The following is a 56,381-nucleotide window of genomic DNA, read 5'->3' as shown; positions in this document are numbered from 1 at the left end:
CATCAGCAGCTTGGGCGGCGAGCCCTTCGCCGCGCCGCGGTGCTGGCCGCGCCACTGGGCGGCGGCGAGGAGGTAGTCGCTCACCGCCCGCAGTACGGGCTCGGCGGCATCCAGAAGATGTTGGGTGACGGCGCTGACCTCGGCAGGAGTCTCCGCCGCAGTGAGCGCGGCCAGGTAGGGGGCGAGGTCAGGGCTGGGCAGGGACGTGTCCGGCAGCGGATGCTCCGCGAGGAACGGCTTGGCGTCCCGCTTTGCCCACCGGAGTAGATCTCCGCGGGTGGCGATGCCGTACCGGGCGGCGGCGATCTGGTCGGCGTCGCGGCCGACGTTGTCGTACAGCTCGAAGTCGGGGTGTTGCATCAGCGGGTGGGGTCCTAGACGGAGGTGCTGGGGCCGGCGGCCTTGGCGTCGGTGCGGCGGCAGCCGTAGCCCAGGAGGCTGGACGGCTCGGGCACGCTCGGGACGGAGGCGATGTCGGAGCAGGTGAACGTGTAGGTGAAGGCGGGGCCGGGGCTGGTGCCGAGCCACGCGCGGTCCTGCTTCTCCGGCACGATCCCCAGGCCCGGGGCGGTCACCGCGTCGTGCTGGGTGTGGGTGTGGGAGAAGATCACGAGTGCCCCCGTGGTGGTCCTCAGCGCGTAGGCGTCGGCGAACTGCGGGTCGGCGGAGGTGAAGCGGGTGGTGCCGCGCGGGCCGAACTTCTGGGTCGTCTCCTCATGAACCTTGATCTGCCGCTGGGAGGCTTCGGAGGGGTTGAAGACCTTCTTCCCGGTCGTCTCGCCTCCGGTGGCGAAGTTGTCGGTCACGGCGGAGCGGAGCACGCCGACCGGCGCGGCCAGGGAGGAGGAGGTGGCGTCGACCGCGGTGGCGTACCCGTCCTTGTCGAGCACGATCTGCGGGAGCTGCTTCGGATCGTCGATGTCGATGGTGGCGACCATCTCCCACTGCTGCTTGGACTTCGTGCTCTCCGCCAGGATCAGGACGCGGGCGTACTGCTGCTGGCTGCCGGCCCGGGTGACGGCGGCGAACCACCGCTGCTGTCCGGCCTTCAGGCGCGAGGTCGGTGGCGGACAGGTCGTACGACCACGGTCGGTACGGCTCACGATCACCCTTGGGCAGGGCCTCGTCCTGCTTGATGTCGGCCAGCGACATCGCGTATCGGGGCCCGCCCTCGACGGTGTCGAGAAGGGCGCGGTCCTGGCTCTGGCGAGCGAGGTTGTTGGTCTTCGAGTAGTGGGTGAGGGCCTCGCGCGCCTGCGCCTGGGTGAGCGAAGGGACCGGCGTCGGCTTCGGCGCAGTGCTGGCTGTGGGGGTCTGCTTGGACTCGGCGGTGTCGCCGTCGTTGGTGCAACCGGTCAGGGCCAAGGAGGCACCGACGGCGCAGGCGATCAGCGGCAGGGCGTGGCGGGTGACGCGGATGGGGACTCCAGTGAGCTCGGGGCGGGCAGGCCAGCGCCTCCAGGTGGACGTGGCTGCTGGTGCGGCGGGACGAGGGACGAGGCGCGGTCACCGACGCAGTGCCGACCACGTCGGGTGCACCGGCCCGCCGCGCGGCGAGGAGCCGGGCGTCAGCGTCTTTGCCGCAGTTGCGCTGGCGGGACGGCGGGCAGGGGCAGGCGCGACGTACGAGGCGGGGCCGCTGAAGGCCGGGGTGCCGGTGGTGGGGGGTTCAGCGCCCGCATTCGGTCCTCAGCGACGTGCAGGACTTCCCCGAGGTTTCGGATCTCGGCCGCGGCGTCGGCAAGGTCGTACGACAAGTCGAAGCCGTCGTCCTGCTCGGCTTCCTTGGCCTTCTCCCCGGCGGCTTCGAAGAACTCGCCGAGCCGCTCCAGCAGGCCGTCGGTCGGATCCAGGATCTGGTGCAGCATGGCGGCTGCGTCCGCATGCGACTCGGTCCCGTTGAGGCGGTCGGTGAGAGCGAGGAGGGCGTCGCCGTAGACGTACGTCGAGGTGCGGCCCGCACTGGGGGAGAGGTTCGGAGACTGAGGGGCGCGGGGCTGTGAGGCTGTGGACACGAGCGGGCCTTCGGTGGACGAACGAGGAACGGGCAGCAGCCCGAGCTGGGTGAGCCGCTGGTCGATGGCCTCGACCACGTGCTTGGCGCTGCCGCCGGCACGTGCTTCGGGCCGCTCAGAGGCACCAGCGTCGGCTGCGGGGGTCGAGTCGTAGATCACCTCGAACAGTGCGTGATCATCCGGGTGTTGGCGAGTCACGATCCACGCCTCGGGGTCTCCAGGTGGACGGTTGGAGGAGGGCTCCTGCGGCGGGCCGATGATCAGGTAACTGTCGTCGGGGAGCGAGACGTGCACGATGTACGCGCTGAGTCCGAACTCGATGTCGCACTCCAGCCCGCGCTGCCGCAGGGGCGTGGTGATGTGCGCGTGGCGGCGCCACAGCTCCTGCCACCAGGTGGTGTTCACGTTGCGGTGGTTAGGGAGCGGAGCGAGCGAAGCCGCGTCGACAGGCGAGCTGCGGGTGCCCGGGTCGGAGGTGTCCGGGGTGTTCAGGGGGCTCCTTGTGAAGGGGTGGGGCGTCGGCCAGAGTCAGCGGTGACGAGGGCCGATCCTGGGCAGCGGTGGCGGCACGGGGCTTTCGCGGTGGGAGTGCGCGCGGAAGAAGCGGTGGAGTTCGAGGTGGTCGTCGAGTTCCTTGACCGCGTCGCGGAGGGCCACCGACGTGCGCCGCAGGTACCCGCGTGCCGTGGCGTGGTCGATGACCATGCGGTTCTTCGCGTAGTGCTGGCCGGTCGGGCTGGAGGAGTTCGGCAGGTCAAGTGCGGTCTCAGCAGTCTCCGCGAAATGCGATGACGCGCGGGTCGACATGGTGCTCGCCGTCGCGAGGTGGGCCAAGGTGGCACGGCCGGCGCGGTTCGCGCTGTGAGGGCTCCCGGCGAAGTCGGCAGTGAGCCGCAGGACCTCGCAGGAAAGGTCCTGCGCATCGGTGGCGTGCTGGAAGAGCTCGGTGAAGGACAGTTCGGCCGGCACGTGACCGCTCTCGTCCAGCAGCTGCCACTGCTTGGCGTTGTCCAAGCACTCGGACTTCAGGGAGGTGAGCGTGCCGATCAGGCGGAGGGCCTCGTCGCGTGGTATCAGTTCGCGTTGAATATCGGGTTCCATGAGCCTCTCGCGGTTCAGTGCATGCGAGCGTCGGTGTCGAAGAGGGCCAGCTCGTGGCTGTGCAGCAGGTGCTGCACGATGAAAGATCGACCGGCCACCTTCCACAGGCCCCTGCCGCGGTTGAGGTGGGCGATGGCGTCCATCTCGACGGAGGTCAGTCCGAGCAGGGAGGCCGCGGCGTGGAGCTGGTCGGTCTCCTGGCGGTAGATGATGCGGGTGCTGCAGTCGGCGAGCAGGCCCTCGGCCAGGGCGCGGCCCTGGGATCCGGCATCGCCGGCGGTGAGCAGGTCGGACAGCCGGTGGATCACCATGAGGTTGGCGATGCCGAGTCCGCGGGAGAGCTTCCATTGGGCCTGCATGCGCTGCAACAAGCCGACATGGCGCATCAGGCGCCACGCCTCGTCGTACACGATCCAGCGTCGGCCGCCGTTCGGGTCGGAGAGGGCGGACTCCATCCAGGCGGAGGCGCACGTCATCGCAAGGACCAGCGCCGTGTCGTCGCCCGAGCCGCCGAGTCGGGACAGGTCGATGGTGAGCATCGGCGCGCCGGGATCGAAGGCGATGGTGGAGGGGGCGTCGAACATGCCGGCCAAGTCACCGTGGACGAGGCGGCGCATCGCATGGGCCAGGTCACGGGCCGCGTCGCCGAGCTGTCCCGACACCATCCCGGCGGCCTCATCCAGCGCGCCGGAGTTGTTGAGGGTGGCGGCGACGTCACCGAGGAGTGGGGTGCTGCCGGTGTCGGCGGCGCGGGTGACGACGGCGTCGAGGGCGATGTCCAGGGCCGTGTGCTCCATGGGCATCAGGTCCCGGCCCAGGACGGTACGGGCCAGGGAGCCGAGCAGGAGAAGGCGCCGCTTGCGGATCTCGCCGACCCAGTCGGCCTCGGAGACGCTCGCCGGGCGCGGGGCCGCGTCCAGCGGGTTCAGCCTGCCGGGCAGTCCTGGCCCGAGGGCTACGGATCGGCCGCCGAGGGCTTCTGCCACCGGTGTCCACTCGCCCTTGGGGTCACACGGGACGTAGACGCGGTACCCGAAGGCGACCGAGCGCAGCGCGAAGGACTTGGCCAGGGCGCTCTTGCCCTGGCCGATGACGCCGGCCAACAGGATGTTGGGGTTGGTGAAGCCCTCGACCTTGCCGTACAGCGCGAAGGGGTCGAAGACGAACGACGCCTCGGCGTGCACATCGCGGCCGATGTAAATGCCCTCGGCGCCGAGGCCGCCCTCGGCCAGGAACGGGTACGCGCCGGCGGCTACGGCGGTGGTCATGCGGTGGGCGGGGAGCTTCAGCCGGTTCTTGCGGGCGGAGGCGGGTCCGGGGCGTCCGCTCGGGGGGTAGAGGGCAGCGGGCGTCTCGTGCTCGGCGTGTGTGCTCTCTGCCTGGTGGGCGGTGGCTTCGGCGCGGGCCTTGGCGGTGGCTTCGGCGAGCTGGCGACGGGCCTGTTTGCGGCTGGCCCGGTCGGTTCCGTGGGGAGTGAACAGCGGAGATGCGGAGGCGCGGCGGGCGCGGCGGGCGGGCCGGTGGCTCATCGGGGGCCCTCGATTCTGCGGGTGGTGATCATCGCACGCAGGCCGTGGTGCGCGTGCGGAGGTCGGTGGGGGTGGTCTTGCGCCGGACCACGTGCCCGGCGGCGAGGTGGCGCTGGCAGATGGTCAGCACGGGCGGCCCCTCGGGCAGCCGTTCCGGATGACACCTAATCGCCCCGGCGCCTTCTGCCGCCGTGTTGCTGGGCAGCAGGTGGAAGGCCGAGTGGATCTCGGCGGTGGCCTGCCACATGCGGGTGTGGGCGGTGGCGAGGTGGCGGCCGGCGGCAGGGTGCGGTGGCCGGGTGGTCTCGGCGAGCTGGTCCAGGAGCTGGTGCAGGGCGGTGAGGTGGGCGTGCAGTACGTCAAGGTGCAGGCGGTGCACCGGCGTTGGCGGGGTGGCGTCCTGCCGTGTCAGAGCACGGGTGTGGTGGCGGACTCCGGCGCTCGCGGCACGAAGGTAGGGGTGCGCGTCCTCTGGACGCGTGCGAGAGGTCAAAGGTGGTGGTCCTTCCTGCCGGGAGGCAGGGGCGGCAGGCAGCGGTGGCGCTGCCGCAGCGTGATCGGAAAGGGACGGCTCAGGGTCCTCGCCATCAGGCACGGCTCAGGCCGGCGGGGGAATGGTGCCCGGTCACAGAGCGGTGCGGGCGAGTGGCAGCGCGGTGAGGGTGAAGGCGTCGGGCTGCTGGTAGTTGAGCCGTCGCAGATCGACGCCGGAGGTGACGGCGCTGGTCTCGATCTGCGCGCAGGCCGCGTCCAGGAGGGCATCAGTCTCGGCCGTGACGGTGACCAGGCCGGTCAGGGCTACGTCCGCGTGCCCGGCGATGAGCTGGCGCTCTCGCATTTTGACGTCGGCGTACTCGACGGAGTCTTCCTCGCTGTCGACCTGTCCCCGGCGGGCGCGCTCGTTCGCGTCGGCGATGATCGCGGCCTTCTTCCGCTGGACGTCCCGCAGCGCAGACTCGAGCCCCTGCGGCGCGTATATAAGGGACAGGCTGCGCCGCACTCCGGCCGTGAACATGATCCCGTGCAGGAAGCCGGCTCCCATTTCGGTGCGCGGCCAGTTCTCCACCCAGTACGTGGCGTGGCGGGCCGAGTCGGTGGCGAGGCGGTCGTACTCCTCGAACTGGACGACAGGTCCGGCGGCTGCGGGGTCCGCCTCGGCGCGGCCGGAGTCGGACCACTGCTGGAGCGCGGCGAGGGCCTTCGGGTCGTAGGCGGTGCGGATGACGGCGGCGATCTCACGGGCGCTCAGCCAGCCCGTGACCATGAGCCCGGCGTTCCGGGCGGCCTGGGCGATGGAGGCGGTCGTCTGCTCCATGACGGTGAACGCGCCCGGCAGTCCGCCGCCGGCCTGGCTGATCAGGCGCTTGGCGGCCTTCAGGTCGAGGGAGATGGCGAGGTAGGTCTCGTGCGGGGCGGCGGCGGGGCCGGCCGAGGCGACCAGTTCCGAGTAGATCTGTCCGGCGACTGGGGCCTGGGGCTGCCCGTTCTGGGTCCAGTGGCGGGTGAGGGTGTCGCCGCTGTCGGGGACGGTGCGCTCCAGGACCTGCACGGTGGCGATGTGTCCGGTCCGTGCGATGCCCGCGAGCGCACGTCCCCAACTGGCCACGTTGTGGTTCTGGGTGGCGGGGTCGAGGAGGGCGAAGGCGCGAGAGGTGACGCGGGCGATGGCGGTCAGGGTCTGCCGGTGCGGGTCGTGGACCGCTGCAGCGCCGTTGGCGGAGTCGCCGGGGGTGACCACCTTGAGGGAGGCGGTGGTGCCGGGCAGGTGAAGGACGCCTTCCTGCCGGGGCCGGGTGACGGGCCGGGCGAGCCAGAGGGTCTGGCCGGTGCGTCGGCGCTGCGCGTAGCGGGTGACGATCGGCGCCCAGTCGATCAGGGAGCGGCCGTGCCGGCGTATCGCGACGAGAGCGCCCGATGCGGCCCAGAGCGGGGTCAGGGCGACGGCGCCGAGCAGTCCGGTGGAGAGCACCGTCATCAGCAGCAGGGCCAGTGTGCACGACACGAGGACGAGTTGGGGAAGGGAGAGGCCGAGGAGGATGCCGCGACGGGACCGGTGCGGAAATTTCACCGTGACCGGGGCGACGGAAAGGTCAGTCATGGGGCGGGTCCTGGAGGCGCGGGTGGGGGCCCGGGGGCGGGAGCGCGCGGTGCGTCCCGCCCCCGGGAAGCGGGCAGAGGATCAGGGGCCGGTCGGGGGCGGGGGCGGCCCAGCCGGTCCGCTGGTCGTGGCGTTCTGTTGGCTGGAGGACGGCGGTGCGCCCTGGGGCGGCGGGGTCGTGGTCGGGGGAGCGGATTGCCATCCGCCGCCCTGGCTGGACGCGGCGCTCGGTCCGGACCCACCCGGGCCTGGGCTGCCTCCTACCTGGCTGCTGGTGTCGTCGGAGACGCTTGTCGGCGAGGGCTGGACGGCCTTCTCCAGGCCGGACTTGATGGCATCACCACCGGGCGAGACGCCCGTGTCACCGCCTTGCGCGTCTTCCTTGCCACCGCCTCCACCGGTCGAGTGGGAGGCGATGTCGCCGGGGAAGCCGCCTCCGCCTGCGGCGTCGGGGCCTTGGGGAGCGGCGCCTGCTCCGGCTGCCGCGCCGCCGGTTCCGGCGGTGGCGGCTGCCGCCGCGGCCTTGCGGGTCGCGTTCTCGGCGTGTGCCTTGGCGACTTGGGCTCCGGCGCCGCCGGCGCGGTGGATGGACTCGCCGTCGGTTCCGTCGGCGGCCCAGTGCACGAATTTGAAGACCGCGTACGGGCACAGCAGCACCAGGACCATGATCACGATGCCGGACATGACGTCGGCGAGGGCACTGATGCCGTCCTTGGCCTCGGTCTTGCCCATGGCGGCGATGCCAAGCACGAAGATCACGGTCATCAACAGCTTGGAGACGACGAGGGTGGCGGTGGCTTCGATCCAGCCCTTGCGCGAGCGGCGTGCGACCTCCCAGCCGCCGCCGGCGCTGGCGAAGATCGCCAGGGTGACCATGACGAGGATGCCGACCTTGCGGACCATCATCACGCACCAGTAGAGGAAGGCGCCGATGGCGGCGCCGAGGCCGGCCACGACCGGGACGAGCCAGCCCAGTCCGGCCAGGGCGCCGATCTGGCTCACCTTTACGATGCGGCGTACGGCCGACTCGATGTCCAGGCTCGCGGCCTTGAACAGGCCGTCGGAGATCGCGTCGACCACCTCGACGGCGACCGTGGTGAAGGCGATGGCGCAGAAGGCGAACAGGACGCCCGACATGGTGCCGGTGAATGCTTGGGTGAGGGCTTGGCCGTCGCGTCTGACGGCGGCCCGGACGAGCTGTGCGCAGAAGGTTGCGACCAGCAGGACCAGGCCCAGCGGCAGCAGCATCTCGTAGTTGTCGCGGAACCAGCCGGCGTTCAGGTCGACCTTCGTGGTGGTGTTGACGGCCTTGGCCGCCAGGTCGGCAGCGGCGGCAGCGAGTTCGCCTGCCGACTTCGCCATCCAGTCGCCGATGGCCTTGCCGGGATCCGAGGCGAAGTCGACCGCGTCACCGACGGCGCACAGCTTGTCTGCCAGGGGGAAATCGCAGAAACCCACAGAGAGTTGCCCATCCTTTTTTGTGTCAGGCGCGGGTCACTGCGTGACGCTCGGAGCGATGGCGGCCAGGGCGCAGTCGTGGTTGGGCCGGCACTGCACGGCCAGGGTCACGGCGCGTTCCTCGGCTCCACCGCCGTCCTTCTTCCAGGCGATCTGCTGCTTGCCGTTGACGGTGACGACGTAGATGTACGCCTTGGTGATCGCGGACGGGTCGTCGGCCAGGGCCTGCTTGAACGCGGAGGGGTAGTGGCCCTCGGTGACACTGGCGGTGGCGTGCTGGTCCTGGTCGGCCATGCGCGACCACAGCACTGGATCCGGGACTTGGCCCAAGACCGATGCCCAGTCGGCGTACGTGGGCTCGTTGGTCATCCACGCGCGCATGCCGGCGAGCTGCTGGTCGCGGCTGGTGTTGCGGGTGTCGTAGGACCACAGCATCTGGGCCACGGCCTTGGCGTAGGCGACCGGCTCGGCGATCTGCGGGGGTTTGGGCACCGATCCGGATCCGGGGGCGGGCTTCGGGGCGGCCTCGGAGGAGGGCGGGCTGCTGGCCGGCGCCGAGGCGGCGTGGTCCGGTCCCTGGCGGCCGTTGCCGTTCCCGCTGAGCCAGGCGACGGTGGCGGCGGTTGCGAGCAGGACGGTGACGACCACAGTGACGATCGCGATCCGCTTGTTGGCCGACCAGCCGATGCCGTACGAGGACAGGGAGAGGGAGGGGAGTCGTTTCTGCATCAGTGGACCTGGGACCCGAGAGCCGAGAAGAAGGCGACGATGCCGTTCGCGGCGCCCAGGCCGAGGGCGGCGCCCGCGGCGACGACGGCGCCCTTCTTGCCGTTGGCCTCGGCCTGGTGGCCACCGGTGTGGTGGCCCCAGGCCCACACGCCGAGGGAGACGGCTAGGGCGCCGACGACGGCGATGATCCCGAACATGTTGATCGAGTTGACGACGTTCTTCAGCACGGCGAGGCCGGGCAGGCCGCCGCCCGCGGGGGTGATGCCGGGGTCGAAGGCGAGCTGGATGACGCGGTCTGCGAGAGGGAGGGGCATGGGTGTGGCGAGGCTCCTTGCGAACGCAGGCCAGGCGAGGGGCCGGCGGGAAAGGGGGAAGCGGAGGGGGAGGCGCGCTCGGCGCGCGGGAAGTGGCCGCGGCGGCGACCCGCCCGCAGCAGCGGGGTGCGGGCGGGAGCGGCGTCAGATGACGCGGCGGGCGGCGAGGATGTCCCAGTCCTTGATCGGGGTGATCCGGACGGGCTTGCCGGTGCGCGGAGCCTCGATTACGAGGCCCTCGCCCATGTACATGCCGACATGCTCGGGGCGGCTCGCGGCGCCGCGGCTGAAGATCAGGTCACCGGGCTGGAGGTGGCTGGGGGAGACAGCCTTGCCTTCGTTGACCTGCGTGTACGTGGTGCGGGTGAGGGTGATGCCGGCGTGGGCGTACGCCTGCTGCATCAGCGAGCTGCAGTCGCAGCGGCCCATCGGGTCGGGGCCGTGCGCGGCGGTGCAGCTGCCGCCCCACTGGTACTGCGTACCGAGCTGGTGCATCGCCCAGTCCAGGGCCTTACGGGCCCTGGGGTCGGCATCCTTGGGGATCTTGTATCCCTTCGGGACGCTCCCCTCGGGGATACGACCGAAGCCGGATCCGTCCTTGGACGGAGCACAGCCGGTGCCGGTGGCGGACTCCTTGTCCGGCTCCTTGTCGTCCTTGTCCTTGCCGGTGCTCGGGAAGGTCTTGGCGATGGCTTCCTGCAGCGCGGTGGACAGCTCCTCCCACTGCGCGTACGCGTCCGGGTAGCCGGACTTCTGCACGGCCTGTGCCGCCTGGGCGACGGTCATCTGCTGCCAACCCTTGACCTTCAGCAGCTCCTTGTAGAAGCGCTCGCTCGCGTAGACGGGATCGCGGATCTGCTGGGCGGTGCCCCATCCCTGAGAAGGGCGTTGCTGGAACAAGCCGAGCGAGTCCCGGTCGCCGTAGTTGAGGTTGCGCAGCCGCGACTCCTGCATCGCCGTGGCGAGCGCGATGATCTGGCCCTTCTTGGGCACGTCGAGGCTGTTGCCGGTGGCCACGATGGTCCGCGCGTTAGGGACCTGCTCGGCGGGCAGATCCAAGCCTTCGATGTGGACGTCCTTGCCGGACGCGCCGTCGAGGATGTCAGTGACGTGCTTGGCGACCTCGTCGGAGTCGATGTCGGTCAGGCAGCCGCTGAAAGAGCCGGAGGTCTGCACGGCTTCGGCGGAGGAGGCCATCATCATGGCTGTTCCGGCGAGCAGGAGTGGGGAGAGGAAGACGACGCCGATGCCGGCGGCGACCGCCTTCAACCGGCGCGGACCGCTCGTACGTCAGCGGTTTCGGGCATGGGTGGGCTGTTAGGCGTCATGAACGTGTCCTTCGGGGTGCGGTGTCCGGCGTGCCGCGTGCGCGTGGCGGGTGGAAGGGCGCGGCAGCCGGGGTGGGCGATCGGGGTGGCCAGCGCGGGTGAGTTGCCGCTCGTTCCGCGTGGCCGTGCCGTGAGCTAGGTGTGCCGGGGCAGGGGGTACCTCCGTGAGGTGTGGTGGGGAGTAGCCAGCGGCGGTGTGCGCCGGGCGGTTCAAAAACAGTAGGACCGGATCGGCGGCTGACCAAAAAGTCGGCATGAGGTGCCGGAATCCGGCACCTCAGCACCGGACTTCTTGGTCGTCGGCGCATTCACCCCTACAGTTTTTGGACTCCCCTCGCCCTCCTCGGTCTGCGGCCCTGGGCTTCTCCATGCCCAATTCCGGTCTGCGAGGACTCGTATGCGAGACGGGAATCTCCCTCCACGCTTCCACACCCGAATTGGGGCCCTCTTTGCCTTTTTCTCTGCACCAGGGTGACGCTCTCAGTGTCCTTGCCGACCTGCCGGACGACTGCGTCGACTCCGTCATCACCGACCCGCCGTACAACAGCGGTGGCCGGACCGCGAAGGAGCGCACCACGCGCTCGGCGAAGCAGAAGTACACCTCCGCCGACGCCCAGCACGCCCTGCCGGACTTCACCGGCGAGAACATGGACCAGCGCAGCTACGGGTTCTGGCTGACGCAGATCATGACCGAAGCCCACCGCCTCACGAAGAGCGGTGGTACGGCGCTGTTGTTCACCGACTGGCGTCAGCTCCCCACCACGACGGACGCGATCCAGGCGGCCGGCTGGCTCTGGCGCGGCGTGCTGGCGTGGCACAAGCCGCAGGCCAGGCCGCAGAAGGGCCGGTTCACCCAGAACTGCGAGTTCATCGTGTGGGCCTCCAAGGGTGCGATCGACGGCTCCCGGAACCCGGTCTACCTGCCCGGCCTCTACAGCGCCTCGCAGCCCTCGGGGGCAAAGCGCCAGCACATCACGCAGAAGCCGGTCTCCGTGATGCGCGAGCTGGTCAAGATCAGCCCCGAGGGAGGCACGGTGCTCGACTTCTGCGCTGGCTCCGGCTCCACGGGCGTCGCCGCCCTGCTGGAGGGCCGGGACTTCATCGGCGTGGAGAAGACCGAGCACTACGCGTCAATCGCAGCCGACCGGCTCACCGAGACGGTCCGCGAAACCCTCACCCAGGACGACGTGGTCCTGTCCGTCTGAGGCCGGCACCCGCGCTTCCCAGGCGAATTCCGACGCCATTTCCAGCCCTGGGTGACATCCCGCCGTGGCGCGAGCAGTTCGTCGACCGGCCCACTCATCGCTGTTTCCGCTTTCCCTGTTTCCGCCCCTCGTAGGAGGCCCCGCGTTCCATGTCTAAATCCGTAGAACCCTCGGACCGTGGGGAGTTTGAGCCGGTGCGTATTCCGGACCCCCATCTGGAGGGAATCGAGGCGAGCGTCCGGAGGCTGATGGAGCAGTCGGCGCAGCAGGCCCAGCAGCTCGACCATCTCGCCTCCGCGCCATCGCCGGGTGGATCACCGTTCGCGGCGTTCGGCATGCCCGGGCTCGGCGGACCGCCCCCGGCTGCGCCGCCGGAGCCGCGCCCGATTCTGGAACTGGACGGCGAGGAGCGCGAGGACGAGCTCGATGCCTTGTCCGACTGGGTCGATGACTTCCTTCTGCCCGTCTATGGGGCGGAGGTCACCACCGCGGCGCCCTGGTGCCCGCAGTGGCAGGAGCACGACGACGTCGTTGCATGGCTTCATGCCCTGTGGCTCGCATACCAGCAGCACAAGGACCCCGAGGCCGGGTTGAGTGGCCTGTTCGTGTGGCACCGGGACTTCCTCACCCACGCCATCGCGGCGATCCGCGCGCCGGGCGGTCCGCTGTCGGCCTGCATGACCTCACCCGAGCGTCCCGCCCACCGGCTCCTTCCGGGCCCGCCGCCTTCGGCTCGTACCGAGAAGGCGACGGCGGGCGCGGTGGAGGCGGCCGGGCCCCCTGAGCCGGACGAGCCGACGTCGTGAACGGGGGGCAGCAACCGGCTTTCGGCCTGAGCTTCGACCCCCGAGCCCTGACCGATCTCCTCCAGGCGCCCAGCGACATCCGCGATCTCACCCTCGCCTACCTGCAGGAAGTCGTGAACGCACAGCGCTTCGGGCTTCGGCTCACGGGCGACCTGGAGGGCTACCGCAAGCTGTTCGTGGACTCCCGCAAGGACTGGCGCGTCGTCTACGGCGTCCGCCCGGCGCCCGCCGAGTCCACGCACCAGCGGGAGATCCACGTCGTCGCCATCCGGCCGCGGGCGGGCAACGACGTCTACGACGAGGTCGGCCGCCGCCTGGGGATGACCCGCCGGCCGCTGAGCGCCCGCACCCACGCAGCACGCTCCCGCTCCCCCCAGCTGGCGACCCGCAGCCCCGCACCGCGCCCCACTCCGCCGCCCTCCGCGCTGCCGGGCCTGCCCCGCCCCGCACACAACCCCTCGCACCATCACGCCCGCTGAACGACGGAGCCCCGCCTATGTCCCCTGACCCCGCGCCGGCAGCAGTCCGGCGTGCGGTGTCTCCACTCGACCATCGCATCGAAGCCGTCACCGGCCATGACGTCGACACCCTGTGGGCCTACCGCGACCGCGGCGTCCTCGACGAGCCACATGCCCACCTGGTCGACCGGCACCGCGAGCTGGCCCGGGCCGAGACCGGCGTGACCTTCTACCGCGTTCTCCTCCACCGCCTGTCCAGCGGCGAGTTCCCTGTCGACGGCGCCCTGTTCGCGCGCATCGACCGCACCGTGGACCAGTTGGAGGAGGCCGCCACCGCACGCGACGCTGCCGCCCGGAAGGTGATCACCGCCCTGGAGTCCATCGAGGCCGCCGCCGCAACATCCTCGGCGCCCAGCGAAACGCCGCTGTCGTCTGCCGAGCAGGCGGCGCTGCTGGCCATCGCCGGCGGGGCCAAGCTCTACGAGCATCTCCTGACCGGCCGGATGTCCGTGACCACTGCCTCCGGCACCCGCATCCCCTACGCCGAGCTACAGCAGCTGGAGGGTGCCGGCCTGGTCTCCCGTGATACCGGCCACGCCGTGCACGCCGGCCAACCCGTCGGACTGACCGATGCCGGCCGCGCCGCGCTGTTCGCCGCGCGCCGGCCGCCCACCACTCACGTGCCGAAGCCCTCGGCTCGCCCCGGGGCCTGGCCGTCCACCCCAGCACGGCGGCGCTGAACTCCCCGAAAGGCCCTTGTTGTCCCCCAGCGAACCGGTACCCGCCAGGAAGCCCCTTCCCGCAGTCGAATTCGACGTGGACGACCTCGACGCCGACGAGGAGATTCACCTCGACTTCTACCGTCAGGTCGAAGTGCGGTCCGACATGCTCGTCCCCCTGGCGGAACACCACACCGTCAACGGTGTGCACAGCTACTACGTCCTGTTCGACCGCACCGCCACCTGGGGCCACCCCGGCACACCCCAGTACGTCGCCGTGCACCTGCAGCGGAACCAGGAGCAGCGGACGTTCGCCTTCGAGAAGGCTCCGCTGCCGCTGCCCGCGATGGCGCAGTCCTGGCTGATCCACCTCGGCTGCCCCTCCGACGCCATCGGCCTCGACCCCGAACTGGGTCCCCCGCCGGCGGACGAGGCGACACAGGCGCTGGAGCAACGCCTCGCGGGTGACGGCGACCACTACGCGATGGGCTACTCCTACACCAGCGACGACCCGGACGACATGGTCACCGTCGTGGCACTGCGCGCTCTCGACGAGCGAGCCCCCTCACCGTTCCGCGTCGTGGTCGAGGAGGTCGACACGGACGCGTGGACCCACACCCTGCGCGAGGGCGGCTTCACCACGGTCGAGGAGGCCCTTCGGTGGTGCGACGACCGGCTCAGAGGCGAGGCCGGCCCCCTGCCGCCGGTCCGGCCGGCAGCGTCAGTCACCCGCCCGGCTGCCCTGCCGAAGGCCCCCGCTCCGCGCCCGTCCGGACGATCCCGCTGAATTCCGAGGCCAACCGGCGCGGCGAAACATAGCCGACGATCGCCGGTTAGCCAAACCGGCGATTCTCCGGACTCTTATACAGCCGCCGGGACAACTCCTGCGGCGCCATTCCCCGCAATTCCCATGCCTCATGGAGGTTTCTTCCGCATGCGCTCAACCCGTATTGCCATATCCGCTGCGCTGCTCGGCGCGCTCGCTGTGCCGGTGCTGTCCGCCACCGCCGCGAGCGCGGCGCCCGTCGCCACCGCGGCAACTGCCCTGCCGACGAGCAGCTGCTCGTCTCTGCCGCCGCTCCCGTACGAGGTGCACACGAAGGCCGTGACCATCCGGTCCAAGGCCACCACGAAGTCCACCGTGGTCGGAGTGCTCTACCGCAGTCACAAGTTCACCGTGCACAACAAGAGCGGCAACTGGCTCTACATCACGGACAGGGCGACCGGCGTAAAGGGCTGGGTCTCCGGTACCTACGTCTACCGAGACGTCCGCATGTGCCTCAGCTGACAGGCACGCAGCCCTAACCGGCTTACCTCACAGCTGGGTTGTTCGACCGCCCGTCATTTCCCTGCCTTGAAGCTCCAGGTGCCGTCTTCCGAAAAAGGAGTTCCCGTTGTCCGACGACATCCCCGAAGACACAGCGGATGTCCTGGGTGTGCTCACCGAACGGATCGAAGCCCACTTCGGAATGGGCATGGATCAGTTGGGGGCCGCAGTTGCCGTCGCGCCGGCCGCGAACCCTGACGCCACCGAGGTCGTCAAGTGGCACGGCCATCTCGTCGAGGCCCAGGCTGTGCTCGACCGAGCGGAGGACGACCTCCTCGCCGCGCTGGAAACGCAGCCCAGTGAGGTCGACGACCCCACGATGGGCCTCGCCCAGCGCGTCAACGCGGCCGTCACGGCACGCGACGGCCGGGCCCAGGTCGTGGCCTGGCTTCTCGATCCGGACGCTCCGGGGAAGAAGGGCCTCGCTGCCGAACGCCTCGCCCGTCTCAGCCGTGGAGCCCACAAGGGCCCGGCGGTGCCGACCAGCGCTCCGCACCGCCCCGCGATTGGGCCGGCGTCGGTGCCGCGAGCGGGAAGGGCCGTGCTGTGAGCGTCCGGCTGAAGTCCAGTACCGCAGACGGCCAGCTGCGGGAGGTCTTCGGCGCCCCGGTCGCCGAGCTGTACACGACGGCTACCGCACCCGATGCGCCTCCCGCGCTGACCCGCGCCCTGGAACTGCGCTCCTTCCTCGCCCTGGCCGAGGAGCAGGTCGCCCGCGTCCGCGACCGCGTGCACGAGGCGATGGCGCCCGACCGGGACATGGGCGAGCTGTCAGCCGGTGACCTCCGCTTCGACGCGCAGTGGCTGGAGGCTGCGCTCGATGCCCGCGACGGCTACCGCGCCGCGCTCGGCGGGCTGCTGCGCACCATGCCGCCCCCCGACCAGCAGTCCCGCCCCGTCCGTACGGCGCAGCCGGTGGTCGCCGCCGCCCTGCCCCCGTCCCTCGCCGCCCCGGCCCCCGCGCGTGCCGGGGCGGCAAGGGCCCGCCGACAGTGAAAGCCCCCGCTTGCCCCACTCGACGTCCACCGAGATAGCCGGACGGATCGAGGACCTGTACGGCGCACCGCTCGCCGACCTCGAAGCCCACGCCCGCGACCAGCCGCCGGGCATGCTCTCCGCCCTGCTCGGCATGCACGACGACCTCACCCTCGCCGAGCGCAGCATCGACTTCCATCGCGACCGCCTCACCCAGCTCCTCCACCTCGAGCGGCAGATCGGCGGACACGAGGTCTCCCACCTTCTCGACGGCGCCCGCCGGCTCGCCGAAGCGGTCGCCGTCCGCGACGCCCAGACCAAGTCGGCCCTGGCTGTTCTGCAGAGCCTGGCGCGCGTCCCGGCCCCGGCGCAGTCCCCGCCGACTCCCTCGCTGCCGCCCCCGGCCCCGCCTCGTCCCGCCGAGAGCACGGCGCACCGCCGCTGACACGCAGGCGATTTCCCTTTACTCAACCAGGAGTTCCTCCCTTGGCCATCACCGCTCTGCCCCCTGACACCGATGCCGACATCGCCCGGGTCACCGAAGCCCTCGCCATGATCACCCCGCGATGGAACGTCCGGATCCTGCTGGCCCTGTCCGGTCCGCCGCTGCGGTACAGCGAGCTGGCGGGCAAGGTGTCCTGGCTGCAGAACGGCCAGCTCCACCCCAAGCTCAAGTCGCTGTGCGACGCCGGCCTCGTCCAGCGCACCGAACACACCTCGCGGCACGTCACCTACGGACACACCGACCGCGGCGCAGCCCTGCTGCCGGTACTGCCGATGCTCGTCACCTGGGCCGAGGAACATCTGGAGAAGGCGGACCGCCCGCTGCCCGCGATCGAGCAGATCGAGGACAGCCTCACCCTGCTCACCCGGCGGCATGCCGCCGCCATCCTGTGGGTGCTGAAGTCCCGCGGCGAGGTCAGCGGCCGGGCGCTCGCCAGGATCGTCATGCCCAGCAGCGATTGGACCAACGTGTACCCGCCGCTGCGGCAGCTCGTGGCCGACGGTCTGGTCGACACCGAGGGCACTGGCCAGCCCTACCGCCTGTCCGTGGCGGGCGAGGGCCTGGGGCCCGTCTTCGGTGCCCTGTCCGCGTGGTCCTCCGGGCATCCCCTCACCCGTGCTGCCCAGCACCCGGTCTGGGGACGCCCGGGGGCCGCATCCGCGCCGAAGCAGTGGGTCAGCAATCAATCGCTGCCAGCTCCCGCAACCTCGTCGGCTGCCCGGGCGGCAGCGGCCTCTCGCCCGACGTGGCACAACCGCGACCTGTTCTCGCACACCGCGACGACCCCCCCGATGGCGGCGCTCGCGGCAGGGGGCCCGCGCCGATGACTGCCTCCTTCACTCCGGCCGAACTCCACAACGCACTGGCCCTGTTGTCCTCGCCGGGCCTGATCCGGCTGATCACCGAGATCGACGACAACGGACCGATCCCGCCGAGAAGGCTCGCCGCCACCCTCCCCGACCTCTCTTCGCACCACCTTCGCCGGACCACCCACGTTGCCCGCGCGCACGGTCTCGCCCGCGTCGTACCCGGCGCCGGCCTTACCCTCACCGACGCAGGTTCCGAGCTGGCCGACGTCTACGACGCCACCGCCCGCTGGGCCCGCCGCCACGCCTACCCCACCCGTGTCTGCGACTTCACCACCCGCCTCCAGCACTCCCTGAGCCTCCTGGTCCCCGCGCTCGTCGCCGACCGAGCCGACGACTCCCCACGCCCAGCGGACGAGGAGACGATTGGCGCCGGGGCCGCAACGGATCTCGCCCACCCTCGCGCTCTGCTGCCGCAGTGGCTGGACGCCAACCCACAGGTCGGCCTGCTCCTTGAAGCAGAGCCGGTCGCGTGAGCGCAGGCGCCACCCCCCGGCACGCCCACCACACCGGGGGGCTGCTGGGCAGCATCTACCTGCCGCGCACGGTGGACGCCCTCGCGTTCGCCATGTCCACCTACGGCATCCCGCTCCTGGTGCTCGTCACCACGCGCTCCGCGGCGCTGACGGGCCTGGCGTTCGTCCTGGAGTGGATTCCCCGGCTGGCAGCGTTCGGTTGGGCCGGCGGGATCGTTGACCGGCGCGGGGCAGCGGTCGTCTTCTTCCTCGCCTCCCTCGGCCGCGCGCTGGTCATCGCCGCCGGAGCAGTCCTTCTCTACCTCCACCCCTCCGGCGCCGTGGCGAGCGTGACGGTGATGGCGCTCGCTGCCGTGACCGGGGTGCTCACCGAGTTCAGTTACATCGCGGCCGAGACCGCGGGGGCAGCCGCCGGCCGCCGCGCGGGGGAGCGGGCCCACCGTGTCCAAGCCGTCCTGCTCGGGATCGACCAGACCGCCACCCTGGCCGGCCCGGCATTGGCAGGAGTGCTGCTGCTCGCCGGACCTTGGCAGATGCTCGCGGTCATCACGGCGTTCTCGCTGCTCGCCGCGGTGCTGGCGCTGCGTACACTGCCGTCGCCGATCCCCCCGGCCCGGGCGCCGAAGGGCAACACGGGTGCGGGACTGCTCACCGGGTGGCGGACCATCCGGTCTCTGCCCGCGCTCGGCTGGCTCGTGACCGGCCTGACCCTGTCCAACCTCGCCATCGGCTTCCTCCAGGCGGCCGGTCCGGTGATCGTCGTCCACCACTACGGGCAGTCGACCACCGCTGTCGGTCTGGTCTGGTCCGCCGCTGCCAGCGCGACGCTCCTGAGCGTCACGCTCTGCCGGTTCGCGATCGACCGCCTGGGCCTGTGGCCGGTCGGCGCGGCCTGCGCCGCCTTCGCCTCGATCGCCACCCTCGCCGCCGCCCAAGCCCCCGACTACCTGTCCTATCTGATCCTGGTCGCCGTCCTGATGGCGGCCGAGGGCGGCATGACGGTCGTCCTGCGCACCCTGCGCTCCCGCCTGATCCCGCCGGAGACGTTCGGCAGCACCTTGTCGGTGACCATCCTCATCCTCCTGCTGCCCTTCCCCGTCGCCGGCGTGCTCACCGCGCTCACCCCGCCCGACGCGCTGGGCCACGTCATCACCGCGTGCGCCGTCCTGCAGACCCTCGGCTTGTTCCCGGCCTTCGTCCGCCTGCGCACCGATCCCGCCCTGCGCACCTGACCCTCTGCGCTCCTCAGCCTGTGGAGAACTCCCCGCCATGTCCGTTGCCTGCCCCAGGACGCACCGTCCGAGCGGTCGCACCATCACCGAGCAGTTCCACGCCTTCGACGCGCGGCACCCGCACGTCTACCGCGCGCTGGAGCGCATGGCCGCCCGGCGCCTCGCTGCCGGCGCCACGCGCGTCAGCCTCAAGGACCTCTTCGAGGACTTGCGTCGCCAACTCCCGTACGGCCCCGGCCTGAACGACAACTTCACCGCCCTGTACGCCAGGCGGCTGATCGCCGCTCATCCCCACTGGGCCAGCGCCTTCGAGCTACGCCGCCGCCGTGCCGACTAACCGCCCTCTTCCCTCGCCTTCGTCCAACGATCCGGAGAACTCCTTCTTGTCCGCTCGCCCCCTCGCGCTCGTCGTCTCTCCCGGCGATGAGACCTATCGCGGCTACTGCCTGGAGCAGGTGGCCGCCGCGTACGACGTCGTCCTGCTGACCGGCACCGAGCCGTCGTGGGAGAAGCCGTACATCGTCGACCACGCCGTCGTCGACCTCCACGACGACGCCGCGCTGCTCGCCGCGGGCCGGGCTCTGGCGGCACGCCACCACCTCGCCGGCGTCGTCACCTGGCAGGAGCGGCACCTTGTCTCCACCGCCCGCCTTGCCCGCGCGCTCGGTCTGCCCGCGGACTCCGTCGAGGTGATGCGGGCCTGCCGTAACAAGGCCACCGCCCGTACGCTGTTCGCCCGCCACGGGGTGCCGTCGGCCGCCTCGATGAAGGCCCGCACCCTGGCGGAGGCGGCACGGGCGACGGCGACCATCGGGTTCCCCGCCGTCATCAAGCCCGCCGCGTTCGCCGGCAGCATCGGCGTGATCCGCATCGACAGCCCCGAGGAACTGCCCGCCGCCTTCGAGTTCGCCTCGGCCGGAGCGACCCAGAGCCGCGAGGACACCGGTGTCCTGGTCGAGGAGTACCTCGACGGCCCGGAAGTCTCGGTCGAGTGCGTCACCCACCGCGGTGAGACGACCGCCGTCGCCGTGACCCGCAAGAGCCTCGGGCCCGCCCCGTACTTCTACGAGATCGGGCACACCGTCGATGCCACCGACCCGCTCCTCGCGCAGGTCGCCCCCGCGGCCACCGCCGCGGTAAAGGCCCTGGGGATCACTGACGGCGTGCAGCACGTCGAGATGCGCCTCGTGGATGGCCAGCCCCGGCTGATCGAGGTCAACGCGCGCATCGGCGGCGACCTGATCGGTCACCTCGTCCGTCTCGCCACCGGCATCGACCTGCCGAAGGCCGCCACCGACCTCGCCTGCGGCCGAGCTCCGGACCTCACCCCTGCCCGCCGCCAGGCCGCCGGCATCCGCATGCTTTACCCGGCCGCCTCCGGCACGCTCACGCAGCGGCAGGTCAACCAGCCATTCGCCGCTCACAACCCGTGGCTGCGGCAGATGCAGTGGATGCGACAGGTCGGCGACCTGCTCCTCCTTCCGCCCGAGGGTGACCTGTTCACCGCCCGGGCCGGGTTCTACATCGTCACCGGCCGCGACACCGCCGAGGTCAACGAACGCCTCGACACGGCCGCCGAAGAGATCACCGTGACGACGCGGGCGGAACGATGAGCCACCAGCCCGACCCGCGCCACGATATCGACGGAGACGTCTACGTCTCCCCGCGCTACCTCGCCGCCAGCACCGGGACCGGCGACCCCGCCCTCGCGCCGCTCCTCGCCCTCGGCTGGGACCTCCAGCACGACGAGGACGGCAACGTGTATGTGAGCGCCCCCGACCGGCGCGTATGCCTGGGCTACCTGCCCGAAGGCGAGGACGACGGGCTCTGGCGCATCAACGCCTACAAGGACCCGTTCGGCCCGCCGACGTGGGGCGTTTGTTTCAACGACCGCTTCCCCACCGAGTTCGTGACCGCCTCATCACCGCTCTTGCCACGGCGTACGAACAGGGGCCGGACGCCTACCTCGCCAGGCCGGTGGTAGGCATCGACGAGCACGAGCCCTTTCTCGCCGTCGTCCCTCTGCTCCAGCAGGGCTGGGAGATGGCCCGCCCCCGCAGGGGCGTCTTCGCGGTAAACGCGCCGGACGGGCCCGCCGGAATGGAGTTCACCACCGGCGACCTCGACCCAGAGGCCGAGCTGACCACGCGCGACGCCCGCTGGCAGCTGTGGGCCGGCAAGTCCATCGACCGTCCCGCCTGGTACGCGACCGCCAGCACCGACACCCCCGTCCCCCTGCTCACCGCCGTCACCCAGTGCGTCTCCGACCCGGCCCCGCTGCCCCGTTGGCGACAGGACACCTACAGCTACATCAAGGGCATGGCCCAGCTCACCCCCATCCTGCCGCCCGAACCGCCGGTCCCCACCCCACTCGATGTCCAACGGTCTGCCGCAGCACGCCGCCCGGCCGCGCTCCCCGCTCCCAGCGTCCCGCGCTCGAGCACCACCAGCCGTCCGGCCCTGCCCGGCCCGCGCCGTTAAACCGCCCCGTTGACCAGAGGATCCTCTTGTCCCTGCACGCCCCGGAGTTTTTCGCCGAACTCCGCCTCCCCTTCCCCAGCGGCACCACCGTAGGCAGCACGTACTACGCCACGCCCATCGCGGGCGCACCCCTACGACTGCAGATCGGCTTCACGGATACGCAGTACCGGAACGCGTACGGCGGCCTGCGCCTGACCGTGATTCACATCGACCGGGGCACGATCGACGCGGTGGCGCTCAGCTTCGCCGAGCACGGCACTTTCCGCCGCCGTCAGGGGGCCTTGCATCAGCGCAACATGCCCGGCACCTTCAACATCACGCTCGCCAGGCCGGGGCAACCCGCATGGGAGGGAGCCGACTTCACGGGGCTGCGCGATGCCATCGAGCAGTACACCGCCGTCTGGTTCCCCGGCGCGTGGACCGCGTCCGCGCCGAGCCGTGCTGCGGCCAAGACCGCCCACCAGACTCCCGCCCCGCCGCCGGCGCTTCCGGTCGCTGGCCGGACCCGATGACCTCCCACCACCTGATCAAGGAGCACCTCTTCCCGTGCACGCTCGTATCGTCCGTGGCGCCGTCCGATCCGCTGCCGTCGCCGCCGCGGTGACCGGCACCCTCACCTGGGCGCCGACCGCGACCGCCCAGTCGTCCGAGCCGACGCCCTCGGCCTCCGCTGCCTCCACCGAGACACCGGCCCCGGATGCGGGCAGCATCGCGATCACCAAGAAGGACGCGGCCGGGGACGTCCTCCCCGGCGCCGAGTTCCTCCTGCTCGACTCCACCGGCAAGGAGGCCGGACGCGGGAAGACCGACGCGCAGGGCAAGCTGACATTCCCCGACCTCGCTCCCGGTGTGTACCGGCTGAAGGAAACGACCTCCGGCAGCCCGCTCCACGAGGTCGTCCCCGACCAGGACGTCATCGTCACCCCAGGTGTGACCACACCGCTGACGATCACCGACCCGTTCAAGGCCGCCAAGGTTCTCCTCCAGGCCAAGGACGACAAGACCGGAAAGCTGCTGCCCGGATCCACCGTGAACATCGGAACAGGCAGCGAGACCCTGCTCACCCTGACCACCGGGTCGCAGGGAACAGCCACCGGAGAGCTGCCCGTGACCAGCCGGAAGACCGAATTCTGGGTCAAGCAGGTCAAGGCCCCCGCCGGCTACGACCTCTACAAGCCGTCGAAGACGTTCACCGCAGGCCCCGGCGCGCCGGTCACCGTGACCGTCACCAACGCCAAGACCGCCACCACGCCGAAGCCTGACCCGTCGGATAAGCCGACGCACGAGCCCACCGGCACCCCGTCCAGACCTGCGGACAAGCCGAGCGACAGCGGGACCGGCGGGTCGAAGCCCTCCCCGACGGGCACCAACACGCCGGACGCCGTCTCCACGCCCACCGCAGCGGCCGACGGGCTTAACGACAACACGACGCCGAAGACTCCGGCTGTCTCCCTCGCCCACACCGGCGCCGACGCCACCCCGTGGATTGCCGGCGGCGCGGGTCTCCTCGTCGCCGCAGGCGCCGTCGCTCTGGTCGTCACCCGCCGTCGCACGGCGGCCGAGTCCAAGCCGGACGGCAACGCCGAGACCATCTAACCGAAGATCACCCACCATCAGCAGGCCCCTGGGACGTCATTCCGGGGGCCTGCTCTCGTCTACCGCCGTGTACCCGCTGGGTCCACCCCGCGCCGCCGTACGCAGAGCCACGCGCTGCCCGGTCCCGGCCTCATGCCAGTACGGGTGCCACCACAGCTGGACCGACAGCTCCAACAGGCGCCTACGCAGTACCGTCGTCCGCTCACGGTGGACCGGGTCGGCGAGGCTCCGCCGCGCCCGGGGCGGGAATCGCCCAGGGCTGCCGGACAACCTGCCCAGAATCTACAGCAATGTAGAAACTTAGCGGGGTGAATGGCACAGTTGACTGCGGACCGCATGGGTCGCACGGCCGAACCGAGGTGGGGCCTGCGGCCACGATGCACCAGCGCCCCGATGCCGCAGCGCCAGCGCGCCGGTGGACGGCCGGTTCGGCGGGTTGCTCCGCCGCTGCCGCCGTGACGGGCGAACGTCGGTGGGAAGATCGTCCGGTCTGTACGATGAACCGCCCCGCCGCGGCCGGTGGGGCTCTTGAGGCGGGAGGTTGACGGCATGGATGTGCAGAACACGGGCGGTGCCGACCCTTCCCGCCGCCGGGCTCAGGGGGAGCTGGAGGCCCAGGTGCTCTCCGCGCTGGGCCGGGCTCCGGGCCCGGTCACCGCGGGCTGGGTGCAGGAGCACATCGGAGGCGGCATCGCCTACACCACGGTGATGACGATCCTGACCCGGCTGCAGGCCAAGGGCGCGGTCGCCCGGGAGCGGGTGGGCCGGTCGTTTCAGTGGACGCCGGTCGCCGACGAGGCTGGCCTTGCCGCCTGGAGGATGAGGCGGGTCCTGGACGCTGAGAGTGACCGGCAGGCCGTACTGGCCAGCTTCGTGACCACCCTGTCGCCCCGGGATGAGCAGCTGCTGCGGGAGCTGCTGGCGCAGGCGCCCGAGGACGGGGAAGACTGACGGCCATGGGGGTCTTCGTCTTCCTGCCGCTGGTGTTGCCCTTAACGGCGTGGCCGGTCGCGCGGCTGGCCGAACAGCATCTGCATCCGCGGACCGCGACGTGGCTCCTGACGGGGGTCGCGGCGGTGCTGGCGGTGTGCAGCACGCTGTGCCTGGCGCTGCTGATGGTGGTCGGAACCGCGCAGCTGCCCGGCAACCCGCTGCCCGACGGCTGGTCGGATCCCGAGGTCCGCGAGGCGGTGCCGTACGACGAGGTCGCGGGCAAGGCGGCCATCCCGGCGCTTCTCGCGGTGATTACCTCGTGCTGGTCGGCCGCGTGGCGCCACCGGCGGGTACGCAAGGCCAGTGGGCGAGCTCTTCGAGGTCTGCCCACTCGCTCGGTGGCCGTGCTGCCCGACGGGATGCCGTACGCGTACGCGCTGCCGGGCGGCCGACGGGACCGGATCGTGGTGAGTACCGGCATGCTCGCCGCCCTGTCCTCACGTGAGCGGCGGGCCCTGTTCGCCCATGAGCGTGCCCATCTGGCCGGCCAGCACCACCGGTTCCTGCTGGCCGTGCAGCTCGCCGCGCGGGCCAACCCGTTCCTGCGCCCGCTGCGCTCGGCGGTGACCTATACCGCCGAGCGGTGGGCTGATGAGGACGCGGCCCGCGCGGTCGGCAGCCGCCGCACGGTGGCCGTGGCGATCGGCAGGGCCGCCTTGATCAGCCGTGGTTCTCCGCTGGCCACGCTCGCCTCTCTCGCCGCGGCGGGACCGGTGCCGCGCCGGGTCGCGGCCCTCCTGGGCCCCGCCCCACACGCCCACCGCTGGCCGTCGCTGTTCACCGCGGTGGGGCTAGCCACCTGGGGCGCTGCGGCCGGCACCACGGTCTCCGCGCTGTCGTCGGCGAACTCGGCCGTCACCCTCTTCTTCATCCTTCACGCCGCCACGCCCCTCTAGGGCCCTGGTGGCACGCGCGCTGCCTGCGGGAGAAGCTGAAGAGGGCGGTCGTCGGTGCGCGAGGGCCGGTGACGGGAGGCGACGTGATGTCCGGGCCGGTAGTGGTCGGGGTGGACGGATCCGCCGCTGCTCTGGCCGCCGTGGACGCTGCCGCTCGCGAGGCGCGGATGCGGGACGTGGAGCTGCACATCGTTCATGCCTTCGTCTGGCCCGCCCTGCACGTCCCGCAGGGAACCTCGCCTCTGGGCCCGCCAGCCGGGGGTGTGCGCGAGAGAGTCGAGCAGATACTCGCCGAGGCCCTCACCCGGGCCCAGGCCGCGGCCCCCGGCGTTCAGGCGAGCCACGGTGTGATCGCGGGTGAGGCGGTCACCGCGCTGGAGGCGGAATCGCGGACCGCGCAGCTCCTCGTGGTCGGGCATCGCAGCTCGGACGGCTTCGCCCATGTGCTGCTGGGGTCAACGGCGACCAACCTGGCCGCCCATGCCGCATGTCCGGTGATGGTGGTCCGTGGCCGACCGGAGCCGGCCGGGCCCGTGCTGGTGGCGGTGGACGGCTCCGCTCAGGGGCAGGCGGCGGTCGCGTTCGCGTTCACCGAGGCGGCCTTGCGGGGCGCGGACCTGGTGGCTCTGCACGCCTGGACCACCTGGACCGATCATGAGAAGCCCGCCCCGGGCCGCCCGCTGGAGATAGTGGACCTGATCGGCGACGTGCGCCAACTCCAGGCGACGGAGGAGCGACTGCTGGCCGAGGCCCTGTCCGGGCACCGCGAGCGGTACCCGGACCTGACCGTTCATCTGCGCCTGGTGCGCGGACGCACCCGCCCGGCGCTGATCGAGGCGACCGGCAGTGCCCAGCTGATCGTGGTCGGCGCGCGCTGGCGCGGCGGTTTCACCGGCCTACTGCTGGGCTCGGTCAGCCAGGCCGTCCTCCATCACGCCCAGTGCCCGGTGACCGTCGTACGTGCGGGGGTGGCCTGACACATCACCTACATCCGCGCGCAGGCGCTCAGCGCCCATTGCCCGGCACAGGGCACCTGGATGCCGCGAAGGCAGAAGGCTGCGGCTGCCCCAGCACTCGGTCCGATCTGCGCGGAGCCCGCCGGCCCCACCCTCGGGTGGGCGGGCGCTGGCGGTTAGAGGTCGAACTCGTGCGGGGGAAGGTCGAGGGTGTAGCAGGCTTCGCGGACGACGGCCTGCTCGGTCTTGTCGAAGTCGCCGTCGGCACCGCCGATGACGATGCCGATCTGAATAACGGCGCGGGCCTCGGCGGGCTTCTTCTTCGCCTTGGTGACCTCCTGCAAGACGCTGACCTTGCCGAAGTCGAAGTCACTGGTCAGCTTGCTGAGGTTCTCGTCGAAGCGCCGCTGCAGGTCAGCGGCGTCGAAGTTGCGCAGCACGTCGTTTGTAGCGATCAGCTGGGCGACTCGCTGGCGTTCGGAGGGGTCGATGGTGCCGTCGGCCGCGGCGACGAGGGCGCACATCGCCATGGACGCGTCGCGGAAGGCGCCGGACTTGAGGTCGTTCTTCTTCGCTTCCAGCTGCGTCTGCATCTGCTGGGCGGATTCCTTGAGGCGGTCCCACAGGGCCATGGAGAACTCCATTGGTTCGTAGGGGTGTCCGGGCCGGGACGACGGGCCGGCCCGGACCATTCAGTTCTACACCAACGTAGAAGTTGGTAGGTGGGCGAAGGTGGCGTGGCTTACGCCTCCTCGTCCCCGCCCTCGTCGTCGCCTTCGAAGAAGTCGCCGATCTCGTCTACGGCTTCGGCTGCGACCATGCCGCCGACGACCCCGACGGCCAGGCCGGCGGCGCCGGCGGCAGCGACGGTGCCCATGCCGGGGCCGGACCGGTGGCCGCCGTGGTGGCTGTCATGCCCGTGGTGGCCGTGCTCGTCCTTGTGGGCGTGGCTGGCGTGCACGTCGTCGTGCCCGTACGGGTGGTGGGCGGTGCGGGCGGTGTGGGCGTCGATGAGCAGGCTGATCCAGGAGCCGACGACGGCGTTCCAGTCGCGGTGCGCCGCCCCCTCGTGGCTGACGACGTGGCGGGCGAGCGCGTCGTGACCGCCGGAGAAGAGCCCGCCGCGCTTATCCGCCTCCAGAACGACCTCCATCCCGCCCGGGTTGGCGAGGAAGGTCACCTCGATCTCGTTCACCAGGTGCGCGTACTGCGGGGCCGGGGTGAGCTCGAGCTCCTGATAGAAGGGCAGTTGCTGGCCGGTGCCGCCGATGCGCCCGTATTCGAGGTCAGCGGACTTGAAGCCGAAGCCGAGCTGGCCGAAGGCTTCCAGGATCGCCTCCTGGACGGGCAGCGGGCTCACCGCGAGGGGGTCGAGGTCGCCCTTGTCCTTGGCTCCGGCCACCCCGAGCTCGGTCCGCACACCCAGGACGATGCCCAGCGGCTGGCCGTGTAGCTGAGTGATCGGGGTCTCCCACGGGAGCGTGATCGCGAACGGCACGGCGCGCTGCTCACCTTCGGCAAGGCGGAAGCCACCGCCGACGTTGAACCGCTCGAAGATGACCGTGCCCTCGTGCTCGCCGTCGTCGTGCTCGGCCTCGACGCGGGCGACGAGTTCGAGGCTGATGTGCTCGATGTCGAAGTCGGCCCGGCCGCCGGTGAGGCGGACCTCGCCGGTCAGAGTGCCGCCGGGCACCGCGGTGACCGGGTCGAGAACGGTGTCCACGGCGGGGCCGCCGACACCCATCGAGCCGAGCAGGCGCTTGAACACCATCGTGGCGTTCTCCTTCACGTATCTCGCGCTGTGTTTCGTTGGGATGCTCGCAGCGGCGCCGCAGGCAAGGTTTCTGGGCCTGCGGCACCGCGCGGGCGCGGGTGTTACTTCGCCGCGTCCAGAGCCGCGAGGGCCTTGGCCCAGCCGACGTACTTCAGCTCGGCGAGGTCGGCGACGGTCTTGACGCCGAATGCCTCCCTGAGCAGCTCCCCCTGCCGGTCCGAGACGCCCTTGAGCGCGGACACGGGCGCGGCCAGCACCTCGGGCAGGCCCTTGTCCGCCCACGCCTTGTCCAGCACCTTGTCCAGGTCGATCGAAGCCATGCTGTTTCCCCTCCTGCTCGACGCACCCCGAAAGGGTGCGCGCACGTCACCGGGCAGCACGGAATGCACCGCCCCGCCCTGGCGTAATCTACAAGCATGTAGAAGCATAGGAGCAGCACGACAGACGTGGAGTACGCAGGCGCAGGTTGGCCGGGAAATTCCGCACCGGCTCACCCTTCTCGCTGAGTGAGACCCTCTGGCCAGGGTCTTTACTACTCCTTTACAGTTGTGTCGCCGATACTGACCGCCAAGCCACAGGGCCGCGCCCCGGTCCGCCGAGTGAAGAAGGAGCAGCAGACCCGCAATGGGTGAACCTCCCAGTACGAGCCGTGCCACGCCTTGCCCGCAGATCGTTAAGCCGGGAGCGGGGGTGGCACGGTGACCGAGCTGCTGCTGCTCCTGCTCGCTCTCGCGCTGACGCTGGCGTGTGCGGTGTTCGTCGCCGCCGAGTTCTCTCTCACCACAGTCGAGCGCAGTGATCTCGAACGCGCCGCCCAGGCCGGTGAGCGGGGCGCCGAAGGCGCCCTGAAGGCCGCCAAGCGCCTGACCTTCCAGCTCTCCGGTGCCCAGCTGGGCATCACGGTGACCTCGCTGGTCATCGGCATGCTCGCCGAGCCGTCTGTCTCCGCACTGCTGCGCGGGCCCCTGACCTCGGTCGGCCTGCCCGCCGGAGCGGTGTCGACCACAGCGACCCTGCTCGGTGTGGCGATCTCGACCGTCGTGCTGATGGTGGTCGGTGAGCTGGTGCCGAAGAACTGGGCGATTTCCCGGCCGCTGGCCGTCGCCAAGGTCGTCGCCGGCCCGCAGCGCGCCTTCACGGCCGCGTTCGGCCCGCTGATCCGGCACCTGAACAACACCGCCAACCGCCTGGTGCGCCGCTTCGGCCTGGAACCGGCCGAGGAACTGGCCTCCGCCCGCACCCCGGAGGAGCTGGTCGCGCTCGCCCGGCATTCCGCCCGCGCGGGCGCGATCGAGGCGGACTCCGCCGAGCTGTTCGTCAAGACCCTGCATCTGGCCGAGCTGACCGCGGAGAACGTGATGACCCCACGTGTGGACGTGCAGGCCCTGGAAGCCCACGCCACCGCTGCGGATGCGGCGAACCTGACGCTGGCCACGGGCCTGTCCCGCTTCCCCGTCTACCGCGACACGCTCGACCAGGTCATCGGCACCGTCCACATCCGCGACGTCCTCGCCCTGGAGGAGGACCAGCGGGTCAAGACCGAGGTCACCGAGCTGATGACCGAGCCGCTGCTCGTGCCGCACTCCCTGCCCGTGGACACCCTCCTCGGCCGGCTGCGCAAGGCCCGCACCATGGCCGTGATCATCGACGAGTACGGCGGCACCGCAGGCGTCGCCACGGTCGAGGACATCGTGGAAGAGGTCATCGGCGAGGTCCGCGACGAGCACGACCCACTGGAGGTCCCCGACCTCCTCGAAGCCCCCGCGCAGGACGGCCGCCGGGTGTGGGAAGCCGACGGCAGCGTCCGCGTGGATGAGCTGGCCGAGATCGGCTTCGCCGTGCCCGAGGGACCGTACGAGACGCTCGCCGGCCTGATCGCCACCCGCCTGGAGCGCATCCCCGTCCAGGGCGACACGGTCACCGTCGACGGCTGGGAACTCACGGTGCTCGACATAGAACACCGCCGCGCCGACCGGATCACGCTCACCGCACCGGCCGATACCGGCGCCACCGACGAGGAGACCGGCCGATGACCGCGATCCAGCTGCTGATCGGCGCCTTCACGCTGATCACCAACGCCTTCTTCGTCGGTGCCGAGTTCGCCCTCATCTCCGTACGACGCAGCCAGATCGAACCGGCCGCCCTCAAGGGCAACCGGCGGGCCAAGACCACCCTGTGGGGCGTGGAGCACCTCTCGGCCATGATGGCCACCGCCCAGCTCGGCATCACCGTCTCCTCACTGGTCCTGGGCGCGGTCGCCGAACCGGCCATCGCGCACCTGCTGGAACCCCCGTTCCACGCCATCGGCGTCCCCGACGCGCTGATCCACCCGATCGCGTTCGTCATCGCGCTCACCCTGGCCACCTACCTGCACATGCTCATCGGCGAGATGGTGCCCAAGAACATCGCGCTCGCCGCACCCGCGCCCACCGCCCTGCTGCTGGGCCCGCCGCTGGTGGCCCTCACGCGCGGCCTGCGGCCGTTCGTCTTCGGCATCAACGCCTTCGCCAACATGCTGCTGCGGCTGCTGAAGGTTGAGCCCAAGGACGAAGTCGCTGCGGTCTTCACCGACGACGAACTCGCCCGCCTCGTCAAGGACTCGTCCGCCGCCGGCCTCCTCGCGCCCGAGGACGGAGAGCGCCTCCAGGACGCCCTGGAGCTCGGCACGCGCCCTGTCGGCGAAGTGATGGTGCCACTGGAGCGGATCGTCACCGTCGGCCACGACATCACACCGCAGGGCCTGGAACGGGCGGCGGCCGCACACGGGTTCTCCCGCCTGCCGGTCACCGGACCAGGCGAGGAGATCCTGGGCTACCTGCACATCAAGGACGCCCTCGGTGCCCACGACCGCACCGCACCCTTCCCCCGCACGTCCCTGCATCCGATCACCAAGGTCGCCCTCGACACACCCCTCGACGACACCATGACCGCCATGCGAGCAGCCGACACCCACCTCGCCGCCGTCACCGGCACCAAGGGCACCGTCATCGGCTTCGTCACCATGGAAGACGTCCTCGACGAACTCGTCGGCGCCCACGACCCCAGCGCCTGACCCACACGGAACAGCGGCCGGCATCCCATGCTCGGGATGTCGGCCGTCGGCATCCCACCCACCCGTACGCCTGCCCGCAGAACGCCCCAGGCCGCCCCACGTCGACAGCCCGTACCGCCCGGACCTGATTCGTGGACTCAACGAATCAACGACCGCAACTCGGCCTTTAAAGGGCCCAACTCCGGCTCGTGCACGTCAAGTCAGACCCGAGGCCCACGAGAGTCCGCCTACCCTGTGTCGGTGATCTCCGTCACGCGATGTGTGTGTAAAGCAATACGATCGGTCGCGGTTCCCGCAGCCCAGCCCCGACCCAAAGCCTCCCGCCAATGGGGAACGACACGTGTGGGACACGGCGAGTGCGGCAGCAAACCTTCGGAACGCGTGGCCACCTGTGGTGCTCAAAGTGGCCAACTGGCCTGCTCAGTCACATCTCCACGGGCTAGGCGCGGATCGGGGGCACGTCGTAGCGGCTGACGGCCAGGTACGTCTCCGGCGTCGCCGCTTCGAGAAGACCCTCGTCACCCTCCAGATCAAGCTTCGGTTCCTCGGGACGGCGCAGCAGGTCACTCCAGTCGCTCGTCGCACCCCGCTCGTAGGCTTCACGGAGCAGGGGGCGCAGCCGGGGACGGGCTTCCTCCTGCTGCTCGCGGAAGATCCGCCGCCGGGTGAGTCGCTGTTCTTCCTGAGCATCCTCGCTCAGCCCCGAGTCGTCGGCCAGCTGGTCCTCGGCGCGCAGCCCCGGGGTGCGCCGGGCGATGGCGAGATCTTCCTCGTGGAGGCGCTCGCAGGCTGCGAACAGCTTCCGGGACATGCCGAGGTGGACCTCGGTTCCGGGGATGCGGCAGGTGAGGAAGTCGTCGAGCCCCATGGAGCGGATCCCGGCACGCAGGTTGTGCTGCTCACCGTGGAGCGCCGCTCCGCGGGCGTCGGTTCGCATGGCGAGCGTGAGGGTGTCGTCTTCCAGGGGGGTGGTCAGACCGGAGCGTCGGCGACGGGAAGCGCGGTCAGCCGGCACAGGCACCGTGCGCAGCTGAGAGGCGGGAGCGGAGCGCAGCGCCAGGTAGGCGAGCATCTGGGCGCGGGCCGCGCCGATGAGCGCGTCGTCGCTGTCGCCGAGGCGGTCTTCGAGGTTCCCCGGACCCGCCGCTGCCTGGTCGTCGGTGTCGGATCCGCCTGGGATGAGCGGCGGCTGGCCGGGGTGCAGGTCGTGGTCGATGGTGAGGAAGAGGTCGTCTCCGGGCCGCACAGAGGCGCCGACCAGCACGGTGCGGTGCGCGTACGAGCCGAGAATCTTGCTGCCAGCCGCCAGTTGTGCCCACCCCTTGCGGAGTACGTCGACACCGACATTGCCGCCCTTGGCCTCGATAAGCCAGTACATCTCCTCCGTCTCGTGCCGTCCCCACAGGTCGGGCAGTTTCTTCTTCGGGTCCTTGAAGGTTTCGCTCAGGGCGGGGATGGGGCCGCCGAGTTCGAGGTGTTCGGTCTGACCGAGGCCGAGCAGCGAGCGGCAGGCCCACTCGGTCATCGTCATGCCCAGCCGGTAGGCAGCGGCGTTCTTCGCCGTGCGCTCGGTTCCGTGCGCGTAGACCGGGTTCAGGGTCAGGCGCCGGCCCTTGGCGCCCGCTACGGGGTGCCGGGGCTCGACGGGGTGCGCGCCGAGGTAGGCGTACAGCGGGGCGACCCGCGCGACGAGTTCCCCGTGCGCGTACCGCGGCTGGTTCTGCAGGTGCGGGGTGACGTCGCGGCCGACCTCGGTGGCGGCCTTGATGATCTCGCGCCACGTGGTGGTCGGGGCGTACCAGCCATCCGCTGCCGGGAACCCGTCCGACCCGGTCCACGCCTTGTGCTCGGCCGTCCGCCACTGCCTCTTGGGCTTGTCCGCGGGCCCGTTACGGAACAGGACCGGTATATCGAAGCTGTCGGCGTAGGTGAGCGGCGGCTCGTCGGGTACGTCTGCGGGGATCATGGGGTCCATGGGGATAACCCTGGCACGGGCCTGGGCCCTCCCCGGGGCCGGGTGGCGGGCACGCCGATCTGCATGGCTCCTGCCGTCATGGCGCAGTCGCGGCCATGACCCATGGCGGCTGGTGTTGTTTGCCTGCCCCCGTCTCCTCACGTTGTGCTGCTCACGGTCGGTGGGGCCAGAAGATCGACGAGGGGAGCCGGACGGAGGGCAGGTGCACCGCCTGGATCGGTCCCAGAGCGGCGGCAGCAGCATGAAGGGCTTCGTCGTAGGTGCCGGAGCCAAGGACCTCAGCAGAGCAGGCAGGACAGTCTCCGGGGCGGCGGGCGTGACCGGCGTTGCGATCCCTGGAGCCTCGGACGTGCGTGAAGGCGTCGTCGGGAAAGTCGGCCCGCACGGCATGCCAGGCCCCGACCCGTTCGGCGTCGGGCAGCCCGGCCGCTACCGCCGGCCGCATCGGTGGCAGCAGCCGCCCGTGGTCCTGGACGAGGAACACCCGGTCGGTGAAGTCGATGCTGTCCCCCTTGGGGCGCTCCTGCTCCAGCCATGCCTGGGCCTCCTCGCGGGTGCCCGGCCCCCACAGGTAATCCGTCGGGAACCGTGTGGTGTCGTAGCGGGTGTCGAACTCCGCCCAGTGAGCGTCATTCCAGCGACTGCCCGGGATGAAGGGGATGGCCCGTACCACGACGTACTGGTACTCGTCGCTCTCGTGATCTTCCATGGGGTCGGGGGCGGTGAGCGCGCTGGCGGGTTCCATCCGTGCCTGCCCGGAGCCGTTCCAGCTCAGCACGATGATCTCCCGGTGCAGGGGTGCTGGGTATAGGCGCCCATCGGGGGTGGCCTGCCCCCACAGCTGGTTGATCAGCTCCGCCAGATCCCGCACCGTTCGGGCCGCATCGACGGGGGTGTCGACATGGTGGCCGGAGGGGTGGGCAACGTAGTTACGCAGCTTGGCCAGCGCGTCTTCGACCGCGCGGCTGCGCCGCCCGCGGAGCAGACCCGCCGTACGCGCCCACAGGCGGAGCCCGTGCAGCATCCCGTTGAACTCGATGGCGTGGGTGTCGACGACCAGCTTCGCGCGTTGCCGTGTCATCCGGTCCGCGCGCTTCTTGACGTCGTCGTACGACGTGACGGTGTAGGACACGTCCGGGGCCTGGGGGAGACGGAAGGTGATGGTGCCGGAGCACCACTCCATGAAGCGGTCGCGCAACGCCTGCTCGTAGATGAGGAGCGCCTGGTCGCCGACCATGGTGTACACGTCGTAGCACAGCACGCCGTAGGCGAAGACGGTGCGAAGCCGCTCGAAGGAGTCGCGTGTTCCGGCCGCGACGCCCTCCGCCAGGTCGCAGTCGGCGATCTGCCGTTGCTGGAATTCCGTGGCGTATTCGGGCTTCATGCGGCCGCCGAGACCGTAGGGGTTGAACGCCAGAGACAGGTCGTCCGCAGCGCGCAGCTCCTCAAGCGGCCGGATCTCCATGTACTTCTCCTCACGATGGGAAACGGGCCAGCTTGCACCTCCGGGCCTCTAGTTGGCCACCTCTTTCCTTCAGGCGACTTCGTGAGAGCGACGCGAAGGGGCGGAAGGCAACAGTTCGCCGGGGGCAGACAGGAAAGCGCGCGGAAAGACTGGCCAACGCGTTCGAGACCATGTCAACGTAGACGACCTTGCAAGAAACCCCAGGTCAAAGAGGTGATTGCCCGTGACCATGGCTCCCGTTGGCCCCGGATTCTCCACCACCGTCGAGGCCCTCCGGCTGCGCGAGTGGCAGCTCGGGCCCGGCCAGCCCACGCTCGTGATGGACCAATTCTCCGCCGACGACTTCAACCTGATCGTGGACGACCGTGCGGACGTGCACGTCAGCAGCAAGGACGGCCGCTTCTACCTTGGCTGGTTCCCGCTCGGTCGCCCCGGCACCGACGGCGAAGGATGGAAGATCGCCGTCACCGGCACAGCCAAGGTGCGCGGCTACCACCTGTCCTTCGACACCGAGACGCCGGCCGGCATCGTCGCCGCCGCAGTGGCACGCGTGCTGGAAACCTCACGGCGGGTGTGACAGCGCAGGGATCGGCCGGGAGTGCTCACCGAGTGCGGTCGCCGACTCCCGGCGGCAGGCCCTACTACCGCTCACCGTTTTCCTCACAAAAGGGAGGCTGTTCGTGACGCATCCGGAGATGACCGTCGACGAGCTCATCACCCTGTTGTCCGGCTTCGACCGGAGCGCTCCGGTCCGTCAGGCCATGAACCCGTTCTTCCCCATGGCACACCGCCTCGCGCAGGTCGTGCAGTCCGTGGATGAGACCGGCCGGACCGTCGTCTACCTCGCAGAGGGGCGGGTCGAGGACACACAGCTCGGCCATCTTCCGCCCGAGGTGGCCGTCGCTCTTGCCTGGCAGGGCCCCGTCCAGGCACCACCGCGCCGCCCCCGCCGAACTACCGGCGGCAAGTAGAACCGCACCGAGCCTTTGGAGGCGCCTCTGTACCCCGACTTCCCGCTCGACCCGTCCACCCCGTCCGGTGGTCAGCCCGCGTTCTGGGTCGGTCCCCGGCACCTGGCCGGTGACGACAAGCGCCTCTACGACACCGTTGCCGACACGCTCGCCGGCCTGGGCTGGACGAGCCTGACGATCGTTCGCGGTCGCCACCAGCCGGATGAAGCAGATGAGGACCGCCAGGTCCTGCGCAGCACCGTCCTGCACATCAGCCCCGATTCCCTCCGGTGGGCCCAGTGGAGCCTGGCGGATGAGCCGTTCCACCTGGGGGATCTGCCGATCGCCTGGCAGATCTCCGCCCGCGCGGACACGAGCAGCCCGCTCGCCCAGTGGTCGGCGTACTTCACCCCCGACGTCCCTGGCGAGTCCGTGGCCGACTTCCTCATCGCGCTCGATGCCCGTGACCAGCCCGCCGTGCCGATCGCCGGCCCCGAGCTGGTACTCGACGCCGTCGCCGCCCACGGCTGGCTCCGCGATATCGACCAGCCCCAGGCGGCGGCGACGGACCCGACGTTCACCTCGCACATCAGCCTCGGCGAGGTGCCGCCCCTCATCCAGGACGCCGACCCCCGCGCCCTGACCACTGAGGCTGACGAAGTGGGACCGGCTGGGTGGCAGGCGTGGGCCGAGCCCGCGCTCGGCGCACCGTGCCTGTGGGCGGTGTCCTTCGGCGCCAGCGTCCCGGACGATCTCGTCGCGGCCTTCGCCGCCTCCCTCAGCTCGACCGCACCGGTCCTGCGGCGGGTGCTGCCCGAGGCCACCCAGGAGCGGCTCCTGCGCGCCCCGGCCATCTAGTGCCCTGCGCTCGTCCTCCTGACCGACGCATACAGCCCGGCCTCTCCCGAAGGGAGGGTCGGGCTTCTTGCTGCTCGAGCCCGGTCTGTCCGTGCACACGATGCTGTTGCCGGCGGTCTGGGCCGGAGGCAGCAGTATGTCGGTGCCGGGATGAAGGCGCACGCTTTACCCGGCCGCCCGTGCGCATGGGGCTTCACACCCTGGGGGCCGGGTCAGGCGGCACGCGCTGCTCAGGGCGTGGGCTAACAGGCGGATGCCCCCGACCGTGAGGGTCGGGGGCATCCGTGTATCTGGTTCGGTCAGCTCGTGGCCGTGGCCGTGGCCGTGGCCTTGGCGAGGGCTTTGTCGAGGTGGCGGTCGACGAGGGCCGGCGAACCGGAGACGATCAGCAGCAGACTGCCGTCGCGGATCGCGACCTGCTTCACCACGGTGTTCCGTCCTCCGGAGGAGAAGGTCAGGAGCTGGCTCCACTGCTCGTCACCGCGGTCGTGGGGTGCGGTCAGCTTCTGCGAGGCGATGTCGATCGGGGTACCGCCCGCGACGACCTGATAGGTGGGGCAGCCGGTCATGGCGTCGAAGATCTGGCCGATGCCGTCGGACAGCTTGTTCGCGCTGTCGCTGTAAAGCTCCTCGGAGATTTCGGAGCTGCTGCCGGCGTAGGTGAAGGTGGCCTTCGCCTTGCGGGGGAAGGCGAGCGAACCGCCGGTGGCCGCCTCGCCGCCCAGTTCGCTCAGGGCCGGGCAGCCGATGACGGTGACGTCGTCGTGGCGGGCGGGGCGCTCCGGCTTGCGCAGGTAGCCGCTGCCGAGGTCGCTCTCGTCGAGCAGGCGCGACGCGAGCGCGGCCGACGAGAGCGTGACGGTCCTCTGGGCGGCGTCGGCCGGCTTCTCCGTACGGGCGGAGGGGGTGGTGTCGGGCTTCGTGCCGGTGGAGCAGGCGGGGACGGCGAGAAGGGCGGCGGTGATGCCGAGGGCGGTGGTGGCGACGCGAACGCGCATACGGAACTGACCCCTTGGTGCTTGGCGACGGGTGGTCAGTGCGGGCCTCGGGCCCGTGAGGTCGTAGGGGTAGGGGTCAGTGGCCGAGGTGGCGCAGGCAGTCCTCGAACGTGGCGTGCATCGCGTCCGCCGGCCCGGCGCTCCGGTTGTACCAGGCGGTGTCCAGACGGTTCTCCTGCTGCTGATGTCCGGCCCGGCAGCGCAGCCAGATCTCGCCGTGGGTGGAGAGGATGAGCCAGTCCCGGTACGCGCCGCACTCAGTGCAGGTGACCAACTCGCCGTCGAGGACGAGCGGCTGCGCCCACGGCATCATCCTGCCGTCGAGCTGGTCGTGGCTGGGCACGCGCAGCTCCGGCGGAAGGAAGTCGTCCACCGCAGTAGCCGGCTCGCTGCGCTCCGGCCCGGCCGACGGCCCACCGATTCCTGGGGGGACCTGGTCCTGCAGCCGCGCCGACAGCTCGAAGAATCGGCGCTGCGCCTCGCTGGGCTCCGCCACCCGGCGGCGTATCCGGTGGAACACCCTGATCTCTCCCTCGCCTCGTCCTGCTTCCGTCATGATCGTCCCCTACGCCCCTAGGAGCTTCAATTCACAGAGTCAACAGTCCGCTTCCAGCGAGTCAGAGACTGGGGGTCACCGCGTCTTGCCCGCCACATCCTTCCCGCCGCGCCGTGAGCCAGGTGCAGACGGCCGGGAGGTTGTCCTGCGTGTCGTGGCCGGGCCACCCGTGGTGCCGTTCGAGGGCAGTTCCGATGGGTCGGCGGGCAGGTCGGCCATCCGCCGCAGCCGCCACACGAGCACGTCGCTGACCGAGTCCGCGGTGTCGAGTTCCCGGCGCCTGACCGCGTCGGACAGGAGGGTGGCCGGGTCGTGGCCGGCGGCTTCGGCGTCTGCGATGGTCGCGGCCAGGGCGTACCAGCCGGGCTCGGCGAGAATCCGTTCGGCCAGTCTGGGCAGCGCTTCGCGCAGCAACACCGTCTGCCGCTGGAGCATCGGCCGGTTCAGGCGCCGGCCTCGCTGGTAGAGCACGCCGAGGGGTTGGGCGGCGGCGGCCTGATAGGCGGCGCGAAGGTGCTCGGCGGCCCGTGCGGCTGCGGCGGCCTGCTGCGCGTGGCCCTTCTTCGCGTGCCAGTGCGCGGCAGCGGTGATCAGGAAGAACAACATGTCGATCGCCATCGCGGTGCTCGCGCCGTCCTCGCCGCGGCCGAGGGCCGGGCCGCCGTGGACGAGGTCGCGGGCAGCCTGCCGCAGGGCCCGGTCGTGCCCGCGTACGGCGCGGACGTGGGAGCGCGAAGCCCGCTCGAAGGCCGTTGCGGCGTCTCGCAGTTCACGGCGGGTGTGGGCGGCGGACGTCTTTGCGAGGGCGTCCAGGACCTCTCCCACTGCGGCGATGTGGGCGGCGGCGACTGCGTCCTCGCCGTGCTCGACGACCAGCACGGCCTGCCACGCGGCCGACGCCGTCCTGCGCCGGGCCGCGGTCGGAGTACCCGGCCCCGAACGGACCCCGTCCTCCTGCCGGGGAGCCGGGCCGTTCTGGGTATCGGCGGACCAGCGCTCGCGGATGCGGGGCAGCGAGAGGTCTGGGGCGAGGCGCGCGCCGGGGTAGAACACCGGCTCGCCGTCCTTGTTGCGGTCGTCGGGCAGGGCGACCTTGTATCCGAGGAGGTCCCCGGAGGGCGCGACACGCTTACGGATCAGGAGGCCGTCACGGGCGAGCCGGTCGAAGAACTCCTCGTCGCTGGTCGCGCCGGCCACCGCTCGCCGTACCGTCTCGCGCAGTTCTTCACGGGCGGTGCGCTCGCGGCCCTGGCGTTCGGCCTTGTGGCGTTCGGCGCTGGTGGGCCGCTGAGCGGCGGTGCCGTCGCCGGGTGCGACCTGGTGGAGGCCGAGTTCCTTTTCGATGAGCCGGACCTCGGCCTGGGCGCGGGCGCCGGAGCGGTAGTCGTCGGGGCGATGGCCGTCCTCGGTCACGAGGGTGGCGACGATGTGGATGTGGTCGTCCGCGTGCCGTACGGCTGCCCACCGGCAGCCGGGCTGTCCGTCGCCGGGGTCGATGCCGGTCGCGGCGACGATCCGGCGGGCGACCTCGGCCCACTCCTCGTCGGACAGGGTCCGGTCGCCGGGCGCGGTGCGGACGGAGGTGTGCCACACGTGCTTGGCGGGCCGGGCGTGCGTCGGCAGCGCCTGGACGGGCTGGTCCAGGAGCTGCTGGAGTGCCTTTAGCGTGGTGTTCGGGTCGCGGCCGGGGTCGGGGGCCATGCCGTCGAAGGAGGCCACGAGGTGGGAGTCCACGTGTTCCTCGTGCCTGCCGGGGCCGTAGAGGTAGGCGAGCAGGCCGATGGTCCGGTCGCCTGGCGCGTTGACGCTCGGGATCATGCTGCCTGCTGTTCGAGGACGGCGGTCGCGGCGGCATGCACTGCGTCGGCGGCCCGCCGCACGGCCGCGAGGCTTGCCTCTAGCTGAGGTGAGATTTCGGCACCGGAGTTCAGGGCCTTCGTCACCTGATTGAGATTGCTGCCGGCCCAGCCGAGCTTGCGCCGGCTGTCGAACAGCGCGGTCAGAACATCGCGTTCGGTGGCGATCTCGGCGTTCGTTCGGTTGAGATCCCGGGCCGCAGCGAGCGCGGCACGGGCGAGGAAGCCGCCGACGGTCAGGTTGCACTGGGCGGCGGCGGAGGAGATCAGGGCGAACTCGGCATCGTTGAAGCGGGTAGTACGCAGGTGGCGGCGCTTCTTCTCGGGCGGCTGACGTGGACGCTGACGGGCAGGTCGCTCACGAGGTCGACGATTCGGCTTGCGCTCCTCCTCCGGCTTCGATCCGCCCTCGGTCGAAGCCCCCCGGACCTGCGCCCCCCGGTGCAGGTCCTCTTCCGCCCCCTCGGGGGTGGACTCGGCGGAAGTACTACTTCCGCCCCAACTTGCTCGCCGCGAGACCGTGTTGGAGTCGCTCGCAAGTGCCGGGGTGTTGCCGTTCTGGATCGGGTGCGTCATCGGGAGTCGGGCCTCGTGGAGCGGATGCGGTGCTGGATGGTTGCGGCCAGTTCGACGACGTCGGCCGGCCCGGTGAGGACGGGGACGGGTCCGTCGGTCTGGAACTGGACGAGCCACTGGCCGGTCGGGGCCAGGACTGCGGCGTACAGGAGGCGTCGGCGGATCAGGACGTCCGCCCAGGCGCCGGCCTCGGCGATCGTGGGCTCGGATGTGCGAACGGAGCGCGGTATCACGGTGTGTTTCCTGGAGAGGGCGGTGGCCCGGCGGGGAGCCGGGCCACCTATGTGCGAGTAGGGACGTTGAGCTGGGTTCTTGCCGGTTCAGCCGCACTCGGGGCAGCGCGCGACGTGGCTGCTGAGCGCCCTGGCCATCCGCTGCTTCGTCGATGCAGCCTGCTTCGCGCTGGACTTGGCCGCCGGCCTGCCCTCGTGCCGCTTGGAGTGGGCGATCATGTAGCCGATCTCCCGCTGGTACTCCGCACGGACGGTGTTGAACTGGTGGCAGGTCTTCATCGGGCGGTGCTCCTTGTATTTATGGTGTCGTCGCTCCGCAGTTGCTGGAGGACGAGGCTCAGCCGGTCGTTCCGGCCGCCCTTGAGGCCCTCGCGTCGGAGGATCTCCCGTAGTTGGACCCGGGTGACGGCCCCGTTGCCATCCCGTGCGAGCAGTGCGGGGACGTGGGGGCGGACCTGCTGGACGAGCTGGTCTACGGACTGCTCCGGCTCACGTGGCGGACGCTGTGCTTGTGGGCTTCGGGACCGGCCACTTCGCTTTCCCTTGACCTTGGCCTTGGTGGTCGGCTTCCGGCGGAGGGGGACCTTGTGTCCCCAGTCCCCGGTGGGGTCGGTCCCCGTGTCGGCGCCCTTCGGTCCCCGGTCCCCGGTGGGGTCGGTCCCCGTGTCGGTGTCGGTCGGTCCCCGGTCCCCGGTGGGGCCGGTCCCCGTGTCGGTGTCGGTCGGTCCCCAGTCCCCGGTCGGGCCGGTCCCCGACTCGGCGCCCTTCGGTCCCCGGTCGCAAACCTGGGCGTGACCAGGCACTTCGACCGGCGGGCAGCCGGTCCCCGCGTCACCGTCCTGTTCGGTGGGCTCCGTCTTGGCGGGTTCGGAGTCGGTGTCGGTGTCGGTCGGTCCCCGGTCCCCAACGGGCTCGGTCCCCGCGTCGCCGCTCTCGGTCCCCGCGTCATGTTCCCTGGCTCCGGGGACCGGTCCCCCCTCCTCACGCGGTCCCCGGTCCCCGATCAGTTCGGCGTGACCGTGGGGACCGGCCGCGGGGACCGCCGTGCTCGGCATCCGCGGCGAGGGCACCGTCGCAGTCGTGGCACTGCCACGTGGCGGGGACCAGGGGGAGGGGAGCGGGACCGTGGCGAGCGCGAGGGCGTGCCGGCGGGCGGCGAGCTGGTCGAGCAGCTGCGCGCGCTGGAGGGGGTCGGTGCCGACCGATGCCCTGCCGAGGGCCTTCGACAGCCGCCGGGTGAGGCGTCGGCCGCGCCAGCTCCGCTGCTGCTCGGGCGTGCGCTCCGCGAGGAGGGCGGCGAGGGCGACCGCACGGGTGGTGGCCCGGTCACGGGTGATCTGCGCGGCGTCGCGGTCCCGGGCGGCGATGCCCAGGCGGGACAGCAGGCGTTCGCGTGCCTCCCGCCCCAGGGTGGCAATCAACCCGCGGGACGCGGCGCCCGGCGTGCGCAGGCGCAGTTCGATTCCCATGGCGAGGTGCCACAGCATCGCCGCCATGATCGGGCCGACGAAGGCGCGGACGGTGCCGCCGACGGGGCCGCTCTCGGCGAAGGCGGGGATCACCTGGACTCCGGTGATCACCCAGACCAGCGTGCCGGGTAGGCCGGGCGCGCCCTGTGTGGCCAGGTTCTGCCGGGCCATCAGCGCGGTCGCGAAGAGAGCGAGCTCCGCTGCGGCGAACATCGCGGCGCGTTGGGCGGTGCCGGCCATGTTGAGGTAGTCGGCGGCGAAGCGCCAGCTCGTGTCCGCGCTGTAGGCGGTACAGCCGAGCGCGGCGAACGCGGCGACCTTGACCGCCGGACTGCCGAGACGCTTCTGCGGGCGCGTGTCCCGCCGCCGCATCGCCCAAGCAGTCAGCATCAGGACAAGGGCGGCGGGCACGCCGATCGCGAGGAGGAGAGACGGGTCCGGAGCGGCACCGAGGGACAGGACGGGGTGGGTCATGCGGCCTTTCCGAGAGGGGAGTGCGCCGAGGTGGACGCCACCGGACGGGTCACCGGCTGCCGTGTGCCGGGCTGGGCGAGTGCGGGGCCACCGGTGGTCGGGGCGGTCTTCTTCCCCTTCTTCTTCGGCCGGGGCACGCCGTAGGTGCGGTCGCGGTCGAAGACCTTGTTGGCCGCCTGCCGCAGCAGGTCACGGGCGTGCTTGTGGCTGATCTGCAGCGCGGCGGCGAGCCGGTCGGGTCGCCAGCCCCGGACATAGGCGTGGTCGATGACGACCTGGCGCTCGACCTCGGTCAGGTGCACGTCGCGACCGTTGAAGAACGCGATCACGCGGCTGTAGTCGAGGCGCTGGGGCAGTCCGTCGTGCCAGGGGCGCCGCTCCGCCTCGGTGAGCCCGCCCCAGATGCCCTCCTTGAGGACGTTCTCCAGGGCGTAGTTGAGGCAGTCGCCGCGCACCGGGCACCAGCCGCACAGCTCCTTAGCCTCGGCGATGGCCTCGTGGTCCCGCGGGAGCGGGAAGAACACGGCGTCGGCGTCCTCGGGGTCCATGCCGTGGCACGCTCCTCGGTTCTGCCAGCTCGTGTCTCCGATGCCGCGCAGGCCGGTGGCCGGCGCGTGGTGGGTGGTGATGTGACGCAAGGGTGTCTCCGATGTGCTGCCGCGTCGGCCGGTCGGGGCCGGCGCTGGGCGGACGCGGCGTCGGGTACCGGCTGCGGCGCAGGGACGTGCGCCGCAGCCGAGGCGGGACGATGGTGTTTCGGCGGTGCACCTGACTGGTGCACTGGCCTTGCGTGCCGGTCAGGCCATCGCGGGCTGCCGGACCTGCTCGGTCTGCTGGGCCTGCTGTGCGGCGGCGATGTCGAGGCGGCCGGGGTGCGGCGTGGCGCGCGGGGCGGTCCCGCGTGCCCCGCCGTCGGGGCCGACCCTTCGGCGGCGGCACGGCTCACCGGGCTGGGCCAGGCACCACTCGCAGCGAACGCTCAGGGCGTCGGGCTGGCCCTGGGCTACGGCCGCCTCACGCGCGGCACGGGCGGGCCGGTAGGGCGCGAGGGCAGCTCGGGCGGCGGGCGGTATGCAGGAGCCGATCGCCCGCAGCCGGGCCTCCAGCTTCGGGTCGACCCCGTCGCGACCGCTGGTGATCGCCCGGGCCTGCGCGGGCTGCGCGAGGCCGGCGGCGACGGCGCGGCGAGCCCCGGCCAGTTCGGCCGTCCAGGCGGCCTGGTTGTCAGGGTCGATGGACGGCGTGGGGTCGGAGTGCCGGGCCAGGCGGTCGCGCCGGTAGCTCTCCCAGGGACGAGCCACGTCCGCGGGCAGGATTTGGTACGGCGAGGTGCGGATGTGCTGCCGGGCGGCGACACGGGCATCCCAGCCGTGCGGCGTGGCCATCGGCACGTCGCCGAGCAGTTCGTGCCACTGGGCGAGCTGGTCGCGGGCCTCGCCCTGGTCGGTGCGGATGGTGCGGGGGTCGAGCCGACCGATGTAGGCCAGCAGGGCTGCGATTTCGCGGCGATCCATGGTCAGCCCTCCGTTCCGGTCGGCTCGTCGAGGGCGGCGAGAAGGGCGGCGGTGTGGGCCTCGGCCCGCGTCATGCCGCCCGGCGCACCGGAACCTCCGCCGGGCACGGCGTAGAGGTTCGGGCGGCTGGGGGCGTGCTCTCGGGCGATCCAGGAGCGCCAGTCGGCAGCCCAGACAGCGGCCGGTCGCGGCTTGAAGTCTGCCCGGTGCGCGCGCCACTTCGCATCGGCTGCCTGCAGGCCCTGTTCGCCGAGGCGGTCGAGGTGTCCCTGCCGGCGGGCCCAGGCGTGGGTGGCTGGGTCGACCTGCCACTCGGCAGCCGAGAGGACGGCGGCACCACTGCTGTACCTACGGTTCAGATCCGGTTCACTACGGTTCTGTGTGCCGGTTTCCGGTACATCGCTGTGCCGGTTTCCGGTATGCCGAGGTGCCGGTTTCCGTCGGGACCTGCTGGTTTCCGCTACTGCCGGTTTCCGGACCGTCTCGCGGGATTCCGGTACCTCACGCGGGCGGATTCCGTACCGCCGCAGGGCCGAGAGCCGAAGTGTCGGGCTCGCCTCCGGATCGTCCGCCGTCGCCTGGTCGGCGTCCTCCTGTTCTCCCATGGCTTGTGCCAGGGCCTTCGCGGCGAGGGGCAGGCGGTAGACCGTGCTGCGCTGGGGGCCGGTGAGGTCGTCCAGCTGCTCCAGCTCACCGCCGGCGACCAGTCGACCGAGGGCTTCGCGCACCGTGGAGACGGAGGCGCGGGTGCGCTTGGCCAGGCTGGACAGCGACGCCCAGGAGACGCACTGTTCGTCGGCCACCCGGTCGGCGATCGACAGCAGGACCAGGCGTGCCGTTCCCCGGCTGGAGCTGTGCTCCCACACCCACTCGCGGGCTTCGCTGCTCATCGGCCGCTCCCGCGCGCGAGGCGGGGCCGGTGGCTTACCGAAGCCGGGGCGGTGTGATGCGGCTCGGGGCAGGAAGGCGCCGGTCCGGAGGTGGCTGCCGCGCAGGCCAGGCGGAAGGGCCTTTTGCGCAGGGCAGGAGGCATGCAAGAATCCCCTTTGCAGTGTTGCCACGCTGACGCGCCCGGTGGAATGGGATCAGCGTGGTGATGGTGGGCAATCGCCGCCCTTGCCGGGGCGGTTATGCCGTCAGGCGTTCGGCGTCCGGGAGTTCACTCTCGGACGCCGCCGCTGTTTACGGACCTATATGGCCGGTCCGTGTGCCGCTCGCTCCTCGCATTCGCCGCGCCGGGCAGGGCTGCCCGGGGGACGAGGAACATACGCACGGGCCTGCGGCAAGATCCAGAGTTGGTTCTTAATCTCTGTACTAGTCGCAGAGCGTGACGAGGCGAGACGCCAGGTTGTCGCTCGCACGTGTCGCCAAGGCTGCCGGAGAATCGTTGCCGCGATTCCTGGGAGCGCTCGACAGACGCCATGGATGGAGGCGGCGGGCGAGGCTGGGCAGCCGACTGCTTGCTCCGGGTCTCGGAGGTGAGCGTCACGGTGCCCCCACGTGTCTCATGCACAACGCCTTGTCGAACCTGCTGGCCAGAGCGATTTAAGCCAAGCGTCATCAAGGCAGTCAACGGCGATCTTTTGTCCGCTTTAGTCGCAAACGTCGTCACGGTGGCAGGCGCCTGACCTCCGGCCTACGTGACCGTAAGTCGCTTGCCAGGTAAGGGGAGTGGCGTTTGGGGGTGGATCTGATAAGGCATTAGATAATGTGGTCTAGACCGAACGCGAGGTGGTCCGACGAAAATCGGCAACCTTTTTCCGGTTTTCCCGGCGGCCCACTTGTTGATCAGGGGTGACGTCCGATTCGGGTGCGAATGTACGCGATGTCGGCTCCATCTGGTTCGACGTTAAACCAGTGCAGGGATGCCCCTTTGTGCCCCATGCCACATGCGATCAAGATCGCTTAAATGTTGCGTATGGTTCCTGTCGGGAGATGGTGGGGCGGGGGTTCGGTGCATGCACTGGACCCTTTTGCGCGCCCGGAAATGGGAGTCTCCGCAAAGGCGTAAAGGCAGGTTTTTCGTGGTCACAAATGAACAAGGCCCCGGCAGCGACGAGGCTGCGGACAAGGAGGTCCCGGGTCAGGTCGCCGGCTCGGGGGGCGAAGTGACCTCTGGGGACGATGTCGAGCAGCCAGTGGCCGGCCAGTTCATGGGGTTCGGCGCACTGCTGCGGAGATGGCGCAGGAACGCACGGGTCAACCAGACGCTGGCGGCCAAGGCCCTGGACATGGGCGAGCGGACGTACCGCAAGATCGAGCGTGGCGCGATCCCGCCCAGGCTGACCCGGGAGCAGGTCGAGTCCCTGGCGACGCTGCTCAACCTGGACCGTGACGAGCGTCATGCGCTGGTGCTCTACAACATCGGTTCCGCCCTGGTGCCGCCGAGCGGTTCCGGGCAGCCCGAGCTGCAGCAGGCGCTGCGCCTGCTCATCGACCGGCAGATGCCCAGCCCCGCGTACCTGTGTGACCAGCACTGGAACATCTTGGGTTTCAACACTGCGATGGCCGAGTGGTGGCCATGGGTGATGGAGCCGGGTGCGAACTTGATTCGCTGGGCCCTGACCGAACCGGAGGCCCGTGCCCAGTACCAGGACTGGGACAAGCACGCGTCGGCGTACGTAAAGATCTTGAAATTCGCCCAGGCCACCAGGCCGAATGATGCAGAGCTGCGCCGGCTGATCGACGACGTCAAGAAGGATGTCGACGTGCGGCAGGTGTGGGAAACCGAGTACGACATGGGCGAGACGCGCGATGGCCACGTCTTCCGGATGAACATACCGACGCTGGACTGGGAGACCGTCGAGGTCGTGAGCCATGTCCTCTACCCGGCGTCGATGCCCGACTGCCGCTTCGTGGTGATCACCTGGGTCGAGGGCGGAGGGGACGACGAGCGGGACGCCCTGGGAGGCACCCGCGACGCCTGGGCCGCCACGACGGCGAACCAGGACGATGTGGCTATCGCGCGGCGACACGCGGAAAACCGCGCGGCCGAAGATGCCGCCACCCGCTGGCGCCGGGAAGCGGCGGCGCTCGCCTCCCGGACAGTCGTCTCAACCGCCGAGGAAGCGGCGGCCCTTGCAGGGGCGGACGGCGTACCGCTGCCGGCCATCAGCCAGGTTCTGGGCAGGGATGTCCAGCTGACGCTCGCCCCCGACCAGCGCACCGTGGTGTGGGCTGTCGAGGAGGCGATCGGGATCTGGTCCGTCACTCACGTCTCGCCGGCCACGGTGGTCGCCCGCGTGCCCAGGGGCGTCCTACAGGGGGCCGCCTCGCCGAGATGCGTCAGCTGGTCCGCGCCGCACTGCCGGCCGACAGTGCGGCGGCAACCGCCCGCATTGGCGAGCTTCTCCACGAGCGCGACACCGAGCAGCGCGTGCTCCGCGACGTCCTGCAGTCGATCCAGGAGAGTGGCACCGGCGAGCTCGGCGCCCAGGGCGCTGGCCAAGAACCCTAGGCCATGAGGCCCGCCGTGTAACCGAATGGCGCGCAAGCGCCCAGCTGGTGCAGTCGCTGCCGCACCAAGCCCTTCGCACAGAAAGACCTCTTCGTGAACACCTACACCTATCCGCTGCCGCTGCGTTGGGCGGACGCGGACTCTTACGGGCACGTCAACAACTCGCTGTTCCTCACCTACCTGGAGGAGGCGCGTACCCGCATGTTCCAGGACATGCTGCCGGCGGACGAAGCTGGACGGCGCCAGCGAGCCTTCGTGGTCAGCCAGTCCGTCGTCGACTACCGCGCCCCGCTGACGTACCGCGAGGAGCCGGTCGACGTGCAGGTCTGGGTCATCAGCTGCCGTGGGGCTCGGCTCGAACTCGGATACGCCATCCGGGACGCCGAGCGTACGTACGCGGAAGCCGTGACGAAGATGGCCGCGTACGACCTGGACACCGGCCGACCGCGGCGCATCTCCGCAGCCGAGCTGAAGTTTCTCGCTCGTTACACGGAGTCCTGACCCCCGGTCCTGTGGCCGGTCGCCAGCGGCCCGTACGCGCGGTGCCTCGCCCTGCACAGCCCGGGGCGCCGCTCCGCCGCCCCGGGCATGGCGGCTCGCTGATGACCGGATGGAGCCACCGAGGGGTAGGTCCAACTTCCGGGCCGCGGCCGCATGTGCCCTCCGCGTCTGGACCCGGTCGTCACGGTCGCCCGGCGGAACAAACACCGCCGTGCGCCCCGCGGCCTGGCTGCTCTCGACCGTGTCGCGCCGCTCATGGCCGTACCCTCAGGAGTCGGGCGGCGCCGGCGTCCAGGAGCTGCTCTCCCGCCCGGCGTCCGACAGCGGTGAGGTCGGAGGCAGGACCGCTCGTGACGGTGCGAGGGGGCGCACCGCCGACTGGGTCGAGGACGACGGCGTGCACGGTGACGCACTCGGCTTCCTCTTCGAGGGTGGCGTGAACGGAGGCGGCGGTGAGGCAGCCGCCCCGCAGGGTGGCGAGGGTGGCACGTTCGGCGTCCACGAGGACGCTTGGTGGGCCTGTGGGTGAGTGGGGCGAGGAGCTGGCTGGTGGTGTGACCGTGCCCGGCAGCCGCGACCTGTGGGCGCCGGTCGCCTATGTGCAGACCCCCGTGACAGCGAAGCCGAAGGGCACCTGCAAGGCCATCCTCGACTTCTACGGCGCCTGCACCAAGCGGATGGACCTGCCCGAGATGGTCCGCCAGGTCGCCGACTCTCTCGGTGATCCTGGTGTATGCAGGCCACCGGTGTGGTGCGTGTCAGCGCGGTGAGGGCGGAGCGGCGTGCCATAGGGGCGGGGCCCATGGGGAGATGTCGTCGGCACGGCTGCGTCATCGTCACTGCTGCATGTGGCGGTAGCGGGGGGTTGGGTCTCGGGCGGGGAAGGCGGGGCCGGGGGCTGATAGGCGGAGGAGGTCGTCTGCGTGGGGCTGGGGAGGCATTCGGCCGGTGCGGGTGATTCCCGGGGGGGAGCGGTGGGGCAGGCGGGTGCGGTGATCGACGGGGTGGGGGGGAGCGGGCGGGTGTGGCTGGGGGTGGCTGTGGGGGTGGGTTCGGTGGGCTGGGGTGTGGGGGCGGGGGCTGCGCTGTGGGGAGGCCTGGTGGTCGGTGCGGGGGCCGTTGTCGTCAGCGTGGCGGGAAGCTTCGCCGGCTGGGCCGAGGCGGGAGTGAAGGTGATTGCCGGATTCAGCGGTGTGATGTTGATGTCGGCCCTCACGGCGGTGCAGGCTGCGCCTGCGCCTGCGATCAGGGCGCAGGCAGCAGCGATGAGGAGCAGTGTCCGCATGAAGATCGCCTCTTTTCGATGGGGTCACCGGGTTTGAGGGGTGGCGGGGGTCAGGAGGTGCTGAGGGTCTGAATGAACTGTTTGAGGCCGTTAAAGAACTGCTCGATGCCGTGGACGATGTCGAGGAAGGTGTGGGCGGTCTGGACGGGGGCGATGGCGATCAGGAACAGCAGGATGATGAGGACGAGCCAGAAGAGCGGTCCGCGCGGCGTACTCAGCACGGTGGCGTCTCCCTCCTACAGAGATCGGGCGCAGGCAGGTGCGTTGAGGGCGCCGGCGTTCCGTCAGGCGGGGGTGAGGAGCACGAGCCGCCCAGCGGGCGGCCCGCTGTCCGGACAGGAGTAGCGGGGCCAGTGGCGTCGGCTGCACAGAACGCGTGTGTTGAGAAGCGGACGGGGCCGCTTGGATGTGTGGTGCGGCACGCGGGGCCGGTAAGGCTGGAGAGTGTGCACCGTGCTGGCGATGCCCTGCAGGGCGCGTGTCGCCCGCCATTCGCCGGCGTCCTGGGGGAAGGTCCAGCGGGAGGGTGAGGTGGAGCTCGACGGTGGCGAGAGAGCCGAGTTCCAGACCGGCCAGGGATGACTGGGGTGATCCGCTGGGCAGGTACGTCGAAGTTTTCGGCCGGCGCGGCCGCAAGGATGTCGTACATGTGCGCCATGTGAGGTCTTTTGTGGTTGTGGTGTCTGCGGCGCCGCCGCGTGGTTGTGGAGGCAGGCTGCGGGGTGGGCGGGCCAGTTCAGGGTGATCGATCCCCAGGCCGGTGCGGACCTGAACGCGGTCGGCGGGGTACGGGGCCGGGACGGGCCACGGCCGTGCGCCGGTGTCGTGCATGGCCTACGAGAGAAAGACGGCGGCGGTGTTGCCCACCTCTCGGATGGTGCGGTAGCCGCAGCGGGCGGCGACGGCATCGAGGATCCGCTGGTGGGCCTGGTGCCCAATAGATGCCTCGGCGCTGTTCGCGGGCCAGCCGGCTCGGTCGAGCACGGTGTGGGAGGACAGCGTCGTGCGTTGTGCGGCATGGGTACAGACATCTGCGCCGGGCATGGGGGAGGGAGAGCTGCTCTGGGGGCGGCTGATGGCTCTGCACGTGGCGGGCGCCGCCCGCAGCGGTCGTGGCGAGAATTGCGGCGTGCTCCGTCAAACGCCGTGATCGCGCCCGCTTCGTCGGCGGTGCCGCGTCGAAGGAGCAGGGCGGCACCGCCGCCGGCGGGGTAGCGGTGTCCCGTCTGGGAGGGGCGGTGCTGCGCGGGTATGTCTGCGCCGCGATGACCAGCGGACGCTCGTACATCCCCGTCGGCAGCATGCTGCCGGCCGCGGTGTGGACGAAGCCAGAGCAGACCGCTGAGATGTCGAACGCGGGCAGAGTCGGCCGGGCCCGGCCGGCGGGCGGCCTTTGGTGCGGTGGCCGGGCACCACAGGCCGGGCAAGGTGGTGGCGATGACCACACGGTCTGCTGCTTCGGTGACGCGGACTGGACCGTCGCACGGCCTGCGGCGCCGCCAGATCACCCCAGCGACAGGCGCGTTGAGCATGGAGCGTCCCCCTCACCGGGCCGCACTGCGACGAAGAGACTGCAAGCGTGAGGGCTGGCCCGTCGGCGGCGCCGAAGGGACCCACGCGGGGCACGTGGCCGGTGGCACGAAGACCGGCAGTGCGCCCGGCTTGCGGTGGCGTGCGGGCCAGCCACAGGCCTCAGGGGGCGCTCCGCGGGGGAGCCGGGGGCATGCCGGTGCGGGTCTTTGCTCGGGGCGGCGACAGGGCCGGCCTGGATTCTTCGCCGTCCGGCACAGGCCGCTCCCCCCAGGCCGGCCCCGCGGTCGGCCTGAGGTTCGCCGCTCGGCCGCCCGGTGGCACTGTCACGCCGGATGAACTCGCAGGCGTGTTGTTTCGATGTCATCTCGTCTCACACTCCCCTGGTGTTGGCGGGACGCAGGCCAAACCTTGGACGGTGACGGTGATGAGGGCTTGCAGGGCCGGGTGCTGCTCGTGGATCACCGCCGGGAGCGGACCGGACGGCCAGGCGTATGCCGGGGCCTCCTCGCGGAGGTGATGACGGGTCATTTGCCAGGCAGGCGGATGGCGCAGCCGGACGGCCCGGCGGTGGTGCGGGGGCGGTCGGCCACAGGGGCCGGGTTGTCAACGGCGTGGGCAGGCCGGGGACCTACTCGGCGATGCGGGTGCGATACGACCAGCGGTAGACGGCGCAGTGCAGGCCGTCGTGTTCGGCTGTTTCCCCGGTGGCGACGAAGTGTTCACGGCCGCCGTACCAGGTGACGGTCACTTTGTCGGCGGGCGGGTCGAGCGGGTGGAGCCGGTGGGCGGCGGGGAGTTCTTCGGGGCCTTCCACCAGGAGGGCATGGGTCAGAGGGGACATTCTTCCTCCTTGTGCTGCTGGCGGTTGCTGGTGACGGGGGTGGTGTCCCGTACGCGGGGGTGGGGCGGTGGGGCCGGGGCTGGTGCCCGGTGCTGTCGCCTGCCGGGGGTGTGTCGAGCAGGAGACGGGCGGTGGTTGCGGGAGCGGTGGCGGGGTGGGCGGTGAGGTGGACGGGGCGTAGTTGTGGTTGGCGGGTGGTGAGGGTGCGCAGGAGGCGGGTGAGGTCTGCTTGCTCGGGGCAGGGGATGGTGTCGGTCCTGGCGGCGGTGCGGGTCAGGATGTAGAGGCGGGTGTGCCGGTCGGGCAGGCGGTGGGCGAGGCGGGCCAGCCAGCGGACGGTGGACTGGGCAGGGTTGGCGTGCGCCGGGCCGGGGCGGGGCGGAGGCGGGAGGATGGCTACGACGTGGGCGGCGCCGGTGAGGCGGCGGATGAGGGCGGTGCCGCCGATGATGGTGCTGCGTTGGCCCAGGCGTTCCAGTTCCCGGCTGAGCTGGGCTGGCAGGCAGTCCGCGTCGGTGGTGTGGGCGGTGGTGAGCAGTAGCCAGGTGTCGGCGGGGGGTTGCGGGGTGTCTGCGGGTGGCTGGCGCGTGCGGTGCCCTGTATCCGGGGGCTGCGCGCGCCGGGTGTGGGGGTGGCTGCGGCCCCGCCGGGCGGCGGCGCTGCCGCGCGGGCCGCTCAGGCGGGGCGGCGTCATGTGAGCCTCTTTTGCCGGGGTGTTGTGGGGTCAAGCTGCGGGTGCGGGTGTGAGGAGGTGCTGGTCGGTGAGCTGGCCGAGGAGGTAGCGGGTCAGGGCGGCGGCGGTGGGGTTGGTCCACAGCGCGGTGTGGGGGAAGGTGCAGTGCAGGTCGCGTTGGAGCCGGTTGCGTACTTCCGTGGCGCGCAGGGAGTCCAAGCCGAGCAGCGTCAGGGAGGTTTCGGCGGTGCAGCGTCCCTCTTCCAGGCCCAGGGTGGTGGTGATGTGCTGGATGATGATGCCTTCCAGGAGGCTAGGACGCTGCTCGTCGGGGGCGGCGCGCAGGACGGCCAGTGCGTCGTCGCCACCACTGCCCGGCCCGGTGGCGTGTTGGGTGGGGGCCAGGTCGGTGAAGTAGGCCAGTTCGGCGGTGTCGGGGTAGGCGGCGAGCCATTGGGCGGGGTTGAGGGGGCTGTAGCCGGTGCGGGTCCGGTCGTGGCGCAGGATCGTTTCCAGGGCGGCGATGCCTTCCTCGGGGTCGATCATGGTGTGGCCGAGCTGTTGGAGGTGCTGTCCGCGGCCGTGCTGGGCCCAGGCTCCCCAGTTGATGGCGGTGGCGGGCAGGTTCTGGGCGCGTCGCCAGGTGCAGAACTCATCCATCCAGCCGTTGGCGCTGGCGTACGCGCCCTGTCCGGGGCTGCCCAGGACGGCGGCGATGGAGGAGAAGGCGACCCACCAGTCCAGGTCGAGGCCGGCGGTGGCGCGGTGCAGGTTCCAGGTGCCGTCGGCTTTGGGGCGCCAGACGCGGGTGAGGAGTTCGGGGGTGATGTTGGGGGCGGTGGCGTCCTCGATGACGGCGGCGCAGTGCAGGACACCGCGCAGACAGAAGCCCGCTGCCTGGGCGGTGTCTACGAGGTGTCCGGCGGTGGCCGCCTCGGCGAGGTCGGCGCACACCACATCGACGCGGGTGCCCTTGGCGCGGAGGTTTTCGATGAGGCGGGTGGCTTCGGCGCTGGGCTGGGAGCGGCCGGTCAGGACGAGGTGGGGGGCGCCGCTGCGGGCGAGCCAGCGGGCACAGAGCAGGCCCAGGCCGCCCAGGCCGCCGGTGATCAGGTAGCTGCCCTCGGGGCGTACCACGGTGACGTCGCGAGGGCGGACGGGGAGGGCGGTGGTGCCGTGGCCGGGCCAGGTGAGGATGAGTTTCCCGGTGTGCCGGGCTGCGGCCATGGTGCGGAAGACCTCGGCGGCGTCCTTGATGGGCCGGCAGGTGACGGGAAGCGGCGGCAGGGTGCCGTCCGCGAACGCCGCCGACAACTCCTCGTACAGGTCGGCGATGAGGGCCGGGTCCTTTCGCAGCAGCAGGTGCATGTCGATGCTGGCGAAGGTGATGTGGCGGCGGAAGGGCAGCAGGCTCAGGCGGGTGCCGCCGTAGATGTCGCGTTTGCCGATCTCCAGGAACCGGCCGTGCCGGGCGAGGAGGTCCAGGCTCGCGCTCTGGGCCGGCCCGGTCAGCGAGTTGAGGACGACGTCCACGCCCCGGCCGTGGGTGAGGGAGCGGATCTGCTCGGCGAAGTCCAGGCTGCGGGAGTCCATCACCTGCTTGAGGCCCAGCTCCCGCAGGTAGGCGCGCTTGGTCTCACTGCCCGCGGTGGCCCACACTTCGGCTCCGTGGGCGCGGGCCACGTGCAGAGCGGCCAGGCCGGTGCCGCCGGAGGCGCTGTGGATCAGGACGCTCTCCCCGGGCCGCACCCGCGCCTGGTGGTGCAGGGCGTACCAGGCGGTGAGGTAGGCGATCGGCAGGCCGGCGGCCTGCTCAAGGGAGAGGGTGTCGGGGACGGGCAGCGTCCAGTCGGCGCGGACCCGCACGAACGACGCCATGGGAGTGTCGAGGGCGACCGTGGTCACGCGGTCGCCGATGCGGCGGTCGGTGACCTGCTCCCCGACGGCGGTGATGATCCCCGCAGAGTCCGCCACCGCGGCCGCCGCCGGGTCTCCCGGCATGCGCATCTGCTGGTAGAAGCCCAGGGCCATGAGGACGTTGGCGTAGTTGAGGCTGGTGGCGTGGACGTGGATCTCGACCTCGTCCGGGCCAGGCGGCGGGCGGTGGCCCGCGGTCAGCCGCAGCGAGCCGAGGTCACCCACGTGCTGCTGGTCGAGCAGGACGCGGTCGGCCGCCCAGTCGATGGGCCTGTGCTGCTGGTCGGTGTCAGTCAGCGGCCGGGTGCACAGGCGGGCGGTGTAGCGGTGGCCGCCGCGGTGGGCGATGTCGTCCTGGCCGTCGGGGCAGGCCAGCAACTCCTGGGCGATGTCGCCGGTGCTGGTGGCGGAGTCGGTGTCCAGGACGGTGGGGCGCAGTTCAGGGTGTTCGTAGCTCACAACGCGCAGCAGGGCGCGCACCCCCGACTGGCTGAGGTCAGGGACATCGTCGGGCAGGACCTGGTGGGCGGTCGAGGTGATGGCCCACAGGCGCGGCGGGCTGTCACCGCCCTCGGACAGCAGGGGCTGGACGATGTCCAGCAGAAGCCGTTCGGCGTGGTGGCGGGCACGTGACGGCGCGTCCTCGTCCACGGCACCATCAGAGCCGAACAGGACGGCGACGCCCTCCAGCGGCGCCTGAGCAAACCGTAGGCAGTCCCGCAAGCGGGTGCGGGCCGGGCCGGTACCGGCGGTGTCCTGCTCGTGCTGGTGCGCGGTGTCGGCGGGCGTGGGCAGGGTGGCCAGGGTGGTGGTGGCGCCATGGGATTCCAGCACGCCGGCGACCTCCCGAGCGGTTTGTGTGCCGCCCGCGTCCACCACAAGCCACCTGCCACCAGCGGCCGGCGCCGGCTCGGGGAGGGGTGTTTGTTCCCAGCGGGTCTGGAGCAGGCGGCTGTCGAACTCCTCCTGCTCTGAGCGGGCCGGGAGCCGCACGAGTTCCCCGCCCTCCGCTGTGGCCAGGACGGCGCCGTCCGCGTCAAGGAGGCGGACGGTGGCCGTGGCACCGTCGTCTGTGGCCCCGCGTTCCAGGCGGATGTGGCAGTAGCGGCCCCGGGTGATGTCCCCGAACAGGCGCACCTCACCGATGCGGGTGATCAGCACCACCCCGTCGGCGGGGGCACGGGTGGCGAGCCACGCCATCAGGACTGCCTGGAGGCAGATGTCCATGGATGCTGGGTGCCAGTGCAGGTCGCGCACGGGCGGGCGGGCCGTGTCGGGCAGGACCAGTTCGGCGAGCACGCTCACCTCTTCCTCTGCCTGACGGTGGTTCACCCGCAGCGACACCAGGCCGGCGAACGCCGGGCCGTAATCCAAACCGAAGTGTTCGCGTACGTGTGCGTACAGCTCCTCGGCGGACTCCTTGTGTGTGTGCTCGGCGCGCAGCCTGTCCATGTCGGCGGGCGCCGGGGGGGCGGCGCGATGGTGGAACAGGCGGGCGGTGGCGTGCACGGTCCTGCCGGCGGCGTCGGCGCCGGGCACACTCAGCTCCCATAGGGCGCTGTCGGCTGAGGTGGTGGTGGCGTGCGCGGTCACCGTGACTGGTTCGGTCAGCGGCAGGACGTTGCGCAGTTCGAGGTCCTGCACGCACACGGCGGTGGGTTCGGCCGCGAACAGGTCAGTGGCGGCGGCCAGGGCCATCTCACACATGGCGGCGCCGGGCAGGACGGCGGTGCCGTCCACACGGTGATCCTCCAGCCACGGCAGGTCTGTGGTGTCCAGGACGTTCTGCCAGTAATGGGTGCCGTCCTGCCCGGGGTCGGCCAGGTACGGGCCGGTCAGAGGGTGCACCCTGGGCGGGGTGAGGCGCGCGATCTCGTGGTGCTCGCGCTCCCAGGAGGTCGGCGGCACATCGGCCAGCTCCCCGTGCGGGTACCGGCGCTCCCATGCAACGGGGTGGCCTGCGCAGTGCAGTTCGGCGAGCCGGGCAGCGAAAGCGGCCGGGCCGGCGGCGTTACGGCGCATGGAGGCGATGACGGCCGTGTCGTTGGTCCCGGCATCGGTGAGGGTTTCGCGCAGGGCGTGCCCGAGCAGGGGGTGGGGGGAGATCTCCAGGAAGACCCGGTAGCCGTCTGCGGCCAGCGCCCGCACGGCTGGGGCGAACTGCACCGGTTCACGCTGGTTGGCCGCCCAGTAGGCGGCATCCAGCACAACATCGGCGCGCGGGTTTTCGCGCACGGTGGTGTAGAACGGCACTGTCGGCGGCTGGGCCACCACCTCCTCCAGGACGTCTTGCAGGTCGTCCAGGATGCTGTCCATGTGCCGGGTGTGTGAGGCGACGTCCACGTTCACCAAGCGGGCGAA

General features: G+C 71.0%; 57 protein-coding genes and 1 pseudogene (1 of these 58 running past the window's edge). 28 read left to right on the top strand and 30 right to left on the bottom strand.

Going from position 1 to position 56,381, the window contains the following annotated elements; translation table 11 throughout:
* Positions 1-374 precede the first annotated feature (374 nt).
* The 10 genes from A4V12_RS10120 to A4V12_RS10075 all read right to left on the bottom strand — a co-directional run bounded on the left by A4V12_RS10120 (position 375) and on the right by A4V12_RS10075 (position 10,513).
* Entirely contained in the window at positions 375-1,103 is a 729-nt protein-coding gene (locus A4V12_RS10120) for a hypothetical protein (RefSeq protein WP_234372127.1), read from the bottom strand.
* 465 nt (positions 1,104-1,568) lie between these two features.
* Positions 1,569-2,420, bottom strand: coding sequence for a hypothetical protein (locus A4V12_RS10115; protein WP_234372126.1), 852 nt, complete (start codon positions 2,418-2,420; stop codon positions 1,569-1,571).
* A 123-nt stretch (positions 2,421-2,543) separates the two neighbouring features.
* Complete coding sequence (locus A4V12_RS10110) at positions 2,544-3,116, bottom strand: hypothetical protein (protein WP_079136944.1); 573 nt, start codon at positions 3,114-3,116, stop codon at positions 2,544-2,546.
* A 14-nt stretch (positions 3,117-3,130) separates the two neighbouring features.
* Entirely contained in the window at positions 3,131-4,645 is a 1,515-nt protein-coding gene (locus tag A4V12_RS10105; protein WP_064068928.1) for a VirB4 family type IV secretion system protein, read from the bottom strand.
* A 28-nt stretch (positions 4,646-4,673) separates the two neighbouring features.
* Positions 4,674-5,138, bottom strand: a complete 465-nt coding sequence (locus A4V12_RS10100; protein WP_064068927.1) for a DUF6238 family protein — start codon at positions 5,136-5,138, stop codon at positions 4,674-4,676.
* A 132-nt stretch (positions 5,139-5,270) separates the two neighbouring features.
* Positions 5,271-6,743 carry an SCO6880 family protein gene (locus A4V12_RS10095; RefSeq protein WP_064068926.1) on the bottom strand — a complete coding sequence of 491 codons (1,473 nt, stop codon included), beginning with the start codon at positions 6,741-6,743 and terminating at the stop codon, positions 5,271-5,273.
* A gap of 81 nt (positions 6,744-6,824) precedes the next feature.
* Positions 6,825-8,201 (bottom strand): SCO6881 family protein, encoded by a 1,377-nt coding sequence (locus tag A4V12_RS10090; protein ID WP_064068925.1) that lies wholly within the window; start codon positions 8,199-8,201, stop codon positions 6,825-6,827.
* A gap of 36 nt (positions 8,202-8,237) precedes the next feature.
* Positions 8,238-8,930 carry a hypothetical protein gene (locus tag A4V12_RS10085; RefSeq protein WP_064068924.1) on the bottom strand — a complete coding sequence of 231 codons (693 nt, stop codon included), beginning with the start codon at positions 8,928-8,930 and terminating at the stop codon, positions 8,238-8,240.
* Positions 8,930-9,244, bottom strand: a complete 315-nt coding sequence (locus A4V12_RS10080) for a DUF6112 family protein (RefSeq protein ID WP_064068923.1) — start codon at positions 9,242-9,244, stop codon at positions 8,930-8,932. Before A4V12_RS10080 ends, A4V12_RS10085 begins: the two co-directional genes overlap by 1 nt.
* Positions 9,245-9,388: 144 nt before the next feature.
* On the bottom strand, positions 9,389-10,513 hold the full coding sequence (locus A4V12_RS10075; protein ID WP_064068922.1) for a C40 family peptidase: 1,125 nt from the start codon (positions 10,511-10,513) through the stop codon (positions 9,389-9,391).
* A 508-nt stretch (positions 10,514-11,021) separates the two neighbouring features.
* On the opposite strand from A4V12_RS10075, the gene A4V12_RS10070 reads away from it, so the two are divergent.
* The 20 genes and pseudogenes from A4V12_RS10070 to A4V12_RS09975 all read left to right on the top strand — a co-directional run bounded on the left by A4V12_RS10070 (position 11,022) and on the right by A4V12_RS09975 (position 26,084).
* Positions 11,022-11,777, top strand: coding sequence for a DNA-methyltransferase (locus A4V12_RS10070; RefSeq protein WP_064068921.1), 756 nt, complete (start codon positions 11,022-11,024; stop codon positions 11,775-11,777).
* A 248-nt stretch (positions 11,778-12,025) separates the two neighbouring features.
* A complete protein-coding gene (locus A4V12_RS10065) occupies positions 12,026-12,583 on the top strand; it encodes a DUF4913 domain-containing protein (RefSeq protein WP_064069016.1) in 558 nt (185 codons plus the stop codon).
* Positions 12,580-13,062 carry a hypothetical protein gene (locus A4V12_RS10060; RefSeq protein WP_064068920.1) on the top strand — a complete coding sequence of 161 codons (483 nt, stop codon included), beginning with the start codon at positions 12,580-12,582 and terminating at the stop codon, positions 13,060-13,062. The genes A4V12_RS10065 and A4V12_RS10060 overlap by 4 nt, the downstream gene beginning before the upstream one ends.
* 17 nt (positions 13,063-13,079) lie before the next feature.
* On the top strand, positions 13,080-13,781 hold the full coding sequence (locus A4V12_RS10055; RefSeq protein WP_064068919.1) for a hypothetical protein: 702 nt from the start codon (positions 13,080-13,082) through the stop codon (positions 13,779-13,781).
* A gap of 16 nt (positions 13,782-13,797) precedes the next feature.
* Positions 13,798-14,547 carry a hypothetical protein gene (locus A4V12_RS10050; protein ID WP_064068918.1) on the top strand — a complete coding sequence of 250 codons (750 nt, stop codon included), beginning with the start codon at positions 13,798-13,800 and terminating at the stop codon, positions 14,545-14,547.
* Positions 14,548-14,694: 147 nt separating this feature from the next.
* Complete coding sequence (locus A4V12_RS10045; protein ID WP_199831254.1) at positions 14,695-15,048, top strand: SH3 domain-containing protein; 354 nt, start codon at positions 14,695-14,697, stop codon at positions 15,046-15,048.
* A gap of 106 nt (positions 15,049-15,154) precedes the next feature.
* A complete protein-coding gene (locus A4V12_RS10040) occupies positions 15,155-15,637 on the top strand; it encodes a hypothetical protein (protein ID WP_064068917.1) in 483 nt (160 codons plus the stop codon).
* Positions 15,634-16,083, top strand: a complete 450-nt coding sequence (locus A4V12_RS10035) for a hypothetical protein (RefSeq protein WP_064068916.1) — start codon at positions 15,634-15,636, stop codon at positions 16,081-16,083. The genes A4V12_RS10040 and A4V12_RS10035 overlap by 4 nt, the downstream gene beginning before the upstream one ends.
* A 10-nt stretch (positions 16,084-16,093) precedes the next feature.
* Positions 16,094-16,507 (top strand): hypothetical protein, encoded by a 414-nt coding sequence (locus A4V12_RS10030; protein WP_064068915.1) that lies wholly within the window; start codon positions 16,094-16,096, stop codon positions 16,505-16,507.
* A 41-nt stretch (positions 16,508-16,548) separates the two neighbouring features.
* The gene (locus A4V12_RS10025) at positions 16,549-17,394 is read left to right on the top strand and encodes a winged helix-turn-helix transcriptional regulator (RefSeq protein ID WP_064068914.1); all 846 of its coding nucleotides are present in this window, start codon (positions 16,549-16,551) and stop codon (positions 17,392-17,394) included.
* Complete coding sequence (locus tag A4V12_RS10020; protein WP_064068913.1) at positions 17,391-17,909, top strand: hypothetical protein; 519 nt, start codon at positions 17,391-17,393, stop codon at positions 17,907-17,909. Before A4V12_RS10025 ends, A4V12_RS10020 begins: the two co-directional genes overlap by 4 nt.
* On the top strand, positions 17,906-19,141 hold the full coding sequence (locus A4V12_RS10015) for an MFS transporter (RefSeq protein ID WP_064068912.1): 1,236 nt from the start codon (positions 17,906-17,908) through the stop codon (positions 19,139-19,141). Before A4V12_RS10020 ends, A4V12_RS10015 begins: the two co-directional genes overlap by 4 nt.
* A gap of 37 nt (positions 19,142-19,178) precedes the next feature.
* The gene (locus A4V12_RS10010) at positions 19,179-19,478 is read left to right on the top strand and encodes a hypothetical protein (RefSeq protein ID WP_064068911.1); all 300 of its coding nucleotides are present in this window, start codon (positions 19,179-19,181) and stop codon (positions 19,476-19,478) included.
* A gap of 46 nt (positions 19,479-19,524) precedes the next feature.
* Positions 19,525-20,754, top strand: coding sequence for an ATP-grasp domain-containing protein (locus A4V12_RS10005; protein WP_199831253.1), 1,230 nt, complete (start codon positions 19,525-19,527; stop codon positions 20,752-20,754).
* A pseudogene (locus A4V12_RS10000) lies at positions 20,751-21,622 on the top strand (DUF317 domain-containing protein). The gene A4V12_RS10005 and the pseudogene A4V12_RS10000 overlap by 4 nt, the downstream one beginning before the upstream one ends.
* Before the next feature lie 26 nt (positions 21,623-21,648).
* Positions 21,649-22,134: a hypothetical protein gene (locus A4V12_RS09995; RefSeq protein WP_064068909.1), complete on the top strand. Its 486-nt coding sequence runs from the start codon at positions 21,649-21,651 to the stop codon at positions 22,132-22,134.
* A gap of 34 nt (positions 22,135-22,168) precedes the next feature.
* Positions 22,169-23,218 (top strand): SpaA isopeptide-forming pilin-related protein, encoded by a 1,050-nt coding sequence (locus tag A4V12_RS09990; RefSeq protein ID WP_064068908.1) that lies wholly within the window; start codon positions 22,169-22,171, stop codon positions 23,216-23,218.
* 549 nt (positions 23,219-23,767) lie between these two features.
* Entirely contained in the window at positions 23,768-24,169 is a 402-nt protein-coding gene (locus tag A4V12_RS09985; RefSeq protein ID WP_064069014.1) for a BlaI/MecI/CopY family transcriptional regulator, read from the top strand.
* 5 nt (positions 24,170-24,174) lie between these two features.
* Positions 24,175-25,107, top strand: a complete 933-nt coding sequence (locus A4V12_RS09980; RefSeq protein WP_064068907.1) for a M56 family metallopeptidase — start codon at positions 24,175-24,177, stop codon at positions 25,105-25,107.
* A gap of 86 nt (positions 25,108-25,193) precedes the next feature.
* The gene (locus tag A4V12_RS09975; RefSeq protein ID WP_064068906.1) at positions 25,194-26,084 is read left to right on the top strand and encodes a universal stress protein; all 891 of its coding nucleotides are present in this window, start codon (positions 25,194-25,196) and stop codon (positions 26,082-26,084) included.
* Positions 26,085-26,239: 155 nt separating this feature from the next.
* On the opposite strand, the gene A4V12_RS09970 is transcribed toward A4V12_RS09975, so the two are convergent.
* The 3 genes from A4V12_RS09970 to A4V12_RS09960 all read right to left on the bottom strand — a co-directional run bounded on the left by A4V12_RS09970 (position 26,240) and on the right by A4V12_RS09960 (position 28,157).
* Positions 26,240-26,695 carry a tellurite resistance TerB family protein gene (locus tag A4V12_RS09970; RefSeq protein WP_064069013.1) on the bottom strand — a complete coding sequence of 152 codons (456 nt, stop codon included), beginning with the start codon at positions 26,693-26,695 and terminating at the stop codon, positions 26,240-26,242.
* A gap of 110 nt (positions 26,696-26,805) precedes the next feature.
* Entirely contained in the window at positions 26,806-27,834 is a 1,029-nt protein-coding gene (locus tag A4V12_RS09965) for a sporulation protein (RefSeq protein WP_064069012.1), read from the bottom strand.
* A 104-nt stretch (positions 27,835-27,938) separates the two neighbouring features.
* Positions 27,939-28,157, bottom strand: coding sequence for a hypothetical protein (locus tag A4V12_RS09960; protein ID WP_064068905.1), 219 nt, complete (start codon positions 28,155-28,157; stop codon positions 27,939-27,941).
* Between the two features lie 378 nt (positions 28,158-28,535).
* Between A4V12_RS09960 and A4V12_RS09955 the strand changes: the two genes are divergently transcribed.
* Both A4V12_RS09955 and A4V12_RS09950 read left to right on the top strand, forming a co-directional pair.
* Positions 28,536-29,870 carry a hemolysin family protein gene (locus A4V12_RS09955; RefSeq protein WP_064068904.1) on the top strand — a complete coding sequence of 445 codons (1,335 nt, stop codon included), beginning with the start codon at positions 28,536-28,538 and terminating at the stop codon, positions 29,868-29,870.
* On the top strand, positions 29,867-30,889 hold the full coding sequence (locus tag A4V12_RS09950; protein ID WP_064068903.1) for a hemolysin family protein: 1,023 nt from the start codon (positions 29,867-29,869) through the stop codon (positions 30,887-30,889). The genes A4V12_RS09955 and A4V12_RS09950 overlap by 4 nt, the downstream gene beginning before the upstream one ends.
* 439 nt (positions 30,890-31,328) lie before the next feature.
* On the opposite strand, the gene A4V12_RS09945 is transcribed toward A4V12_RS09950, so the two are convergent.
* Together A4V12_RS09945 and A4V12_RS09940 are read right to left on the bottom strand one after the other, a co-directional pair.
* Positions 31,329-32,864, bottom strand: coding sequence for a hypothetical protein (locus A4V12_RS09945; RefSeq protein WP_064068902.1), 1,536 nt, complete (start codon positions 32,862-32,864; stop codon positions 31,329-31,331).
* Positions 32,865-33,015: 151 nt separating this feature from the next.
* On the bottom strand, positions 33,016-34,329 hold the full coding sequence (locus A4V12_RS09940) for a hypothetical protein (protein WP_064068901.1): 1,314 nt from the start codon (positions 34,327-34,329) through the stop codon (positions 33,016-33,018).
* A 223-nt stretch (positions 34,330-34,552) separates the two neighbouring features.
* Between A4V12_RS09940 and A4V12_RS09935 the strand changes: the two genes are divergently transcribed.
* The 3 genes from A4V12_RS09935 to A4V12_RS09925 all read left to right on the top strand — a co-directional run bounded on the left by A4V12_RS09935 (position 34,553) and on the right by A4V12_RS09925 (position 36,137).
* Positions 34,553-34,906: a DUF317 domain-containing protein gene (locus tag A4V12_RS09935; protein ID WP_107415378.1), complete on the top strand. Its 354-nt coding sequence runs from the start codon at positions 34,553-34,555 to the stop codon at positions 34,904-34,906.
* A gap of 103 nt (positions 34,907-35,009) precedes the next feature.
* Complete coding sequence (locus A4V12_RS09930) at positions 35,010-35,300, top strand: hypothetical protein (protein WP_064068900.1); 291 nt, start codon at positions 35,010-35,012, stop codon at positions 35,298-35,300.
* 15 nt (positions 35,301-35,315) lie between these two features.
* The gene (locus A4V12_RS09925; RefSeq protein ID WP_064068899.1) at positions 35,316-36,137 is read left to right on the top strand and encodes a DUF317 domain-containing protein; all 822 of its coding nucleotides are present in this window, start codon (positions 35,316-35,318) and stop codon (positions 36,135-36,137) included.
* Between the two features lie 299 nt (positions 36,138-36,436).
* Here A4V12_RS09925 and A4V12_RS09920 read toward each other — a convergent pair whose 3' ends face one another.
* The 10 genes from A4V12_RS09920 to A4V12_RS09875 all read right to left on the bottom strand — a co-directional run bounded on the left by A4V12_RS09920 (position 36,437) and on the right by A4V12_RS09875 (position 44,703).
* The gene (locus tag A4V12_RS09920; RefSeq protein WP_064068898.1) at positions 36,437-37,135 is read right to left on the bottom strand and encodes a hypothetical protein; all 699 of its coding nucleotides are present in this window, start codon (positions 37,133-37,135) and stop codon (positions 36,437-36,439) included.
* Between the two features lie 76 nt (positions 37,136-37,211).
* A complete protein-coding gene (locus tag A4V12_RS09915) occupies positions 37,212-37,691 on the bottom strand; it encodes a hypothetical protein (RefSeq protein ID WP_423564294.1) in 480 nt (159 codons plus the stop codon).
* A gap of 75 nt (positions 37,692-37,766) precedes the next feature.
* Positions 37,767-39,509, bottom strand: coding sequence for a relaxase/mobilization nuclease domain-containing protein (locus A4V12_RS09910; RefSeq protein ID WP_107415377.1), 1,743 nt, complete (start codon positions 39,507-39,509; stop codon positions 37,767-37,769).
* Positions 39,506-40,123, bottom strand: coding sequence for a hypothetical protein (locus tag A4V12_RS38490; protein WP_234372125.1), 618 nt, complete (start codon positions 40,121-40,123; stop codon positions 39,506-39,508). Before A4V12_RS38490 ends, A4V12_RS09910 begins: the two co-directional genes overlap by 4 nt.
* Positions 40,120-40,356, bottom strand: a complete 237-nt coding sequence (locus tag A4V12_RS09900) for a hypothetical protein (RefSeq protein ID WP_064068896.1) — start codon at positions 40,354-40,356, stop codon at positions 40,120-40,122. Before A4V12_RS09900 ends, A4V12_RS38490 begins: the two co-directional genes overlap by 4 nt.
* Before the next feature lie 87 nt (positions 40,357-40,443).
* Positions 40,444-40,635 (bottom strand): hypothetical protein, encoded by a 192-nt coding sequence (locus tag A4V12_RS09895; protein ID WP_064068895.1) that lies wholly within the window; start codon positions 40,633-40,635, stop codon positions 40,444-40,446.
* Positions 40,632-42,299 (bottom strand): hypothetical protein, encoded by a 1,668-nt coding sequence (locus A4V12_RS09890; protein ID WP_064068894.1) that lies wholly within the window; start codon positions 42,297-42,299, stop codon positions 40,632-40,634. The genes A4V12_RS09895 and A4V12_RS09890 overlap by 4 nt, the downstream gene beginning before the upstream one ends.
* A complete protein-coding gene (locus A4V12_RS09885; protein ID WP_064068893.1) occupies positions 42,296-42,937 on the bottom strand; it encodes a WhiB family transcriptional regulator in 642 nt (213 codons plus the stop codon). Before A4V12_RS09885 ends, A4V12_RS09890 begins: the two co-directional genes overlap by 4 nt.
* Positions 42,938-43,096: 159 nt before the next feature.
* Positions 43,097-43,813 carry a zinc finger domain-containing protein gene (locus tag A4V12_RS09880; RefSeq protein WP_064068892.1) on the bottom strand — a complete coding sequence of 239 codons (717 nt, stop codon included), beginning with the start codon at positions 43,811-43,813 and terminating at the stop codon, positions 43,097-43,099.
* 2 nt (positions 43,814-43,815) lie between these two features.
* A complete protein-coding gene (locus A4V12_RS09875; protein WP_064068891.1) occupies positions 43,816-44,703 on the bottom strand; it encodes a helix-turn-helix domain-containing protein in 888 nt (295 codons plus the stop codon).
* A 1,068-nt stretch (positions 44,704-45,771) separates the two neighbouring features.
* Here A4V12_RS09875 and A4V12_RS09870 point away from each other — a divergent pair.
* Positions 45,772-47,277 carry a helix-turn-helix transcriptional regulator gene (locus A4V12_RS09870; protein WP_234372124.1) on the top strand — a complete coding sequence of 502 codons (1,506 nt, stop codon included), beginning with the start codon at positions 45,772-45,774 and terminating at the stop codon, positions 47,275-47,277.
* A gap of 86 nt (positions 47,278-47,363) precedes the next feature.
* Positions 47,364-47,771 (top strand): acyl-CoA thioesterase, encoded by a 408-nt coding sequence (locus tag A4V12_RS09865; protein WP_064068889.1) that lies wholly within the window; start codon positions 47,364-47,366, stop codon positions 47,769-47,771.
* Positions 47,772-48,024: 253 nt separating this feature from the next.
* Here the strand turns inward: A4V12_RS09865 and A4V12_RS36320 are convergent, their stop codons facing one another.
* The gene (locus tag A4V12_RS36320; protein ID WP_159028840.1) at positions 48,025-48,273 is read right to left on the bottom strand and encodes a hypothetical protein; all 249 of its coding nucleotides are present in this window, start codon (positions 48,271-48,273) and stop codon (positions 48,025-48,027) included.
* 19 nt (positions 48,274-48,292) lie between these two features.
* On the opposite strand from A4V12_RS36320, the gene A4V12_RS09855 reads away from it, so the two are divergent.
* Entirely contained in the window at positions 48,293-48,541 is a 249-nt protein-coding gene (locus tag A4V12_RS09855) for a hypothetical protein (RefSeq protein WP_064068887.1), read from the top strand.
* Between the two features lie 565 nt (positions 48,542-49,106).
* On the opposite strand, the gene A4V12_RS37430 is transcribed toward A4V12_RS09855, so the two are convergent.
* From A4V12_RS37430 to A4V12_RS09835, 4 genes are all read right to left on the bottom strand, one after another.
* Positions 49,107-49,277, bottom strand: coding sequence for a hypothetical protein (locus tag A4V12_RS37430; protein ID WP_159028839.1), 171 nt, complete (start codon positions 49,275-49,277; stop codon positions 49,107-49,109).
* A gap of 613 nt (positions 49,278-49,890) precedes the next feature.
* Positions 49,891-50,040, bottom strand: a complete 150-nt coding sequence (locus A4V12_RS38485) for a hypothetical protein (protein WP_234372123.1) — start codon at positions 50,038-50,040, stop codon at positions 49,891-49,893.
* 1,177 nt (positions 50,041-51,217) lie between these two features.
* Positions 51,218-51,430 (bottom strand): DUF5988 family protein, encoded by a 213-nt coding sequence (locus A4V12_RS09845; protein ID WP_064068885.1) that lies wholly within the window; start codon positions 51,428-51,430, stop codon positions 51,218-51,220.
* A gap of 724 nt (positions 51,431-52,154) precedes the next feature.
* Positions 52,155-56,381 carry the 3' portion of an SDR family NAD(P)-dependent oxidoreductase gene (locus A4V12_RS09835; RefSeq protein ID WP_159028838.1) on the bottom strand. The gene runs 2,175 nt beyond the window's last position, so 4,227 of the gene's 6,402 nt are visible here — the last part of the coding sequence; its start codon lies off the right edge, out of view; the stop codon is at positions 52,155-52,157.

This window comes from Streptomyces noursei (assembly GCF_001646665.1).
GTDB classification, from domain to species: domain Bacteria; phylum Actinomycetota; class Actinomycetes; order Streptomycetales; family Streptomycetaceae; genus Streptomyces; species Streptomyces lavendulocolor.
The sequence above is the reverse complement of the archived record's forward strand: the minus strand, read 5'-3'. Positions and strand labels throughout refer to the sequence as shown.

Bases quoted from the DNA above. Each gene is read 5' to 3' on its own strand.
- A4V12_RS10045 (WP_199831254.1), top strand. From the start codon at position 14,695: ATGCGCTCAACCCGTATTGCCATATCCGCTGCGCTGCTCGGCGCGCTC.
- A4V12_RS09845 (WP_064068885.1), bottom strand. From the start codon at position 51,430: ATGTCCCCTCTGACCCATGCCCTCCTGGTGGAAGGCCCCGAAGAACTC.
- A4V12_RS09895 (WP_064068895.1), bottom strand. From the start codon at position 40,635: ATGAAGACCTGCCACCAGTTCAACACCGTCCGTGCGGAGTACCAGCGG.
- A4V12_RS09970 (WP_064069013.1), bottom strand. From the start codon at position 26,695: ATGGCCCTGTGGGACCGCCTCAAGGAATCCGCCCAGCAGATGCAGACG.
- A4V12_RS10055 (WP_064068919.1), top strand. From the start codon at position 13,080: ATGTCCCCTGACCCCGCGCCGGCAGCAGTCCGGCGTGCGGTGTCTCCA.
- A4V12_RS09920 (WP_064068898.1), bottom strand. From the start codon at position 37,135: ATGCGCGTTCGCGTCGCCACCACCGCCCTCGGCATCACCGCCGCCCTT.
- A4V12_RS09940 (WP_064068901.1), bottom strand. From the start codon at position 34,329: ATGGAGATCCGGCCGCTTGAGGAGCTGCGCGCTGCGGACGACCTGTCT.
- A4V12_RS09870 (WP_234372124.1), top strand. From the start codon at position 45,772: ATGCACTGGACCCTTTTGCGCGCCCGGAAATGGGAGTCTCCGCAAAGG.
- A4V12_RS09985 (WP_064069014.1), top strand. From the start codon at position 23,768: ATGGATGTGCAGAACACGGGCGGTGCCGACCCTTCCCGCCGCCGGGCT.
- A4V12_RS09980 (WP_064068907.1), top strand. From the start codon at position 24,175: ATGGGGGTCTTCGTCTTCCTGCCGCTGGTGTTGCCCTTAACGGCGTGG.
- A4V12_RS10065 (WP_064069016.1), top strand. From the start codon at position 12,026: ATGGAGCAGTCGGCGCAGCAGGCCCAGCAGCTCGACCATCTCGCCTCC.
- A4V12_RS38490 (WP_234372125.1), bottom strand. From the start codon at position 40,123: ATGACGCACCCGATCCAGAACGGCAACACCCCGGCACTTGCGAGCGAC.
- A4V12_RS09880 (WP_064068892.1), bottom strand. From the start codon at position 43,813: ATGGATCGCCGCGAAATCGCAGCCCTGCTGGCCTACATCGGTCGGCTC.
- A4V12_RS10020 (WP_064068913.1), top strand. From the start codon at position 17,391: ATGACTGCCTCCTTCACTCCGGCCGAACTCCACAACGCACTGGCCCTG.
- A4V12_RS09875 (WP_064068891.1), bottom strand. From the start codon at position 44,703: ATGAGCAGCGAAGCCCGCGAGTGGGTGTGGGAGCACAGCTCCAGCCGG.
- A4V12_RS09965 (WP_064069012.1), bottom strand. From the start codon at position 27,834: ATGGTGTTCAAGCGCCTGCTCGGCTCGATGGGTGTCGGCGGCCCCGCC.
- A4V12_RS09890 (WP_064068894.1), bottom strand. From the start codon at position 42,299: ATGACCCACCCCGTCCTGTCCCTCGGTGCCGCTCCGGACCCGTCTCTC.
- A4V12_RS09950 (WP_064068903.1), top strand. From the start codon at position 29,867: ATGACCGCGATCCAGCTGCTGATCGGCGCCTTCACGCTGATCACCAAC.
- A4V12_RS10080 (WP_064068923.1), bottom strand. From the start codon at position 9,244: ATGCCCCTCCCTCTCGCAGACCGCGTCATCCAGCTCGCCTTCGACCCC.
- A4V12_RS09915 (WP_423564294.1), bottom strand. From the start codon at position 37,691: ATGACGGAAGCAGGACGAGGCGAGGGAGAGATCAGGGTGTTCCACCGG.
- A4V12_RS09975 (WP_064068906.1), top strand. From the start codon at position 25,194: ATGTCCGGGCCGGTAGTGGTCGGGGTGGACGGATCCGCCGCTGCTCTG.
- A4V12_RS10110 (WP_079136944.1), bottom strand. From the start codon at position 3,116: ATGGAACCCGATATTCAACGCGAACTGATACCACGCGACGAGGCCCTC.
- A4V12_RS09945 (WP_064068902.1), bottom strand. From the start codon at position 32,864: ATGGACCCCATGATCCCCGCAGACGTACCCGACGAGCCGCCGCTCACC.
- A4V12_RS10095 (WP_064068926.1), bottom strand. From the start codon at position 6,743: ATGACTGACCTTTCCGTCGCCCCGGTCACGGTGAAATTTCCGCACCGG.
- A4V12_RS10085 (WP_064068924.1), bottom strand. From the start codon at position 8,930: ATGCAGAAACGACTCCCCTCCCTCTCCCTGTCCTCGTACGGCATCGGC.
- A4V12_RS10010 (WP_064068911.1), top strand. From the start codon at position 19,179: ATGTCCGTTGCCTGCCCCAGGACGCACCGTCCGAGCGGTCGCACCATC.
- A4V12_RS10105 (WP_064068928.1), bottom strand. From the start codon at position 4,645: ATGAGCCACCGGCCCGCCCGCCGCGCCCGCCGCGCCTCCGCATCTCCG.
- A4V12_RS09960 (WP_064068905.1), bottom strand. From the start codon at position 28,157: ATGGCTTCGATCGACCTGGACAAGGTGCTGGACAAGGCGTGGGCGGAC.
- A4V12_RS09910 (WP_107415377.1), bottom strand. From the start codon at position 39,509: ATGATCCCGAGCGTCAACGCGCCAGGCGACCGGACCATCGGCCTGCTC.